This window comes from Catenulispora rubra (genome assembly GCF_015356825.1).
Classification (GTDB): Bacteria; Actinomycetota; Actinomycetes; order Streptomycetales; family Catenulisporaceae; genus Catenulispora; species Catenulispora rubra.
Genome location: NZ_JAACYW010000031.1, coordinates 1 through 57,671 on the forward strand (window position 1 = coordinate 1; position 57,671 = coordinate 57,671).

The following is a 57,671-nucleotide window of genomic DNA, read 5'->3' on the forward strand; positions in this document are numbered from 1 at the left end:
GGCGGGGGTGGCGGCGATCCAGCGGCGGCGGGGGTCGCGGTGGGCGTCGGGGCTGGCGGCGAGGGCCGCGGTGATCGCTGCGAAGTTGATGGCGATGCCGCCGAAGGGGGCGCCGAGGGTGGTGGCCGCGCCGGTGCCCATCAGGACTTCGCGGATGGGTGGTTCGTAGCCGTAGCCGCGCATCACGGCTATGCCGGCGAGGTTCTGGGAGGCCATCGTCACCAGGTACAGCGGCAGCGCGAGGCTTATCAGGGTTCCGATATCGAAGCGCGGGGTGGTGGCCGTCAGGGTCGGGAGCAGGCCGCCGGTCAGGTGGCCGCGGGTGGACGGGTCGAGGGCCAAGCCGATGAAAGCGGTGGCCAGGCTCGCGGGAACGGCCCAGCGCTTGGCGAAGCGGCCGAGGACGACCCAGACCGCGAGCGCGGGGAGGGCTAGCCGCGGCAGGCGAACCGCCGCCTGCGCCGACTCCAAGCAGATCGGGGCGATCACGCCGGCGAGCATCGCGGCCGAGATCGGCGCGGGAATCGTCGCGATCCAGCGGGTCAGGGTGCGGGAGAAGCCGGTGATGAGAGTCAACAGTCCCGCGACGGCGAACGCGCCGAGCGCTTCGCGATAGCCGGTCGAGCCGCCGTGACCGGAATGTGCACGGCCCACGCCGACGCTCACCAAGAGCGCGGCGCCTGGCGTGGACCACGCGATACTGATCGGCATCCGGTGGCGGACGCTGAAGATGATGCCCGCGATACCCATTGAGACGCTGAGCACCAGCAAGCCAGAGGCCGCCTGGCGCTCCGTGGCGCCGATCGCGCGCAACCCGGCGATGACCACGGCGAAGGAACTCGTGAAGCCGACAAGCGCGGTGACGATACCCGCGCCGAACGTCGGACCGAGCTCAGCGGGTCCATTGCTAGAGGCATCGCCGTCGGCAACAGCATCACCGACCTGCTCAACAACCACGACGGACCTCCCTTGTTCCATATACGGAACAAGCTACCAGCTGGCCGATCAGTGTAAGTTGCGAACGTGGGAGACGGTACGACAGCGGACTTCGCGACCCAGATCGGCGCACGCGTCCGACGCCTGCGCCGCGAGCGAGGCGTGAGCCTGTCAGGCCTGGCCCGCGACGCCGGCGTCGGCAAAGCCACCCTGTCCGGCCTGGAAGACGGCTCGCGCGGCAACCCCACCGTCGAGACTCTGTATGCGATCGCCGGCCGCCTCGGCGTCCCGATCGGCGCATTGCTCCCCGATCCCCCGCGGGAAGGCGACAAGACGCTGGAGACGATTCACGGAACGGCAGTCTCGGCAACCCTGCTGGAGACCTTTTCCGACGCAGATGCAAACACGGACACCGAACTCTTCCGTCTCCACATCCGCCCCGGCCCCGAGCAGCTGTCCCCCGCGCATCCGCCGGGAACCGTCGAATACCTCACCGTCTTCACCGGAACAGCCCGCGTAGGCCGACCGGACGCACCGCTGACCATCCCAGCCGGCGGCCACGCGTCATGGATCGCGGACGTACCCCACACCTACCGTGCGATCGGCGACGAAGACGTCTTTGCCAGCCTGCTGATTCGCACGCCCAAACCGCCCAAACCGCCCAAGAACTAAGCGTCCTCGCCCCGCAACATCGCCGCAGCGCGCTCCGGCCGAATGTCGTTCATGAACGCCCCCGCGCCGGACTCCGTCCCAGCCAAGTACTTCAGCTTCCCGGGTGCACGCCGCAACGCCGCGAGCTGCCACCGCAGGTGCGACTCAGCGCGACCAGCGCTGACAGGAGCCTGATACCACGACCCTATGTACGGCATCGGCCCGTCGAACAGCGCGTCGAGCCGCTGCACACAGTCCTTGCCGATGGCCGCCAACTCGTCGCGCTCAACAGAAGTCAGCGCCGGGATGTCCGGCACATGCCGGTTCGGGACTATGTCCACCTGGAACGGCCACCGCCCCGCGTAGGGCACATACGCGGTGAAGTACTCCCCTGCGGTGATGATCCGCACGCCGTCGGCCTTCTCCTCCGCCAGGGAGTCGCACGCCACGCAACCGCCGGTGCTCTCGTGATACGCGGTAGCCACGTCCAGCATCTTCTGCATCCGCGGCGGTATGAAGGTGAACGCATAGATCTGCCCGTGCGGATGGTGCAGCGTGACGCCGACCTCGACGCCACGGTTCTCAAAGCAGTACACGTACTCAACGCCCGCCCGAGCGGCCATCTCCGTCGTCCGGTCGGCCCACACGTCGACGATGTGCCGGATCCGCGACACCGGCAGCGCCCCGAACGACGCCGAGTGCTCGGCGCTGAACACCACCACCTCGCACCGCCCCGTGTCGCCGGCGAGCGACGGGAACCGGTTCTCGAACACCGCCACGTCGTAGTCGGCGGCCGGGATCTCGCTGAGGTGCCCGGGACGCGAGGGGTCCAGCGGGCACTGGTCGGCGGCCGGCAGGAAGGTGCGGTCCTGGCGGTGTCCGGCGACCGCCGTGATCTCCCCGGTGAGCGGGTCGCGGCGCAGCTCGCTGGTGGTCGACACGGTCGGCAGATCGCGCTCGTCGGCGGCGGAGCGGTCCTGGCCGGGGGTCTCGTCGTAGTAGATCAGCTCCCTGCCGTCCGAGAGCTTGGTGACGGTCCTGGTCAGATCGAGGTCCATGGTCGAGGTCTCCGTCAGGCGATTCGGTGCGCGCCGGCCGAGGCGACGGCGGGGAAGAACTGCGGTTCGGTGTATCCGTGTTCTGCGAAGGCGGCCAGGACGGCGTCCTGCACGTCCGGCAGGAGGTCGCGGTCGACCAGCGCGATGGCGCTGCCGCCGAAGCCGCCGCCGGTCATCCGCGCGCCGTGCGCGCCGGCCGCGACGGCGGTGGCCACGGCGAGGTCGAGTTCGGGGGCGCTGACTTCGTAGTCGTCGCGCAGGGAGGCGTGCGACTGCATCATCCGGTGCCCGAGGCGCGGCAGCGAGACAGGCTCCTGATGCAGGATCTCGACGAACTGCTCGACCCGGGCGTCCTCGGTGACCACGTGCCGCACCCGGCGCGCGAACGTCTCGCCGAGCCCGACGGAGACCTTCGCGAACGACTCGGGGAGATCGGCCAGCGAGATGTCACGCAAGGCCCTGACACCCAGGAACTCCGCCGAACGCTCACAAGCCGAGCGGCGGTCGGCGTAGCCGTTCTCGCCGTGCGCGTGCGACACACGCGTGTCGATGACGAGCAGCAGCGCGTTCTCCGCGGCCAGATCGAAAGGCTGCGGCTTGACCTCGCCGCTGCGGGTGTCGATGAACAGCACCGAGCCGTCCTGGCCGAACGCTGAGGACATCTGGTCCAGCGGACCGCAGGGCACGCCGGCGTAGATGTTCTCCGCGCGCTGCGTGTGCCGAGCGAGTTCGGCCGTGGTGAGTTCGAACTCTGAGACGCCGGCGAGCGCCAGCGCCGTCGCGCACTCCAGGGCGGCGGAGGAGGACAGGCCGGAGCCGACCGGCACCGTGCTCGTCAGGTACACGTCCGCGCCGCGGACCGGGAAGCCGGCCTGCTGCAGGATCCAGGCGACGCCGACCGGGTAGCCGGCCCAGCCGGTGACGGCCGGTTCGGTCAGCGGCGTCATGTCGGGGTCCGCCGCGTCGCGGGTGTCGGCGGCAGAGCCGGGGCCGACGAGCGCGTCGAGGGAGAGCTCGACCGTCTCGCCGAGCTGGGCGGCGTGGACCCGCAGGATCCGGTCCGCGCGCGGGGCGGCGGCCGCGTAGCAGGCGCGGTCGATGGCCATCGGCAGCACGAAGCCGTCGTTGTAGTCGGTGTGCTCGCCGATGACGTTCACCCGGCCCGGCGCGGCCCACACGCCGGTGGGCTCGCCGCCGAACTGCTCGACAAACCCACGCCGTGCGTCGTCCACGACCGATGCGACCGATCCCATGTCGAGGCTCACCGCCACCCTCATCCCGACTGTTGTGATCCGTTTGATTCTGTTCGGATCTGGTGAGGTCAGAGTAGCGGTGAGATCATCGCCCCGACAAGCACGCCATCCAAGACGCGGACAGGACGTCAGACGGCGCGTCGGACAGCGCCCCGGACGACGCCTCAGACGACCGTCAGCGGAAGCAGCTTCACCCCCGTCGGCCCCACCTGGATCTCGGTCCCCATCTGCGGGCACACGCCGCAGTCGTAGCAGGGCGTCCAGCGGCAGTCCTCGACCTCGGCGCCGCCACCCTCGGCGGCCTCCAGCGCGTCCTGCCAGTCCTCCCACAGCCAGTCCCGGTCCAGGCCGGAGTCGATGTGGTCCCAGGGCAGGACCTCGTTGTACTCGCGCTCGCGCGTCGTGTACCAGGCCAAGTCGACCGGGGTTTCAGCGAGCGCCGCCTCGGTGGCCTCGGCCCAGCGCTGGTAGGAGAAGTGCTCGCTCCAGCCGTCGAAGCGGCCGCCGCGCTCCCAGACCTCGCGGATCACCTTGCCGACCCGCCGGTCGCCGCGCGAGAGCAGGCCCTCGATGACGCCGGGCTTGCCGTCGTGGTAGCGGAAGCCGATGGCCTTGCCGTAGTTCTTGTCGGCGCGGATGGCGTCGCGCAGCTTCACCAGGCGGGCGTCGGTGCCCTCGGCGTCGAGCTGCGCGGCCCACTGGAAGGGGGTGTGCGGCTTGGGCACGAACCCGCCGATGGACACCGTGCAGCGGATGTCGCGGGTGCCGGAGGCCTCGCGGCCGGCCTTGATGACCTTGCGGGCCAGGTCGGCGATCTGCAGGACGTCTTCGTCGGTCTCGGTGGGCAGCCCGCACATGAAGTAGAGCTTCACCTGCCGCCAGCCGGCGCCGTACGCGGCGGTGACCGTGCGGATCAGGTCCTCCTCGGTCACCATCTTGTTGATGACCTTGCGCATGCGCTCGCTGCCGCCCTCGGGGGCGAAGGTCAGACCGCTGCGGCGGCCGTTGCGCGAGAGCTCGTTGGCCAGGTCGATGTTGAAGGCGTCGACCCGGGTGGAGGGCAGCGACAGCGAGGTGTTGGTGCCCTCGTAGCGGTCGGCCAGGCCCTTGGCCACGTCGGCGATCTCGGTGTGGTCGGCGCTGGACAGCGAGAGCAGGCCGACCTCCTCGTAGCCGGTGGCCGCCAGGCCCGCCTCGACCATCTCACCGATGCCGGTGATGGAGCGCTCGCGGACCGGCCGGGTGATCATCCCGGCCTGGCAGAAGCGGCAGCCGCGGGTGCAGCCGCGGAAGATCTCCACCGACATGCGCTCGTGCACGGTCTCGGCCAGCGGGACCAGCGGCTGCTTCGGGTAGGGCCACTCGTCCAGGTCCATGACGGTGTGCTTGGCCACGCGGAACGGCACACCCGGCCGGTTCGGCGCGACCCGGCGGATGCGGCCGTCCGGCAGGTAGTCGACGTCGTAGAACCGCGGCACGTAGACGTTGCCGGTCTTGGCCAGGCGGAACAGCAGTTCCTCGCGCCCGCCCGGGCGGCCCTCGTTCTTCCAGGCGCGGATGAGGTCGGTGATCGCCAGCACCGCGCCCTCGCCGTCGCCGACCACCGCGGCGTCCAGGAAGTCGGCGATCGGCTCCGGGTTGAACGCGGCGTGCCCGCCGGCCAGCACGATCGGGTGCTCCTCGGTCCGGTCCCGGGCCTCCAGTGGGATCCCGGCCAGGTCGAGCGCGTTGAGCATGTTCGTGTAGCCGAGCTCGGTGGAGAAGGACAGGCCGAACACGTCGAAGTCCTTCACCGGCCGGTGCGCGTCCACGGTGAACTGCGGGATGCCGTGCTCGCGCATCGCCTGCTCCATGTCGGGCCAGACCGAGTAGGTCCGCTCGGCCAGCACGCCCTCGCGCTCGTTGAGCACTTCGTAAAGGATCATGACGCCCTGGTTGGGGAGCCCGACCTCATAGGCATCGGGATACATCAGGGCCCAGCGGACGTCGCAGGCGTCCCAGTCCTTGACGGTCGAGTTCAGCTCGCCGCCGATGTACTGGATCGGCTTCTGCACCGTCGGCAGGACCGCTTCGAGCTGCGGGAACACGGATTCGACTGGCATCGGATTACTCGTCCTTGGGCTTCCTGGAAGATTTCGGCGGGCTGACAGCACCGCAGATCCAGCGTAACGCGTGCCCGGAGGGCGATCCCCCGAGACCTTTCAGACCAACACAGCTCTTCCAGACCAACACAGATCTTTCAGCCAGCACAGTCACTCGACCGTGATCGCCGGCCGCGTGGACCGCAACCGCACGTTCTCCACCAGCCCGACGGCGATGAAGCTGGCGAACATCGACGAACCGCCGTAGGAGACGAACGGCAGCGGGATGCCCGCGACCGGCATGATCCCCAAGGTCATCCCGATGTTCTCGAAGGTCTCGAAGGCGAACCAGCTCACCACGCCGGCGCAGACCAGCATGCCGAACAGGTCGTCGCACTGCCGGGCGATGGCGATGCCGCGCAGCAGCAGCACCCCGAACAGCGCGATGAGGACCACGCCGCCGACGAAGCCCAGCTCCTCGCCGGCGACGGTGAAGACGAAGTCCGTCTGCTGCTCAGGGACGTAGCGGCCGTTGGTCTGTGTCCCATTGAACAGTCCCTTGCCCAGGACACCGCCCGAGCCGATGGCCAGCCGCGCCTGCGCCGTGTTGTAACCGACGCCCTGCGGGTCCAGGTGCGGATCGGCGAACGCCGCGAACCGGTTGACCTGGTGCTGGGCCAGCAGATGCAGCTGGGTCGCGGCGACGGCGGCGACCGCCGCACCGGCGCCGAGGGCGACCAGCCAGCGGCCGCTGGTGCCGGCGAAGACCAGCAGGCCGGCGGTGGCGACCAGGATCACCATGGCCGAGCCCAGGTCCGGCAACAGCATGATGATGCCGGTCGGCAGGCCGGCGACCAGGCCCGCGGCGGCGATACGGCGCGGGGTGACGGCGTCGTCCCGCTCCGACATGCCGGAGAGCACGCCCTTGGTCGGCTTCAACGTCAGCACCACCGCCAGGCCCAGGACCACCGCGACCTTGGTGTACTCGGCGGGCTGGATGGAGAAGCCGCCGCCGAGCTCGATCCAGGACTTCGCACCGTTGACGGTCGAGCCCAGGGGGCTGAGCACCGCGACCAGTCCGAGCAGCGCCAGCACGTAGAACACCGGCGTGACCGCGCGCATCCACGCGTAGGACAGCAGCGATGTCAGGGCCATGAGAACCAGGCCGATCGCCAGGTTCATCAGGTGCCGCTTCAGGAAGAACTGCGGGTCGCCGCCGGTCAGGCTGGTGCGTCCGCGGGTCGCCGACCACACCAGGATCGCGCCGTAGACCGACAGCGCCAGCGCCGCGGCCAGCAGCGTCCAGTCGAAGCGGCGCAGCCGGCTGGCGCGGCGCCGGCTCTCGGCCACCGGCATCGCCGCCGGGCCCTTGTAGATCGCGGGGTTCAGGGTCACGGCGCTCTCACTGCTTCGTGGTGGGGGATGCCGACGGCGGCGGAGGCGTGGGCAGGGAGGTGGCCGGCGGGAGGGCCGGCAGCAGACCGTCGGGGCGCACCACCGGCAGCGCCGTCGGCAGCGTGCCGTTCGGGTCGGGGTGGCCCATGTCCACGCCGAACAGCGCGGCCAGGATCGCCGCCACCGACGGCCCGGACGTCCCGACACCGGTGCCACCCTGGGAGACCATCATCGCCACGACGTAGCGCGGCCCGGTCTCGGTGCCGGCGAAGGCGACGAAGCAGGACGTGGTCTGCTTTCCGTAGACTTCCGCGGTTCCCGTCTTGGCGTAGGTCGGGATGACGTTCTCCGGCCAGGCCGCGAACGCCGGGGCCGCGGTGCCCTCGATCGAGGTGCCGTGCAGCGCGTCCTCCAGGAAGGACAGCGTCGAGCCGGACACCGGCATCCTCCGGGTCACGATCGGGGTCAGGTCCTTGACGACCTTGCCGTCCGGGGCGACGAGCGCACGGCCGATCTGCGGCTGGTACAGGGTGCCGCCGTTGGCCACGGCCGCGTACACCCGCGCCAGCTGCAACGGCGTCACCAGGTCGCCGCCCTGGCCGATGGCCGAGATCACGGCATCGCCGGGCTGGTACTTGAAACCGTCGGTGCAGTTCTCCTTGGCGATGGACTGCAGATACGCCGCCCGAGCCGGATCCGAGCTCAGCAGCTCGGGATAGCCGCCCTTGGCCCGCTTGCACCAGATGCCGTGCATGTTGTTCCAGGTGACCTGCTTCTCGGCCCGGGTCTGGATGTCGCCCTTGGCCTCGCCCGGCAGGTCGATGCCGGTCTTGGCGCCGAGCCCGTAGGCGTGCGCCATGGTGGCGATCGGTTCCAGCGGATGCGCGACCGGCTTCAGACCGCCGTCCCGCAGCCACATCTGGTAGGCGACGCCGTAGAAGACCGTGTCGCAGGACACTTCGATGGCGCGCTTGAGCGAGATCGGCCCGAAGGCCTCACCCTCGAAGTTGGTGAAGTGCTGGCCACCGATGGAGAAGGACGGCGAACAGTCGTAGCTGCCGGTCCCGAACCCGTCCTGGAGCATCGCGGTGGTGGTCACGGCCTTGAACGTGGAGCCCGGCGCGAACTGGCCCTGGTAGGCCCGGGACAGCAGCGGGGTGCCGGCCGAGGCCTCGGTCAGCGCGGCGTAGTCGGACTGCGAGATGCCGCCGGTGAAGACGTTGGGGTCGTAGGTCGGGGTGCTGGCCATCGCCACCACGCGGCCGGTGCGCGCGTCCAGCACCACGGTGGCCGCCGAGTCGGCGACGTAGGGCCTGCCGTTGGTCGGCGAGGTCTGCGAACGAGCCCGGTCCACCGCGTTGTTCAGCTCGCGCTCGGCGACGGCCTGGATCCGGGCGTCGATCGAGGTCACCAGGTGGTCGCCGTTGACCGGCGGGACGGTCGCCAGGGTGGACTGCGCGTGCCCGACGATGTCGACGGAGACCTGTGTCTCGCCTTCCTGGCCGCGCAGGTAGGAGTCGTACGTCTCCTCCAGCCCGGCCCGGCCGACCAGGTCCGAGCGCTGCATCACCTCGCCCTTGGCGGTCGCGGCGGCGAGCTCGCCCTCGGTGACCGGCGACATGTAGCCCAGGATGTGCGCGGCGTTCAGGCTGTAGGGCGCCGGGAAGCGGCGGACGGTGTCCGGGCCCGCGGTGACGCCCGGGTAGAGCTCGTGCTCCTCGGAGACCGTCAGCGCCTGCTGGACCGAGACGTTGCGGGCGATCGGGACCGGCTGCAGCAGCGAGCCGTTCCAGCAGGGCTTGGAGACCTTCGCTGTGCAGGGCCGGATCTGGTCGGAGATGGCCTGCGGGGTGGTGCCCAACACCGAGGCCAGCCGGGCCAGCGTGGAGACGCCGTGATCCTTGGCGGCCATCAGGGTGTTGCGGTCGACGGACAGCGTCAGCGCCGACTTGTTGTCGACCAGCGGACGGCCCAGGTCGTCGAGGATGTCGCCGCGCACCGCCGGGGTGATCACGGTGCGGACGTCGTTCGCGGCGGCGGCGTCGCGGAAGGTCTGGCCGGTGCGGACCTGCAGGTACCACAGCCGGCCGACCAGCGTCCCGAGCAGCGCGAGGACCAGCACGCGCAGCACCATCAGCCGCGCGCGCCGCCGGTCGGCCAGCCGGCTGCCGTCGGAAGTCATCTACAGCACCTGCGTACTGCCGGCCGAGGCGCGGCGATTCAGAGTCTTGACGCCCGGCAGGCGGCTGTGCGACCGCTGGGTGGGCAGGCCGCGGGTCTCGCCGCGGCCGAGCACGAAGCCGACCACCGGGATGACGAACGGCGCGAGCACGCCGGTGTACAGCGCGGACGCCGCGGCGGCGGCCGGGACGCCGTGGAACTGCGCGGTGCCGACCGCGAAGGCCAGCCCCGCGTACAGGAACGGGCTGAGCGCGGCCAGGCACGCGACCACCAGGATCGGCCGCAGGACCGTGCCCTCCACCGCCCCGGCGGCGCGGCCGGCGAGGTAGCCGCACAGACAGAGCACGAACGCCTGGCTGCCGATCGCGTGCGCGGCCGGCGGCGAGACGTCGGCGGCCAGGCCGAGCAGGAAGCCGGCGACCAGTCCGGTGCGCGGGCCGCGGGCGAAGCCGATCGCGGCGACCACCGCCAGCAGCAGGTCGGGCGCGGCCAGCGGCAGGCGCGCCCCGGCCAGCAGCGCGTCCTGCAGCGCCAGGACCAGGGGCAGGCCACAGATTGTGAATAGGGTACAGATGAGGGCGAGGAAGCCGGTGAGTCTCAAGGGTCACACTCTTTCGAGGTCGGGCCTGGTGGCGGCCGGAGGGCAGCCGCGGAGCAGCCGCAGGGCAGCCGGGTGGCAGCGGTCAGTGCGCCACCAGCGCGTCGCGGGGGTCGGTGCGCGGCGGCTCCACCACGACGCCGACGGTCTGCAGGCCGTCGTAGGCCACGTACGGCTTCACGATCGCGGTCCGGGTCATCGCCCCCGGCGTGGGCTGCACGGAGGTCACGGTGCCCAGCGGCACGCCGGGCACGAAGGGCGTGCCGCCGGCCGAGCCAAAGGTCAGGACCGGTGTGCCCAGCGGGATGTCGGCCTGCGGGTCGAAGAACTGCACGCTGAACGCCCCGGCCCCGCCGCCGGTGGCCAGGCCGGCCTGCCCGCCTCCGGCGCCGCCGGTGCCCGGGGTCCGCACGCCCACGGTGAAGCGCGGGTCGTCGGCCAGCAGCACGGTCGCGGTGTCGTGGCCGACCGCCACGGTGCGGCCGACCAGGCCGTCGCCGTCGAGCACGGTCATGCCCGGCTTGACGCCGTCCAGGGTCCCGGCGTCGATGGTCGCCGACCAGGTGCCCTGCTGCTGCGGGGCGAGGGACAGGACCCGGGCCGGGATGGTGCGGTAGCCGCCGGCCGAGGCGACGTGCAGCAGCTTGTCGAGCTCGGCGGCCCGCGCGCGGACGTCGGCGGCGGTCTCGCTCTGCGCGCGCAGGGCCGCGTTCTGTGTCTTGAGCTGCGCGATCTCCTTCTGGTCCCGCCTGCTGTGGCCGAGTCCGTGCACGAAGTCGCCCACCGGCCGCTCCACCGCCGCGACCGAGCGCGTCACCGGGCCGAGCACCGCCTCGCCGCCGGAGCGCAGCGGCTGCAGCGGCGAGCGGGACCCGCCCCGGGCGTCCACGGTGATCATGGCGAAGGCCGCCGCCAGCAGTACCGCCAGCAGCAGCCTCGTCCGCTTGTCGTCACGCACGCTCGCGCACTACCTCCGCCCGGTACGGCGACGGTTGTTCAGCGTGCCCAGCACCGGTGCCAGCGCCTCGAACTCCTCCAGGCAGCGGCCGGAACCCAGGACCACGGAGTCCAGCGGGTTCTCCGCGATGTGCACCGGCATGCCGGTCTCCTCGCGGATCCGCTCGTCCAGACCGTGCAGCATGGCGCCGCCGCCGGTGAGGACGATGCCGCGGTCCATGATGTCGCCGGCGAGTTCCGGCGGGCACTTGTCCAGGGTGTCGCGCACCGCGTCGACGATCGCCGTCACCGGCTCCTCGATCGCCTTGCGCACCTCGGTGGAGGACAGCAGGATCACCTTCGGCAGCCCGGAGACCAGGTCGCGGCCGCGCACCTCGGCGCGGGTCTCCTCACCGGAGTCCCAGGCCGAGCCGACCGTCACCTTGATCTCCTCGGCGGTGCGGTCGCCGAGCAGCAGCGAGTACTCCTTCTTCGTGTACTGGATGATCGCGTTGTCCAGCTCGTCGCCGGCGACCCGCACGCTGAGCGCGGTGACGATGCCGCCGTAGGAGATGACCGCGACCTCGGTGGTGCCGCCGCCGATGTCCACGACCATGTTGCCGGTCGCCTCCTGCACCGGCAGGCCCGCGCCGATCGCCGCGGCCATCGGCTCCTCGATGAGGTGCACGCTGCGCGCGCCGGCGGCGCTGGCCGCGTCCTCGACCGCGCGCTTCTCTACCCCGGTGATACCGGAGGGGACGCAGACGATGACCCGGGGCTGCGCCAGCCACCGGCGTTTGTGCGCCTTGCGGATGAAGTAGCGCAGCATCCGCTCGGCGACTTCGAAGTCGGCGATGACCCCGTCCTTGAGCGGCCGGATCGCCACGATGTTGCCGGGCGTGCGGCCGATCATCTTCTTGGCCTCGGCGCCGACCGCGAGCACCGCGCCGGTCGTGGTGTCCACCGCGACCACCGAGGGCTCGTTCAGCACGATGCCTCGACCGCGTACGTACACCAGGGTGTTCGCGGTCCCGAGGTCCACCGCGATGTCCCGACCGATGACCGCCATCCCGGAGCCCATGCGCGATCCCCATCTTCCGTCGCTCGGATGTTGCAGAAGTCTTGCCGCTGCCTGTGTTGCCAATTGGCGTCGGCATCGGCGACAGGCGCGATGTGCTTTGCGCCCGCGACCGATCCTAACCAGCGTTATGCCCGATAGATCCCGGAGCATCCGATTCACCCCGAAGCGGTACGCCCGAACGGGTGAGAATGCTTATGTCAGGGTCCTGGACGGCCAGAGTGCGGCATTGCGCGGGGTGCGCGCCACACGGGCGATCAGGGTGCCTGGATCGTCAGCCGGGGCGGCGGACGCGTCCCCACCGACTCCAGGTTCCGGCACACCGCGAGCATCATCCCGGCCGCGGTCACCGCCGCTCCGAGCGCCAGGGCCTGCGCGCACCAGTACGCGGCGTCCTCGCGGCCCAGGGCCGAGGTCGCACTGTGGTAGCGCGCGAAGAAGGCAAGGCCGACGGCCAACGAGACGGTCGCGATGCTGAGCAGCGCGGCGTAGAGCAGGCGCTGGCCCAGGCTGCTCCGACCGAGTGACGGCTCCGGACGCACCAGGCCGATCTGCGCCACGACGGCCAGGCCGAGCAGTCCGACGGCCAGCGCGAGCAGGTCGGCGGCGACGGTGTCGGAGAGCCGGTGCCAGTCGGCCGCCACGGTCGCCACCCCGGCCAGCGCCGCGCCGGGCAGCACGAGCAGGGTCACCGGGACGTACCAGCGGCGGCTGATCACGATGAGGGTCGCGAAGAACAACCCCATCGCCGCGGCGACGTGGCCGGAGGGGAGGGTGTTCGGGGGCTGGTAGGCGGCCTGGGCGAGGGCGACGTGGGCCATGGTGGCGGCGACTGGTCCGGCCGCGTGAACCGCACCGGCTCCGTGAACCGCGCCCAGCGCGTCGGCCCCGAACACCGGCCGACTCGGCAGCGCCCCCTTCATGAACCGCGCCCCGAGCACCGCGCCGCCGGCCGTCAGCACGCCGCACAGCGCCAGCAGCAACCGCCGGCGCAGCAGCCCGACCGCCGCGATGACGACCAGCGAGACGCCGAAGCTCTCCGCCGTGAGCCGGTTCAGCCAGCGATCGGCGTCCTCGTACCAGCTCCCGCTGCGGTGCTGGCGCGCGCCGGCCAGCGCCGCGTTCTCGAAGTCCTGCCCCCACCGGGTCCGCACGGCGAGCAGGTAGACCACGAACACGCCGGCGACCGCGACCACCGCCCCGGCCACCAACCGGTTGCGCAGATCACGTCGTGAGCCGACGGTCGCCGTGTGGCGGTCCACGGCCAGAGCCTCGGGGTAGAGCATGAGAGGGGAATACCCGGACGCATGGCGCAAATGACCTTATTAGCCCGAAGTAGTGAAACGGTCAGCGCTTCGCCAGCGTGGTGGTGGCATTCGGCGCCGGGCTCGGGTAACAGCCGGCAACGCCCGGGTTGTGCGAGTCCGGCGAGTTCTGCGAGTTCTGTCTGGGAGCGTGGCGCGTTCGGCGCGTTCGGCGCGTTCGGCGCGTTCGGCGAGTTCGGCGAGTTCGGCGAGTTCGGCGAGTTCGGTGAACGCGGCTCAGGAACTCGCGGCCGGCGCCTGCGCCGCCGATGCCTCTGCCTGTGCCGGTACTTCTTCGACCGCCTGTGCTGCCTGCGCCGCCTCATAGGCCGCGTACGCCGCTGCCTTCTCCGTGTCGATCTGCCGCCCGGCCTTGAGCGCCCAGTACCAGAGCAGCGCGAAGCAGGCCCCGACGAAGAACATGTCCGTGATCACGAAACCGGCGACGACCAGCGCCCCCTGGAGCACCCAGCCGAGCGAGTACGCCCACGGCTTGCGCAGCATCCCGCACAGCAGCGCGGCCACCACCATGCCGGGTCCGCAGATCGCCCAGACCGTGCCCGGGCTCAGGTCAGAGAGCTTCATCGCCACCAGGGCGAAGAAGAGGATCACCAACACCTCGAAGCACAGCACGGAGGCTGCCATCCGCCGGACCATCATCGGTCGTCACCGCCGTACTCGTCTTCGGAATCGAACTCGGCATCGGCCGACTCGCCGTCTCGGCCGCCGCCCCGCCGCTCCCCGCTGTGTTGAATTTTAGAACCAAGCTCCAGGTCGCGGTCGTCGAAGTCCTCCTTCTCGGTGTCCTCGAACTGGACGTCCTCGAAGGTGTGCCGGTCCTCGACGCGCTCGGCGCGGTCCCGCACCAGCAGGGTACGCGCCTGCCCCGCGGTGACCACCGACCCGGTCACGATGACGCCCGCACCGGCGGAGGTGCCGGCCGGGACCGCCTCCTCGGCCAGGCCGATGGCCAGGTCGATGGCGTCGTCCAGGCGCGGCGCCTCGTGGACCCGTTCGGCGCCGAAGATCTCGGTGGCCAGTTCGGCGAGCACCGCGGCGGGCATCGCGCGCTCGGTGTTGTTCTGGGTGACCACGATCTCGTTCAGCACCGGCTCCAGGGCCTCCAGGATCCCGGCGACGTCCTTGTCCCGCATCGCGCCGACCACGCCGACCAGGTGGTCGAAGGCGAAGTCGTCGGCGAGGGCCTGCGCGGTGGCGCGGGCGCCGGCCGGGTTGTGGGTGGCGTCCAGGATGACCGTGGGGCCGCGGCGGACCACTTCCAGCCGGCCCGGCGAGGTGACCTTGGCGAACGCCTCGCGGACCACGTCCGGGTCCAGCGGGGTGCGGGCCCGGCCGGCGCCGAGGAAGGCCTCGACGGCGGCCAGCGCGGTGGCCGCGTTGTGCGCCATGTGCTCGCCGTACAGCGGCAGGTAGACGTCGGTGTACTCGCCGGCCAGGCCCTTGATCGTGATCTGCTGGCCGCCGAGCGCCTGCTGGCGCTCCACGACCCCGTACTCGATGCCCTCGCGGGCCACGGTGGCGTGCACCTCGGAGGCCCGACGCAGGATGACCTCGGCGGCCTCCAGCGGCTGCTGGGCCAGCACGACGACCGCGTCCTCCTTGATGATCCCGGCCTTCTCGGAGGCGATCTTCGCCGGGGTGTCGCCGAGGATGTGCGCGTGGTCGACGGCGATCGGGGTGATCACCGCGACCTGGCCGTCGGCGACGTTGGTGCAGTCCCAGGTGCCGCCCAGGCCCACCTCCAGCACCGCGGCGTCGACCGGGGCGTCGGCGAAGGCCGCGAAGGCCATCCCGGTGATCACCTCGAAGAAGGACAGCGGGAACTCCTGCGAGGCGTCCACGATGTCCACGTAGGGCCGGATGTCCTCGTAGACCTCGACGAAGCGCCGCAGCGGGATCGGCGCGCCGTCCAGGGTGATGCGCTCGTTCATCGACTCCAGGTGCGGCGAGGTGAACCGGCCGGTGCGCAGGTTGAGCTCGCGCAGCAGGGTCTCGATCATCCGCGCGGTGGACGTCTTGCCGTTGGTCCCCGTGATGTGGATGACCGGGTACGCCTTCTGCGGGTCGCCCAGCAGCTCGGTCAGGGCCCGCACCCGTGCCAGGGTGGGGTCCATCTTGGTCTCCGGCCAGCGCTCCAGGAGCTCGTGTTCGACTTCCTCGAACTGCTCCTGGAGGCTCTGCTCATTGAGACCCTGATGGTCGCCGTTGTTCGCCATGAACTCGATGGTTCCTTATCGCTGTCACTGAAACCGATCAGGCGGCGGGCAGCGCGTCGAGCTGGGCGCCCAGGCGGGCGATGTCGCTCTCGGCGTCGGCCAGGCGCTTGCGGATCTTGTCCACCACGGCGTCGGGCGCCTTGGCCAGGAAGTCGGCGTTGCCGAGCTTCGCGTTCGCCTGCTCGACCTCCTTGCGCGCGGCGGCCAGACCCTTGTCCAGCCGCTTGCGCTCGGCGGCCACGTCGATGGTGCCGGACGTGTCCAGCTCCACCTTCGCCCCGGTCGCGGCCAGGGTCGCGGTCGCGCTGAACCCGTCCTCGGGCGCGGTGAGCCGGTTCAGCAGCCGGATCGCCGGCTCCTGCCCGGCCAGCTTCGGGTCGGTCAGCGCCAGCCGCGCGGCCACCCGCTGCGCGTCCTTCACGCCCTGGTCGGTCCGGAAGCGCCGCACCTCGGTCACGACCTCCTGCACCGCCTCGATCACCGCCTCGGCGGCCGCGTCGACCCGGGTCAGGTCGGCGGTCGGCCACTCGGCGATCACGATCGACTCCCGGCCGGTCAGCGCGGTCCACAGCGTCTCGGTCACGTACGGCACGGCCGGGTGCAGCAGGCGCAGCATCACGTCCAGGACGTGGCCGAGCACCGCGCGCGCGGTCTGCGCGGCACGGCCTTCCAATGTCTCAGTGTCGGCGGACACGCCGATCGGCAGGCGGAGCTTCGACAGCTCGATGTACCAGTCGCAGACCTCGTCCCACGCGAAGTGGTAGAGAGTCTCCATGGCCTTGGCGAACTGGAAGTCCTCGTAGAGGGCGTCCACCTCGGCCACCACCTCGTTGAGGCGGGACAGGATCCAGCGGTCCTCGACCGTGAGCCGGGCGGCCGACGGCAGCTCGGACGGCACGTACGCGCCGTTCATCATCGCGAACCGGGTGGCGTTCCAGATCTTGTTCGCGAAGTTGCGCGCGCCGGCGATCCAGTCCTCGGCGATGGCCTGGTCGGCCCCGGGGTTGGCACCGCGCAGCAGGCCGAAGCGCACCGCGTCCGAGCCGTACTTGTCCATCCACACCAGCGGATCGACCACGTTGCCCTTGGACTTGGACATCTTCTTGCCGTACTGGTCGCGCACCAGGCCGGACAGGACCACCTTGTCGAAGGGCTGCACGCCGTCCATGGCGTACAGGCCGAACATCATCATCCGGGCCACCCAGAAGAAGATGATGTCGTAGCCGGTGTGCAGCACCGAGGTGGGATAGAACTTCGCCAGATCAGGGGTCTGCTCCGGCCAGCCGAGCGTGGAGAACGGCCACAGCCCGGAGGAGAACCAGGTGTCGAGCACGTCCGAGTCCTGATACCAGCCCGCGCCGGACGGCGGCTCCTCGTCCGGGCCCACGCACACGACCTCGCCGTCCGGGCCGTACCAGATCGGGATCCGGTGGCCCCACCACAGCTGGCGGGAGATGGTCCAGTCGTGCATGTTGTCGACCCAGGCGAAGTAGCGCGGCTCCATCTCCTTCGGGTGGATCCGCACCCGGCCGTCGCGCACCGCGTCGCCGGCGGCCTTGGCCAGCGGCTCCACCTTCACCCACCACTGCATCGACAGCCGCGGCTCCACCACGGTGTCGCAGCGCGAGCAGTGGCCCACCGGGCGCAGCAGCTGCTTCTGGCCCACGACGCGGCCCTGCTCGCGCAGCGCGGCCACCACGGCCGGCCGGGCCTCGAAGCGGTCCATGCCCAGGAACGGGCCGTGCACGGTGATGTTCGCGTGCTCGTCCAGGATCGTGGGCATCGGCAGGTTGTGGCGGCGGCCGATCTCGAAGTCGTTCGGGTCGTGCGCCGGGGTGACCTTCACCGCGCCGGTCCCGAACTCCGGGTCCACGTGCTCGTCGGCCACGATCGGGATGCGGCGGTTGGTGAGCGGGAGCTCCACCTCCCGGCCGATCAGGTGCTGGTAACGCTCGTCGTCGGGGTGCACGGCCACGGCGGTGTCGCCGAGCATGGTCTCGGCGCGCGAGGTCGCCACCACGATGGAGTCGTCGCCGTCGCCGTAGCGGATGGACACCAGCTCGCCGGGCTCGTCGTAGTGGTCCACCTCGATGTCGGACAACGCGGTCAGACAGCGCGGGCACCAGTTGATGATGCGCTCGGCGCGGTAGATCAGGCCGTCGTCGTACATCTTCTTGAACATGGTCTGCACGGCCTGCGACAGGCCCTCGTCCATGGTGAAGCGCTCGCGCGACCAGTCCAGGGAGATGCCCAGCCGGCGCTGCTGGCCCAGGATGCGGCCGCCGTACTCGGCCTTCCACTCCCAGACGCGGTTCACGAAGGCCTCACGGCCCAGGTCGTGCCGGGACAGGCCGTCCTTGGCGAGCTCGCGCTCCACCACGTTCTGGGTGGCGATGCCGGCGTGGTCCATCCCCGGCAGGTACAGGGCCTCGTAGCCCTGCATCCGCTTGCGCCGGATGATCGCGTCCTGGATCGACTGGTTGAGCGCGTGGCCCACGTGCAGCGACCCGGTCACGTTCGGCGGCGGGATGACGATGGTGAACGGCTCCTTCTCGGAGGCCGCGTCGGCGGTGAAGTAACCGTTCTTTACCCACCGCTCGTACAGCTCGCCCTCTACCTCTACCGGCGCGTAGGCGGTCGGCAGAGTGGTGGTGGCGCTGTCGGCAGCGCCCTGGGCGGCTGGGGTGGTGGTTTCATTCACGCAGACAAGCTTAGTGGTGCCCCCGAGGCGTTTCTGCCGAGTATCGGCTACAGCATGAGATGCATACGCATCGCGGCCTCCAGCTTCTTTATCGTGATCGGGCTCAGGGCCGTGATCCGTCGACCGATCCGGGAGACGTCTACATTGCGGATCTGTTCGACCAGGGCTTTGGAATCTCCCCGCAGCCCGGGATGGTCGACGGCTTCGATGAGCACCTGGAACGGGTAGACGCGCGCGATCTTCGAGCTGAGCGGCACCACCGTGATCACCCCTCGGCCATTCTGGTGCGCCGCAGAATTCGCTCCATTGTTGGAGACGATGATCGCTGGGCGGGTCTTGTTGGCCTCGCTGCCCCGGGCCGGGTCCAGATCAACCCAAAAAACGTCGCCTCGGCGCATAGCCGGCACCGGACTACTCATCATCTGTGATCCCGTCGCCGACCACGGCCTCCCACAGTTCGGCGTCGCCGGACTCGACCCATTCGTCGTAAGCGGCGGTGTAGTCGTCGACCAGGCTCATGGAGCGAGCCACTTCGATGGCGGCGTGTATGGCCGCCGACCGAGAACCGGCGTCCAACTCGTCCAGGAACGCCACATCGTCATCGGGGAGGGAAATGCTGAGTTTTGTCACCATGAGTCAATGCTACCCCGGTGCGACCCATGGTGCCACCGAGGTAGTACTCAAAAGAGTGAAGCGGCGGTCCGCCGAAGCGAACCGCCGCCTTGTCGTCTGTGCGCCGAACCTAAGCCGACCGGTCCCGCCGCTCGTTCAGGTTCTGCTGCGTCCCGGTCCGCCGACCATGCTCATTCAAAGCGCGCTGGTCCCGCGGCACCAGCGTGGGCAGCACGTGCTCGCGCACCACCTCGCCGGTGATGACCACGGTGCCGACGTCGGAGTGGCTGGGGACCTCGTACATCACCGACATCAGCACCTCCTCCATGATCGCGCGCAGGCCGCGGGCTCCGGTGCCGCGCAGGATCGCCTGGTCGGCGATGGCCTCGACGGCGTCGTCCTCGAAGACCAGCTCCACGCCGTCGAGCTCCATCAGCCGCTGGTACTGCTTGATCAGCGCGTTGCGCGGCTCGACCAGGATCCGGACCAGGGCCGCGCGGTCCAGCTTGTGGACCGAGGTGACCACGGGCAGCCGGCCCACGAACTCCGGGATCATGCCGTACTTCAGCAGGTCCTCGGGGAGCACGTCGGCGAACACGTCGGTGGTGTCGACGTCGTAGCGGGAGCGGAGCTGGGCGGTGAAGCCCATGCCGCGCTTGTTCACCCGGGCGTCCACGATCTTGTCCAGGCCCTCGAAGGCCCCGGCGACGATGAACAGCACGTTGGTGGTGTCGATCTGCAGGAACTCCTGGTGCGGGTGCTTGCGCCCGCCCTGCGGCGGCACCGAGGAGACCGTGCCCTCGAGGATCTTCAGCAGCGCCTGCTGCACGCCCTCGCCGGAGACGTCGCGGGTGATCGACGGGTTCTCGGCCTTGCGGGCGATCTTGTCGATCTCGTCGATGTAGATGATCCCGGACTCGGCCTTCTTGATGTCGTAGTCGGCCGCCTGGATCAGCTTGAGCAGGATGTTCTCGACGTCCTCGCCGACGTACCCGGCCTCGGTCAGCGCCGTGGCGTCGGCGATGGCGAAGGGCACGTTGAGCATCCGGGCCAGGGTCTGCGCCAGGTAGGTCTTGCCGCAGCCGGTGGGGCCCAGCAGCAGGATGTTGGACTTGGCCAGCTCGATGTGCTCGGCCCGGCGTCCGCCGCGCTCGCGCTGGTAGTCCCCGGCCTGCACCCGCTTGTAGTGGTTGTAGACCGCCACCGACAGGCTCTTCTTGGCGTTCTCCTGGCCGATGACGTACTCGTCGAGGAAGTCGTAGATCTCCTTGGGCTTGGGCAGCTCGGCCAGGCCCCGGGCCGCGGCCGGCTCGCCGGGCTCCTCCTCGATGATCTCGTTGCACAGATCGATGCACTCGTCGCAGATGTACACGCCGGGGCCCGCGATGAGCTTCTTGACCTGCTTCTGACTCTTGCCGCAGAAAGAGCACTTCAGCAGGTCGGCGTTGTCGATGCGTGCCACGGTGGAGCTTCTCCTTTGTGAAGATCCCGGTGCTGGACCCACTCCTGGGCGCTGTAGGCGCTTCGTAGTCTGTCCCCCAAGACGGTACCGCTCATACCCCCGGCGAGGCGTGAGCGCTCGACAATCGCGAGCGCATCGGCCGTGGCATCGAATGATAATCCGATGCCACGGCCCGTGGCGGGTAACCCCGCCCATATATCAGTGTCCGCAACCGGTCACCGAATGTTCAGGGAGTCCGTGCGGGAGGTCAGCACCTGGTCGATGATGCCGTACTCCTTGGCGTCCTCGGCCGAAAGGATCTTGTCGCGGTCGATGTCCTTGTGCACCAGCGCCGCGTCGCGGCCGCTGTGCTTGGCCAGCATCTGCTCCATGACGGTGCGCATCCGCAGGATCTCGTTGGCCTGGATCTCCAGGTCGGACAGGTCGCCGCGGCCGCCCTCGCTCCAGGGCTGGTGGATCAGGATCCGGGCGTTGGGCAGCGCCAGGCGCTTGCCCGGGGTGCCGGCGGCGAGCAGCACCGCGGCCGCGGAGGCGGCCTGGCCCATGCACACCGTCTGGATGTCCGGCTTGACCCACTGCATGGTGTCGTAGATGGCGGTGAGCGCCGTGAACGAGCCGCCGGGGCTGTTGATGTAGATCGAGATGTCCCGGTCGGGGTCCATCGACTCCAGGGTGATCAGCTGGGCCATCACGTCGTTGGCCGAGGCGTCGTCGATCTGCACGCCGAGGAAGATGATCCGCTCGTCGAACAGCTTCGAGTACGGGTCCCACTCGCGGAAGCCGTAGCTGGTGCGCTCGCTGAACTTGGGGACGATGTAGCGGGCGTCGTGTTCGGGCCCGCGGTACTGCATGTCGTTCATGGGAAGGTCCTCCGAGAGGGGCGGCAGGATGGGGGTCAGGCGGGGCGCTGCGAGGGGCCTCAGGCCTGGGCGGTGCCGCCGCCACCGGGGACGTCGTTGGCGTGCGTCATGATGTCGTCGATGAGGCCGTACTCCTTGGCCTCCGCGGAGCTGAACCACGTGTCGCGGTCGGAGTCCGTCTCGATCTTGTCCAGCGTCTGCCCGGTGTGCTGGGCGGTGAGCTCGGCCATCCGCTTCTTGCTGCGCAGCAGGCGCTCGGCCTGGATCCGGATGTCGGCGGCGGAGCCCCCGATGCCCGCGGAGCCCTGGTGCAGCAGGATCTCGGTGTTCGGCAGCGCGAAGCGCTTGCCGGGGGTGCCGGCGGTGAGCAGGAACTGGCCCATCGAGGCCGCCATGCCCATGCCCACGGTCACGATGTCGTTCGGGATGTACATCATCGTGTCGTAGATCGCCAGACCCGCGGAGACCGAGCCGCCGGGGCTGTTGATGTAGAAGTAGATCTCCTTCTCGCTGTCCTCGGCGGTGAGCAGCAGCAACTGGGCGCACAGCGAGTTGGCGATGTCGTCGTCGACCTGGGTGCCCAGGAAGATGATCCGGTTGCGCAGCAGCCGGTTGTAGACCTGGTCGCTCAGGCCGAGCGGGCTGTCAACGCCCGCACGGGCCATCGGGGTCAGCGGCGTCGTCATAAGTTCACCCTGCCTGGTTCGTCGGAAGCGGAATGCGCGGATACGGAACAACGAACACCGTCGAGCCCTGTGACACCCTCGACTCGTGATCGCCGCCGGTCCTAGGACGACCCTAACGCCCCGGTCCCCCACGGCGTCGGCGGCCCGGCCCTTGTTCGCTGACGGCATACGCGAAAGCCCCGCCTCCTGCGCAGGGAGCGGGGCTTTCGTCATACCGGGCGACCGACACCCGGTGTTCGATCAGTCGTGCTTGTGGCCGTAGTGCTCGTCATCCGGCACCCGGCCGTGGCTGTCCGGGTTCTCGCCGTCGGTGTCCTCGACGTCGGGGGCGTTGATCTTCTTGACGTCGACCTCGTTGCCGGCGGCGTCCTTGACCTTGGCGGCCTCCAGGACCAGGTTCAGCGCCTTGCCCCGGCGCACCTCGCCGACCAGGGCCGGGATCTGCCCGGCCGAGGAGATCTGCTGGGCGAACTCGTCCGGGCGCATGCCGGCCTGGGACGCGCGCTGGATGAGGTGGTTGGTCAGCTCGCCCTCGTTCACCGAGATCTCCTCGGCGTTGGCCAGCTTGTCCAGGATGAACTGGGCCTTGACCCCGTCGCGCACCTCGTCGGCGAGCTCGGCGTTGTACTCGTCCTCGGTCTTCTCCTGCAGCTTGAAGAAGCCCTCGCGGGTCATGCCGCCCATCGCGATCTGGCGGTCCAGGGCCTCGTTGCGCCAGGCCAGCTCGGCGTCCACGACCGACTTCGGCAGCGGGATGTCCACCCGCTCCAGCAGGACCTCCAGCACCTTGTCCCGGGCCGAGGCGACCTGCTCGAACTGCTCGGAGCGCTCCAGCGTCTCGCGGACGTTGGTGCGGAACTCCTCCATGGTGTCGAACTCGCTGGCCAGCTGGGCGAACTCGTCGTCGAGCGCGGGCAGCTCGCGTTCCTTGACCGCGGTGACGGTGACCTCGATGGTCGCGTCCTCGCCGGCGTGCGAGCCGCCGAGCAGCTTGGAGGTGAAGGTGGCGGTCTCGCCGGCCTTCTTGCCGATGATCGCCTCGTCGGTGCCCTCGATGAGCTGGGTGGAGCCGACCTCGTAGCTCATGCCCTTGGCGGTGCCGTCCTCCAGCACCTCGCCGTCGATCGAGGCGGCCAGGTCCAGGGTGACGAAGTCGCCGTCGGCGACCTCCCGCTCGACCTCCTTGAGCGAGCCGAAGCGCTTGCGGATGTCCTCGATGCGCTCGTCCACGGCCTCGTCGGCCACGGTCGCGTCCTCGACCTCGACCTCGATGTCGTCGTAGGCCGGCACGTCGAACTCGGGGCGCACGTCCACCTCGGCGGTGAACTTCAGGTCCTGGCCCGGCTCGAACTCGGCCAGGTCCACGTCGGGCTGGCCGACGACCTCGATCTTGTTCTCCTCGACGGCCTGGCCGTAGAACTGCGGCAGCGAGGAGTTGATGGCCTCCTCCAGCGCGGCGCCGCGGCCGAAACGCTGGTCGATGACCGCGGCCGGGACCTTGCCCTTGCGGAAGCCCGGGATCGAGACCTGCTCGGCGATCTTCTTGTAGGCCGCGTCGAGGCTCGGCTTGAGCTCCTCGAACGGGACCTCAACGGTGAGCCGGACCCGAGTCGGGTCCAGGGTCTCGACAGCGCTCTTCACTGCTGCTCTCCTTGCGGCGCTGCCGGCCTGGCAGCCTCGAGTCATGGCGCGACGTCGCGCGTGGACGGGGTACGAAGCCCCATCGTAACCCGGAGTGCCGCCCCTGAAGGAAACGGTCCCCGAACTCGCTACAGCTCTCTCTGGTAGCAATGGGACATCGGCTCATCGGCATACGCTCCGAAACCCGGGATCGGCACGTACCCGGAGCGCTCGTAGAAGCGGATCGCGGCGGCCTGCTTCGGCCCGGTCTCCAACCGGAGCGTGCGCCAACCGCGCGCTACCGCCGCCTGCTCCAGCGCCGCCAGCACGGCGCCGGAAACGCCGCGGCCGCGCCAGTCCGGCACCACATACATGCGCTTGAGTTCTGCGGCGCCCGGCTCCAGTGGACGCAGTCCGCCGCAGCCGACCGCCTGGTCCGCGACATACGCGATCAGGAACAGGGCGATGTCGGAGGCCGACGGCGCGACCCCGGGTTCGCTGCCCGGGCCGTACATCGCGTCGATCTCGGCGCGTTGGGCGTCACGGAGTGTGGCCGCCTGCGGGTGCTCCCAGGGCACTTCGGTGACGGTGATGATCGGTGCGCTCACCGCGCCAGTGTGGCTCTGGGAGATGTCTTGGTTGTTACTGCGGCGTTGTTACTGCGGCGTTGTTACTGCGGCATCGCGGGCTTCAGCTGAACAAGGCCTGCACTGTCATCAGCGGCATCAACACCAGCAACACCAGGCCCAGGGCCGCCAGGACGGCGAACACCGCGACGTTGAACCGGCTCAGCGGCCCGACCGCGAAGTCGGCCTCGGCGTGGAGGTAGCGCACCTCGGCCGTCGCCCCGATCTCCAGGGCGCGGCTGGAGGCGTCGGCGTGCCGGTGGGTGGCGCCGTCCGGGGTGTCGTACTCGAAGACCGGGTAGGTGAAGTCGCTGTTGTGGAAGGAGACCACGGCGGCCACGGTCGCGGTGGCGCGCTCTGCGCCGGAGCGCAGGCGCCAGCGAAGGCGCAAGGCGCCCAGGTAGTCGGTGTGCAGCGCAGCGCCTGCGAGGAAGGCGCCGAAGGCGGAGGTGACCGCGCCGATCAGGACACTGGCATAGCCGTTGTTGGCGTCGGCGTCGGTCGCGACTATGAGAACCGATTCCACAGCGTAGAGAAGGACTGCGGCCAGCAGTATCCGTGCGCCCTTGGACATCGCGGCCCACTTCGCTGCCATGCTCGGCCCCTCCCGGAGTTTCGAGGTCGTCGGGGGTGTCGGTGCCCCATCGCCGAGATGGTAGCGGTCATCCTTCTCGGGTCGAGATCTGGAGTGCCGCTACCGGGAATCGTCCCGGTATAAAAGGACACGGCCGGGGACTGCCGGACATTCGGCACCGGACGCATCAGGGAGCTGATGTAGATCGGCGTGGTGCGGCCTCTCGCCGCCAGCCCGATGAGCAATCCCTGAACCGTCTCGGGGTCGGCAACGCCAGTCAGATCTGCCATGATCGGGCGGATGCGAGAACTCACCGAGCTGATCGAGGTCGAGGATCCGGCATGGCCGGAGCTCCAAACGTTGTTCGCGGACTGCCCGATGCCCCTGACCGTCTTCGCGCCCGACCCCCACGAGAGCTCTCGCGGGCTCCATCAACTCCAGGTCACGGCGCGGTCGATGCTCGGCGGCCTGACCCTGAACTGCGGCGGCCTGCTGGTCGACGACGGCTGGGTCCGGGTCTACGGCGGCGGCCCGGGTCACGACGGCGGCCTGCCGAGCCTGGCCCAGGTCAACGGCTTCCCCGAGACGTTCGACCCCGGGTGGCAGGCGCCGGCCGGGCTGGTCGTCGCGCACGACGTGCTCGGCGGTGTGTTCGCGCTGAACGGCATGGATCCGGCCGCCTCGGAACGGCCCGGGCAGCCGGGGCAGATGACCTACTTCGCGCCGGACACGCTGGCGTGGGAAGCGTTGGGGATCGGGCACTCGGCGTGGCTCGCGTGGCTGCTGTCCGAGCGGCTCGAAGGGTTCTACAACGCGCTGCGCTGGGAGGGCTGGCGCGAGGAGACCGCCGCGGTGGGACCGACGCAGGCGATCAGCGTGTTCCCGTTCCTCTGGAGCAAGCCGACAGACGACACCACGACCAGCCGGCGCACCGTGCCGATGACCGGCGTGCTGGGCATAGCCGCGGACTTCGCGGAGCAGATCGGCGTCGGGGACCCCGGGTTCCTCGGACTCGTGTGATCTGCGGCTGATCCGCGGCTGACGGCGTCGTTCTGGGCAACCCCAGGCGACCCTATGCGGCCTGAGGCGACCCTAGGCGACCCGGAACTGCAGCGACTTCGTCTGCAGATACTCCTCCAGCCCGAACCGGCCCAGCTCGCGGCCGACGCCGGAGCCCTTGTAGCCGCCGAAGGGCGCCGCGAGGTTGAACCGGCCGCCGTTGATGTCGACCTGACCAGTGTCCATCCGCCGGGCGAAGGCCACGGCCTCGTGGTCGTTGGCCGCCCACACCGCCCCGGCCAGCCCGTACTCGGTGGCGTTGGCGATGCGCAGCGCGTCCTCGGCGTCGTGGAAGGACATCACGGAGATGACCGGGCCGAAGATCTCCTCGCGGGCCACGGCCATGTCGGTGGTGACGTCGGCCAGGACCGTCGGGCGCACGTAGAACCCGGTCGGCAGGTCGTCCGGGGCCTGCGCGCCGCCGACCACGACCCGCGCGCCCTCGCCGACGGCGTCGTTCAGGTAGCCGCGGACCCGGTCCCGCTGCTTGGCGTTGACCACCGGGCCGACCCGGGTCTCCGGTCTGGTCGGGTCACCGGGCACGAACTTGCCTGCGGCGGTGACCGCGATGGTCAAGGCCTCGGCGTACTGCTCTTCGGGGACCAGCAGACGCGTCCAGGCCGAGCACGTCTGGCCGGAGTTGTTGAAGACGTTGGCGACCGCGATGTTGACCGCCTTGGCCAGGTCCGCGCCGGGCAGCACGACGCACGCCGACTTGCCGCCGAGTTCCAGCGCCACCCGCTTGACGCCGCGCCCGGCGTGCTCGGCGACCTGCCGGCCGACCGCGGTGGAGCCGGTGAAGGAGACCATGTCGACGTCCGGATGCGCGGCCAGCGCCGCACCGGCCGCCGCGCCGGTCCCGGTGACCAGGTTGAACACGCCGGGCGGGAAGCCGGCCTCGTCGACCAGCCGGGCGAACAGGCGCGCGGTCAGCGGCGTGTCCTCGGCCGGCTTCAGCACCACGACGCACCCGGCCGCCAGCGCCGGCACCACCTTGGCGACGACCTGGTGCAGCGGGTAGTTCCACGGCGTGATCGCGCCGACGACGCCGGCCGGCTCGTGGTAGACGGCCGAGTTGCCGACCTGCTCCTCGAACTCGTAGTCGGCCAGGATGCGCAGGTAGCTCTCGGCCACGCCCAACGGCAGCGCGGCCTGCACCGCGGTGGCGAAGCCGACCGGGCAGCCGAGCTCGGCGACCACGGTCTCGACGATCTCCGCCTGCGCCTCGGCGAGCTTGGCGACCAGGTGGCCCAGGAACTCCAGCCGGTAGTCCTTGTGGCTGGCGCCCCAGGCGCGCGCCGCGGACCGGGCCGCGGCCACGGCGGCGTCCACGTCGGCGGCACCGCCGGCGGGGATCGCGGCGATCACCTCTTCGGTGGCCGGGTTCAGCACGTCCACCGTCTCGGTGGACGCCGAGGGGATCCATTTGCCGCCGATGTACTGGTCGGTGAAGGTGAGCACGCTCATTGGGCCGTCCCGGGGAAACTAGCAGTGCGAATTTCTGCGGACGCTAGCGCCACGATCATGGCGGCACAAGGACGGACCAGGAGGTACCGGGCGTGGCGTTGCTCACGGGACCCACGGGTCGCTCCGGTATCAGCATCCATATCGACCTCCAGCTCATGGCGTCCTCACGGCGACTGCCTCACCCGCAGCACGCGAGCGGCCCACCCGGGCAGCACCCAGTTCCAGCGCCCGAACAGGGACACGAGCGCGGGCACGAGCAGCGCCCGGACGACGGTGGCGTCCAGCAGGATGCCGACACCCAGACCGGTGGCGAAGATCTTCAGGAACGTCGGCGGCGCGCTGGCCAAGGCGGCGAACGCCAGGAAGAGGATCAGGGCGGCGCTGGTGACCAGGCGGCCGGTGCGGCCCAGGCCCACGACGACGGCCTCATCGGTACTCGCTCCGGCGTCGAACTCCTCACGCATGCGGGACAGGATGAAGACCTCGTAGTCCATCGACAGGCCGTAGAGGAACGCGAAGACGATCATCGGGATCCAGAACGGGATGCCGCCGGTCGCCGGGACGCCCCAGATGGCGTGGGAACCGTGGCCGTCCTGCCAGATCAGGACCATGCCGCCGTAGGCCGCGGCGACCGAGAGCAGGTTCGCCAGCACCGCCTTGGCCGGGAGCAGCAGGGAGCGGAAGGCGCGGGCCAGGACCAGGAACGTGAGGACGGCCAGGATGACCAGGAGGATGGGGAACTGGCCGTACATCTTGTGGATGTTGTCGATGTTGGCCAGCGCGCTGGAGGCCACGAGCGTGCCGGGGATCGCCTGGACGAGCGTGGTGCGGGTGAGCTTGACGACGTGCTGGCCCTGGCTGGTCGCGGCCTCGTCGCTGGGCAGGACGACCGTCATCGGCCACCGGGTGGTCGGGGACTTTTCGGTACCGGGTGGAGGTGTGGTCACGGGCACCACCGCGTGGATGCCGTTGCCCGGCATCAGCACCGTGGGTTCGGTGTTCGGCGGGGTCAGCACCACGTAGGGATTGAGCACGCCGCTGGGGATGTCCGCCGCGCGCAGGGCAACGAGTCCTTGGCGGGCGTCGCCGGACTTGGCGAGGGAGTCGGTCGTCGGATCGCCCTCGTGGATCCCCAGCGCGGTGACGGCGAGCGTGACCAGCACGACCAGCGCCAGGCCTGCGGCCACCCAGCGTCGTCGGACCACCCAGCGGGCCCACGCGGTCCAGGCGCGGCTCGGTTTGTCCTCGTGCCGCAGATGCGGCCAGTCCAGGCGGCGGCCGAAGCCGGTGAGCGCGATCGGCAGCAGGGTCAGCGTCACGGCCACGCTGACCACCGGGATCAGCATGCCGCCGATGCCGATGGAGCGCATGAACTGGATCGGGACCACGATCAGCGACAGCAGGCCCAGCCCGACCGTCAGTCCGCTGACCAGCACGGCCCGGCCGGCCGTGGCCATCGCGCGGTGCACGGCGGTCTCGTTGTCGGCGCCGTGCGCCACCTCCTCGCGCCACCGGGTCACCAGCAGCAACGAATAGTCGATGGCCACGCCCAGGCCGATCAGGCCGACCATGTACTGCACCACGGCCTGGACCTTCATGAACTCGGTCAGGAGCAGCACCACGAGGTAGCTGGACAGGATCGAGACCGCGGCGATCATCAGCGGCAGCAGCGCGAGGAAGGACCCGAACACGAGGGCCAGCACGATGAGCGCGCCGGCCCCGCCGAGCAGGGCCTCGGTCAGCACGCCGTTGCCGCCGCCGCTGCCGTTGGAGGACAGCGGGGTGATGCCGGTGACGTGCACCTGGGTCCCGGCCGGGGCCGCGGCGGCGAGTTGGCGCGGCAGGACGCGGGCCGCGTCGGTCTGCGTCTTCGCGTCCTTGACCTGGTCCCCGATCGCGGGGGTGAAGACGAGGGCGAACATGGTCCGGCCGTCGGCGCCGAGGAAGGCGCGGTTGCCGGTGTTGTAGTAGTCGACGACACGCCCCGGGATAGCGGCGAGCGCGGGCTCCAGCGCGGGCCGGACCGCCTCCGGGGTCTGTCCCGGCGGCAGGACGAACACCGGCACGAGCGGATCGAAGCCGCCGCCGACGTGGTACTGCGCGACCAGCGCGTCGCTCGCCGCCACCGACGGTGTGCCGGCGATGGTGAAGCTCTGGTTCAGGTGCTTGGACAGGATGGAGGAGGACCATCCGCCGGCCAGGAACAGCACCAGCCACAGCGCGGCGATCGCGCGCCGGTGGGCGAGCACGAATCTCGAGAATCGCTCCATGGCTGCCCCCCTTCGGTCGGTTTCGGTCCGGTGCCACTCCGCTCACTCCACGATCATGATTGACTACCAGAACAACAGTGCACCACCGCACCACGCATCGCAATCGGCCGAACGGGTGGCCGGCTCGGCCGGGCCCGCCGCGGATGGGATAATCCTCCATATGCGCATCTACCTCGGCAGCGACCACGCCGGCTACGACCTGAAGAACCACCTCGTGACCTGGCTGACGGCCGCCGGGCACGAAGCCGTCGACTGCGGCCCGCACGCCTTCGACGCCCAGGACGACTACCCGCCGTACGTGATGCTGGCGGCCAGCAGGACCGCCGGCGACCCGGACGCCCTGGGCATCGTCATCGGCGGCTCCGGCAACGGCGAGGCCATCGCCGCCAACAAGATCCCCGGCATCCGCGCCGCCCTCGCCTGGAGCGAGGAGACCGCGCGGCTGGGGCGGGAGCACAACAACGCGAACGTCATCAGCATCGGCGGCCGCATGCACACCGAGGACGAGGCCACGCGCTTCGTCGAGGTCTTCGTCGGCACTCCGTTCTCGAACGAGGAGCGCCACGTCCGCCGCATCGAGATGATGAGCGACTACGAGAAGAGCGGGGTGCTGCCGGCCCTGCCCGGTGCCGCGGGCTAAGGCGGGACGGTCGCAAGAAGGCTGAGACGCGGAAGGGCCGCCCGGGATGGCGGATTCTACGAGTCCTCGCAACACCTGATGGTCTATGTGGCTGTCAGTAGCTTACGCAAGCGCTCGGCTGGGGTGTCCCAGTCGAGCGTTTTGCGTGGTCGGCCGTTGAGTTCCTGGGCGACGTGTTCAAGGTCTTCGGGGCCGTAGGCGGACAGGTCGGTGCTCTTGGGGAAGTACTGGCGTAGCAGCCCGTTGGTGTTCTCGTTCGACCCGCGCTGCCAGGGCGAGTGCGGGTCGCAGAAGTAGACCGGCACGTTCGTGGCGACCGAGAACTGTTTGTGGGCGGCCATCTCGCAGCCCTGGTCCCAGGTCAGCGAGCCGCGCAGGTGCTCGGGCAGGGTCCCGATCAGCGGCACGAGCACGTCGCGGACCTCTTCGGCGGTATGACCGCCGGGCAGGTGCCCGAGTAGCACGTAGCGGGTAGTGCGCTCGACCAGGGTCACGATCGCCGACTCACTGCGGGTGCCGACGATCAGATCGCCTTCCCAATGGCCGGGCACGGCGCGGTCGGCGACCTCCGGCGGCCGCTCGGAGATCATCACCATCGGGTCGGCGAACCGGGGGTTGCGCCGGTCAGACTGCTTGTGCGGCTTGCGGCGGGTGCGGCCGGTGCGCAGCGCGGCAGCGACCTCGCGGTGCAGACCGCCGCGGGCCTGGACGTAGATCGCCTGGTAGATGGTCTCCGGGCTCACACGCATGCTCCCGTCGTCGGGGAACTCCTTCACCAAAGCGTGGCAGATCTGCTCGGGCGACCAGCGCACTGCGAGCTTGGCCGTGACGTACTCACGCAGCGGACCTTCAGCGGCGAGCTTGGCGTCCTTCGGCCGGGCGCGGCCCTTGGCCCAGGACCGCTGGGCGGCATACGGACGATAGGAGCCGCCCGTCGAAAGGTGCCTGTCCACCTCGCGTTTGATCGTCGAGGCCGACCGACCCAGCCGCCGGCCGATCTCCCGCAACGACACGTCCTGCCGGAGCAGGTCCGCGATCATCTCCCGCTCGGCCAGCGTCAGGAACCGCGGATGCAGCTCGGCTTCCAACACAGCCATCGACGGCTCGGCCAGCCGGCCAACGTAGGTGGTCACACCCGTTTTGTAGTCCACCAGACGCCCGCCGGGATACACCCGCGAGCCGTTGGTCTTACGGACGCCCCTGTCCCAGTCCTCGGCCGTCCGCTCGTTGACCCCCACCTGCGCCGCAGCATCCTGCCGCCGCATTCCCGACGCCCGCAGCCGCTCGTACTCCGCCCGCCCCGGATGCCCACCACGGCCGGGCTTACCCCGGCCACGCACGCCCGCCTTCCGAGCCCAACCGTATGCAGTGGCCCGATTCACGCCCACCACACGCGCGGCCGCCGAGACACTCCCGCCTTCACGATCCAACGCATCGAAGAACCGAGCCCTCAACTCTCCAGAAACCACGATCCCCGCAACTCCCTAGTTTCGGGGTGTTGCGGGGATCGCTAGAACCCAAGGATCGGGTGGCCCTTTGTGCTGGTCTGGCGCCTGGTCGCGGACCGAAGTTCACTTACCTTTGACTCAGCGCCCCGCGGTGATCCGCCTGCTGATCGGCGATGAGGCGGCCGAAGGCCTCTTCAAGGACGTCGCCATAGCTCTTGCTGTCCGAGTACTCGACCACGGATCCCCGGTGGTCGGCCTGATGGATCATCGTCCCGGCCTGGGCGACCAACGCCACGGGCACCTTCAGCGCCTGCGCCAGCCCCAGCTCGTAGTAGCAGCTGGGCCGCTCCAGACTCAGATCGGCGACGACACCGATCGAATGGGACAGCGCGGAGAGGGTCTCCTCCAGATCGAAATCCGCCCCGTACGCCGAAAGATGATCCAAAGGGAAATGGACATCGATCCCCGCATGCGCGGCGGCCGAGGAAAGAACCGCCCGCTTCTCCTTGTAGTGCGGGTCAGACTGGACCGGCATGATGACGTACACATAAGGCGTCGTACTCACTGTTCCACTCCGACCCGGACCGCACTGAAAGGCGAAAGGTGGCGGGTGACATCGCCCCAGCTCGAAGCCGCAAACACACACGTACCACCGAATACCAGGAGGAATATGAACATCATCGCCCTGGGGATGAAGTACTCGGCGGTCGACGAACTCAGCCCACGCACCGGAGCTATCCTACGCCGCCCCACCCGCTGAAGCGCCTGCAGCCGCTCCAGCTCCACCCACTCCTTCTCGAAGCACCGGAACGAGACGACCGCGTCGTCCTCCTCGTCGAATTTCACCAACGGCGCCATATCGTTGATTATCTTGAACTTCGCCGTGTTCAAAGCCTTGAAGTCGTCTATCTGCTTTATCCACAGAGCACACATGAGCGTAGCCGTCCCGCTCAGAATAAGAACCCCGCAGATCCCCACGAACAAGAACGACTTGTGCGACGAACTCCACGTGATCACCCCACCGGTCGCCAACAACGTCGCAACCAGCACAGAGTAATTCCACCGGTTCATCGACAGCCTGCGCTCAGTGACCTTCTCCGCAGACTCGTAGTACAGCTTGTACTCCTCGAACGAAACCCGCGGAGCAGACACCCGATTCGGACGCTGAGCCATCGCCCCTCCCCAGGCATGACGATCTCGGATGCTCGCGAGGATAGCCGAAGATCAGAGCCCGTACGCCGGACGACCTATGAGACGCCCCGTGAGACGCCGAAAGCCCGGCTCCGCCACGAGGGCTTGAACCGGGCTCTGGAAGTACAGAGCGGATGACCGGGATCGAACCGGCACAATCTGCTTGGAAGGCAGAGACTCTACCATTGAGCTACATCCGCACCCGCAGCGCCGGAGCACCGCGCGTGCGTCTATCTTGGCACACTCCGTGCCTCCTTCTCACCCCGGTTCCCGGTGCGATGCGGTGAGCGCCACGGTGCAGCCGCCCCGCGCGCGCACGCACCACGCCGCGCCGCTAGGTGCGCCAGACCACTACGAGGGCGCGATCGTCTTTGACGTTCGGGGCCACTTCGTTGATGAGGCGGTCGGCGCCGCCGGTAAAGCCGGTGGTGAGGCGGGTTTCGGCGGCGCCGAGGAGGCGGTCCAGGCCTTCGTCGAGGTCGCGGCCGGGGCGTTCTACCAGGCCGTCGGTGAACAGGAGGAGGGCGTCGCCTCGGTCTAGGCAGCCTTCGGTGGCGGGGAATTCTGCGTCGGCGAGGATGCCCAGGAGGGGGCCTTCGGCTTCTTCGGTGGACCAGCGGCCGGTTTTGGCGGTCAGGCGGGCGATCGGGGGGTGGCCTGCGCTGTGGAAGCGGTAGTGGCCGGTTTCCAGTTCGACGACGAGGTGGACGGCGGTGGCGAAGCCCTCGTCCCAGTCCTGGCGAAGGAGGTACTTGTTCGCCGAGGCCAGGAAGTCACGGGAGGGGACGGTGCCCAGGAGGCCGCCGAAGGCTCCCGACAACAGGAGCGCGCGCGTGCCGGCTGCCAGGCCCTTGCCGCTGACGTCGACGAGGCCGAGTTCGAGGGTCTGGCCTTGGGTGGGGGGCTCGTCGAGGTCGGGAGTTGATGCGGCGTGGGGGTGGGAGCCAAGGTCGGGGTCGGAGGCGATGGCAGTCGATGCGGAGGCGACGCCCTGGCTCACAGCAGCTGAAGCGCCCGGCACGCTGCCCGTCCCGACAGCGGTCGCCGCGAGCTCCGGACGACGCTGCGCCGGAAACGCCGGGTGTGAGAGCGCGGCGATGAGGAAGTCGCCCGCGAAGGACTGGCCACCGGCCGATCGGATCGCCATATCGACATGCCAGTCGGCCGGCAACCGCGGCACCAGGCCCTGAGCCCGCAGGCGTTCCCGCAGGTCCAGCAGCATCGCCTCGCCGCGGGTGCCCTGCACGCCGAGCCGGAGCCGCGAGCGCGACGTCAGTATCACCAGCGCCGCGGTGGCGAAGACGGCCAGGGCCGAGCCGAAGGCCACGCCGGCGCGCTCGCGGTGCCAGGACACGGCCATCAGGACCGCGATGCAGATCACCAGCAGAAGCAGCTGCCCGCGCAGCTTCATCAGCAGGCCGCCGGCCAGCACCGGCAGCGCCAGCATGGCCGGGGTCCAGGCCTCCGGGAAGGCCACGGTCAGCATCCCGAAGCCGACCGCCACCATCCCGAGGGCGGGCAGCAGGTAGAGGTCCGAGGCCATGGCGTGGTCGGTCAGCCAGCGACCGGTCCTGCCCTCCGCGAGCCGGCCGCCGACGAAGCGCCGACGTCGTTTGGTGGCCGTGCGTCTGCCGGACTGCCCATTCCCCGAGTCCGCGGTCATGCGCGAACCATATCGGGAGTACGGCCTCTTCGTCACCCTGCGATCACCGCGCCGTCACGGTGCGCGGTCGATCATCGGGCTAGAAGATCCTTTTACCCCTCAGGCTGCGGCCTTCTGACAGGTCGGGCACCAGAACAGGTTCCGGTCGCGCACCCCGGCCGTCGCCACCGGCGTGCCGCACACCAGGCACGCCTGGCCGTTGCGGCGGTAGACGTACACCTCGCCGCCGTGGTCGTCCTTGCGCGGCGGGCGCCCCATCGCCTCCGGCGTGTGCTGCGGCCAGACGGTGTCGATGCGGCCGATCCGCGCGCCCTCGGCCATCAGGACCACCAGGTCGTCCCACATCCCGTCCCACTGCTCGCGGGTGACGTCGCGGCCCTTGCGGTAGGGGTCAAGTCCGGCGCGGAACAGCACCTCGGCACGATAGACGTTGCCCACGCCGGAGAGCACCGGCTGCTCCATCAGCAGCTCGGCGATGGTCAGGGAGCTGGCCGAGATCTTGCGCCAGGCCAGGTCCGGGTCGGCGTCGGCGCGCAGCGGGTCCGGGCCCAGGCGGCGCAGCAGGGCGGTGCGCTCGTCGGGGCCGTACAGGTCGCACGCCGAGGCCCCACGCAGGTCCGCGTGGCCGGACTTGCCCACCATCCGCAGCCGCACCTGGCCCACCACCGGACCGGGCGGTTCGTCCGTTACATGAAACTTGCCGTACAAACCCAGGTGGACGTGGATCCAACGGTCGGGGCCGAAACCGATGAACAAATGCTTCCCGTGCGCCTCGGAGCCGGCATACGGAAGATCTGCCACCAGCCGTGCGCCAGCGTCAAAACGCCCCTGTGGGCTGCTGACCTCGGACAACGGCGATTCCGAGGTATGTTCGGGGGTGAAGACCGAGTCGAGTTTGCCGGCAAGACGGTGAATCACGTGACCTTCGGGCATACCTAAGGACACTACCCGTCCCCACTGACACTCGATCGCGACGAAGGCGGCAGCCTGATGACCATTGAGAGCCTCGGCCGCAAGGGCGGCCCCAAGCCCGGAGACCTCGGCGCGACACCGCGCCACAGCCGACGTCCGCAGCCGGAGACGAGGGGTGTGCCCACCGCGCGCCCCAAGCCGGCGCCGCCGCGGACGCCTCCGGGTATGGGAGAGGCACGACGGGCCGTCCCGGCAACACCGACACCGAGGAGTCAGGAACAACAGGGGCCGCAGGCACAGCAGGGACAACAAGGACAGGGACAGGGACAGGGACAGGGACACGCACAGGGCCCGGGACCGGGAACAGGACCGGCGTCACCAGCCCAGGCGCAAGCGCAAGCACAAACCCAGGCCCGCATCGGCGACGGAAAGCCGCCCAGGCCCCCTGAATCCCAGACCACCCGTGATCGAGGGCCCGGACAGACGCCGGGCCAGCCGAAACCACGCGCTCGCAGCGACGGGAAGACAGAGAACCGCGGAGAGCGCTCCCTCTACGACGGCGGCTCTCCCTCGGCGAACCGCCTCGGTCCGGCGAAGGCGATGCGCGCGCGAGACGTTTCACGACCGCGGGACTGGTGATGGGGGACACGGAGACTTACGGCGAAGGCCCGGGACCGTCAGGTCACCGGGCCTTTAGCGTCATGTCGGGATGACAGGATTTGAACCTGCGACATCGTGCCCCCAAAGCACGCGCGCTACCAAGCTGCGCCACATCCCGCGGTTCTCGCGACAGCAGATTAGCACTGAGGTAGTCCTACAGTCCTGGCGCTTTTGGCGCTGGACGGCGGGAACCATGTAAGCGGTCCCCGCCGGTTGCGCACCTCTATAGCGCCCTCCCCATAGACGGCCCCATGCGGGGGCGGCCCAGGGCGCGACTGAGCTCTTCGCTCAGTCGAAGATCGGGTCCTGAGTCCGGGTCCGCTTGAGCTCGAAGAACCCGGGGGTGGAGGCCACCAGCAGGCAGCCGTCCCACAGCTTGCCCGCGTCCTCACCCTTCGGCGCCGGGGTCACGACCGGGCCGAAGAAGGCCACGCCGTTCACCGCGACGACCGGGGTGCCGACGTCCTGGCCGACCAGGGTGATGCCCTCGGAGTGGGACTTGCGCAGCGCCTCGTCGTAACGGTGGGTGTCGGCGACGTCGGCCAGGGAAGCCGGGAGGCCGACCTCCTCCAGCGCCTCGACGATCACGTCGCGGGTGTACTCGCGGCCGCCGGGGTGGTGCCGGGTGCCCAGCGCCGTGTAGAGCGGGAGCACGTACTCGTCGCCGTGCTCCTGCTGCGCGGCGATGACCACGCGGACCGGGCCCCAGCCGCGGTCCATCATCTCGCGGTAGTCCTCGGACAGGTCTTCGCGGTTCTCGTTGAGGACCGACAGCGACATGACGTGCCAGCGCACGTCCACCGGCCGGGTCTGCTCCACCTCCAGCATCCAGCGGGAGGTCATCCAGGCCCAGGGGCACAGGGGGTCGAACCAGAAGTCGGCCACGGCGCGGGGGGCGGCCGTTTCGGGGGTAGGAGAGCTCATGTCCCATGCCAACACCATCGGACCTGCGGCTAATCCCGGAGGCGCCCGCCAGGGCGATCGTGCGAGGATCGATGGCAGCTATTTCGACTCGAAGCGACAAGGAGCCGTGCAAGGGTGCCCGGTACTAATCTGACCCGCGAAGAAGCCCAGGAGCGCGCGGCGCTGCTGGAGGTCCAGTCCTACGAGGTGAGTCTGGACTGGACCCACGCCCCCGATCCGGAGGCGAAGACCTACACATCGGCCACCACAGTGCGGTTCCGGGCGACCACCCCCGGCGCCTCGACGTTCATCGACCTGATCGCCCCCAACGTGCGGGAGATCACGCTGAACGGACAGCCGGTCGATCCGGCCGAGGCCTTCAAGGACAGCCGCATCGCGCTGTCCAACCTGCAGACGGACAACGAGCTGCTGGTGGTCGCCGACTGCGCGTACATGAACACCGGCGAGGGCCTGCACCGGATGATCGACCCGGTGGACGGCGAGGCGTATCTGTACACGCAGTTCGAGGTGCCGGACTCGCGGCGGGTGTTCGCGGCGTTCGAACAGCCGGACCTGAAGGCCACCTTCGCCTTCACGGTGCAGGGCCCCGACTCGTGGCAGATCTTCTCGACCTCCCCCACCCCGGCGCCGCAGTCGCGGGGCGACGGCACGGCCGTGTGGGCGTTCGAGCCGACGCCGCGGGTCTCCTCCTACATCACCGCGCTGGTCGGCGGGAAGTACCACGTCGCACGTTCGGAGCACACCACCCCGCGGGGCCAGAAGATCCCGCTGGCGGTCGCGGTGCGCACCTCGCTGGCCGAGTTCCTGCGCCCCGAGGAGATCTTCGAGGTCACCGGGCAGGGCTTCGACTTCTTCACCGAGAAGTTCGACCGCGACTACCCGTTCGCCAAGTACGACCAGCTCTTCGTGCCCGAGTTCAACGCCGGGGCCATGGAGAACGCCGGCTGCGTCACCTTCCGCGAGGAGATGATCTTCCGCTCGAAGGTCACCGACGCCGCCTACGAGCAGCGCGCCGAGGTCATCCTGCACGAGATGGCCCACATGTGGTTCGGCGACCTGGTCACCATGCAGTGGTGGAACGACCTGTGGCTCAACGAGTCCTTCGCCACCTTCACCTCCTTCTACGCGCAGTCCGCCGCGACCCGCTTCAAGGACGCCTGGACCACCTTCGCCAACGGCGAGAAGTCCTGGGGCTACCGCCAGGACCAGCTGCCCAGCACGCACCCGATCGTCGCAGAGATCAGCGACCTCGAGGACGTGATGGTCAACTTCGACGGCATCACCTACGCCAAGGGCGCCTCGGTCCTGAAGCAGCTGGTGGCCTGGGTCGGCGACGACCACTTCTTCGAGGGCGTGCGCGCCTACTTCAACCGCCATGAGTGGGGCAACACCACGCTGGCAGACCTGCTCGGCGCGCTGGAGGAGACCTCCGGCCGCGACCTGAGGGAGTGGGCGAAGGCCTGGCTGGAGACCGCCGGACCGAACACCCTGCGGCCGATGTACGAGGTCGACGCCGCCGGCAACTTCACCTCGTTCACGGTGGAGCAGGAGGGCTTCTCCGAGCAGTTCCCGACGCTGCGCCCGCACCGCCTGGCCATCGGCCTGTACAACCTGGTGGACGGCTCCCTGGAGCGCACCGACCGGGTCGAGCTGGACGTCACCGGCGCCCGCACCGAGGTCGCCGACCTGATCGGCAAGGCCCGCCCGGCGCTGGTCCTGCTCAACGACGACGACCTCACCTACGCCAAGATCCGCCTGGACGAGCGCTCGATGGCGACCCTGGTGCAGCATGTCGGCGACTTCGCCGAGTCGCTGCCCCGCACCCTGTGCTGGGGCGCCGCCTGGGACATGCTCCGCAACGCCGAGCTGGCCGCCCGCGACTACCTCAAGCTGGTCCTCGGCGGTATCGGCCGGGAGTCCGACATCGGCGTGGCGCAGCTGCTGCAGCGGCAGGCCAAGTCCTCCGTCGAGCTGTTCGCCGACCCGGCGTGGCGCCCGACCGGCCAGGCCCTGCTCGCCGACGCCTCCTGGGAGCACCTGAAGGCCTCCGAGCCCGGCTCGGACTTCCAGCTCGCCTGGGCCCGCTCCTTCGCCGGCACCGCGGTGACCGACGAGCAGCTGACCTACGTCGCCGGCCTGCTGGCCGGCTCGCAGACGCTGCCGGGCCTGACCGTCGACACCGAGCTGCGCTGGACGCTGCTGATGGCGCTGGTGGTCGGCGGCAAGGCGGACGCCCCGGAGATCGCGGCCGAGCTGGAGCGGGACAAGACCGCGGCCGGCGAGCGCTACGCGCTGCAGGCGCGCGCCGGGCGGCCGACCGCCGAGGCCAAGGCCGAGGCGTGGGCCTCGGTGGTGGACGGCGACACGCTGGCCAACCACACGGTCGCCTCGGTGATCGGCGGCTTCCAGTCGGTTCCCGCGGACAAGCGCGAGGAGCTGCTCAAGCCGTACGTCGCGAAGTACTTCGCCTCGGTCGAGGGCGCCTGGGACTCGCGCACGCACGAGATCGCCACGCAGATCGCGACCGGCCTGTACCCGACCTTCGTGATCGAGCAGGCAACGCTGGACGCCACGCAGGCGTTCCTGGACGCCGCGCAGCCGGTGCCGGCGCTGCGCCGGCTGATCGTGGAGTCCGCGGACACCATCGGGCGCTGCCTGAAGGCTCAGGAGAAGGACCGCTCGGCGGCCTGAATCCGGTGAGCTGAGCCGGGATCCCCGGACAGACACGAAGCGGCCCGGGCGGGGAGAACCTGCCCGGGCCGCTTTCTTATGTAGCTGATGTAGCTGCCGTGCCAGACGTGCCAGATGTACTTGGCGTCCAAGCTGCCGGGTGCTCGCGGACGAGCGCCACCGCAGCCGCTGAAGGCGCGTTTACGGCTCGCTCAGGGCTCGGCTACGGCTGGTCTGCGTGCAGCACCGGCGCCTTCTGCGCGTGCTCCATCAGCGACCCCAGGCCGTTGACGAGGCCGCCGGCCAGGTCGCCGAGCGCGAAGGTGGAGGCCATGGCGGCCGCGGCCAGACCGGCGGCGCGGTCGTCGACGCGGCGCTTGGCGTCCACGCCGGTGACGATCTGCAGCTGGTTGCGGCGCGGGTCGACGACGACCAGCACGGCGCCGTCGGCGTCGGCCAGCTGCCGGTGCAGCCACACCGCCTGGGCGTGCAGGTCGCCCTCGACGGAGCCGACGTAGACCGAGAACTTCAGGCCGGTCTGCTGCTCGGCGGTGGCGATCGCCTTGGCGATGTCCTGCTCCTGGCGGGCGGTGAAAGCGTCACCAGCGGGCACTGGCGCCTCCCTCGGTCTGGGCCTCGGAGTAGGCCGTGAGCTCCTTCAGCGAGGTGCCGGTCAGCGCGCGGTCGGCGGCTTCGCCGTGCTCGTCGCGCGGGCCGCCGAACCAGACCGGGGCGGCCCACCAGCTCAGCTGGTGCGGCCGGTAGCGGTTGCCGCGGGCGATCGACGGGGCGAGCACCAGCAGCGCGATGACGCAGAAGATCGCAGCCGGGATGCCGATGTAGACGAGGATGGTGGCGACGGCGGACATGCCCTGGCCGGGGTCGTCGCCCGCGTCCCTGTGCAGGGCGAACGCGGGGGACGCCAGCAGCAGGGGGACCGCCGCCAGCGAGCCGAGGGTCGCCGTACGCAACGCCCGGCGCGTCCGCGCTTCGGGGGTGGTCGGTGGTTTCACTCCTCCACGGTATCTGACGTGGTCTCACGCCTGAAAAGCAGGGGCCGCCCCCGGCGAACCGGGGACGGCCTCTACACGGCGTGCGCTTAAGAGATTCAGGTCAGGCGGCCGCGAACGCGCCGTCCAGCCCTGAGCCTTTGGGCTCACCGCCATACGCCTCCAGATAAGGCGACCAGCGCGGGTCCTGTCTTCCTGAGGACAGGATCCGCCAAGCCGAACCGGCCGGCTGGGCCGGGGGCCGGCGCATGCGCCACCCCAGGTCCGGCAGAGGACGGTCCGCCTTCACGTGGTTGCAGCGCCGGCAGGCCGAGACGACGTTGTCCCAGGCGTGCTGTCCGCCGCGCGAGCGCGGGATCACATGGTCGATGCTGGTCGCGGGCGCGTCGCAGTAGACGCACCGGCCACCGTCGCGAGCGAAGATCGCACGCCGCGTGAGCGGCACCGCCCGGCGGTTCGGGACCCTGATGTAGCGGGTCAGCCGGATCACCGAGGGCGCGGGCATCGACCAGGTGGCCGCGTGGAGCAGGTCGCCGGATCCCTCAAGGGTGACGGCCTTGTCGCTGAGGATCAGAACCACTGCGCGGCGTTGGCTCACGACGCATAACGGCTCATATGAAGCGTTCAAAAGAAGTGCGTGCGGCACTGGTGCCTCCTGACCGAGTCCGACGCGTGGCTCGCGCCGGAGCTAACGTTTCCGCCCCGCTTCCAACGCACCCCTCAGTGCGGCTGATGCCTCAGCAGGCGCATCATCGCACGTCGGAGCGCGTGTCCACGGATCGGCTCACGGGTAGATCCAGTCTGTCCGCTGTTGTGGTTCCCGCGCTACCAGATTTCACGCACATCTTCAAAATCATGTGTCACGAGTGGGTTAACACAGATCGACCACAAGACATAGTCTTCTGAGGCATGTCGTCCTTTGTTTACCCGCAGGCCGAGCGCGTCGCCGCGGTGGACCACCTGCACGGTCGTGACGTCGCCGACCCTTACCGCTGGCTGGAGGACCCCGAGGACCCCAGGAGCGTTGCCTGGAGCGCGGCTCAGGACACGCTGTTCGCCGAAGCGCGGCAGGGCTGGACCGCCGCCCCGACCTTCGTCGGGCGGCTGACCGAGCTGATGGGCACCGGGGACGTCTCGGCGCCCTTCTGGTGCGGCGAGCGGCGCTTCCTGACCCGGCGGCGGCCCGACCAGGAGCACGCGGTGCTGCTCGTGGTGGACCCCGACGGCACCGAGCGGGTGCTGGTCGACCCGGTGGAGCTGGATCCGTCCGGCACCACGACGCTGGACGGCTGGCAGCCGTCGAAGGAGGGCGACCGGCTGGCCTACCTGATCTCGGAGGCCGGGACCGAGGAGTCGGTCCTGTACGTGATCGACGTGGCCACCCTGGAACGGCTCGACGGCCCGATCACCCGGGCCCGCTACACGGAGGTGGGCTGGCTGCCCGGCGGCGAGGCGTACTACTACGTCCGCAAGCCGCACCCCGACACGGTTCCCGAAGGGGACGAGCAGTACCACCGGCGGGTGAAGCTGCACAAGGTCGGGACCGACCCGGACGTGGACGACATCGAGATCTTCGGTGAAGGCCAGCCCAAGACCAACTACTACGGCGCGTCGGTCACCCGGGACGGCCGCTGGCTGACGGTCGACATGCACGCCGGCACGGCACCCCGGAACGACCTCTACGTAGCGGACCTGACCGCGAGCTCCCCTGAGCGCCCCGCACTGGTCCCGGTGCAGGTCGGGCTGGACAACCTGACCTCGGTCGCGATCTGCGCGGCCGACTCCCCGCTGGCCGGCAGCGCGCTGATCTGGACCGACCGCGAGGCACCGCGCGGCCGGATCTGCGTGGCCCCGGCCGGCGACCTCGTCTACGAGAACTGGCGCGAGCTGATCCCGGAGGACCCCGAGGCGGTCCTGGACTCCTACACGCTGCTGGACGGCCCGGAGCTGGAGCGGCCGCTGCTGGTCGTGGCCCGCACCCGGCACGCGGTCGGCGAGCTGGCGCTGCACGACGCGCGCACCGGTGAGAAGGTCGGCGAGATCCCGCTGCCGGGCTTGGGGACGTTGTCCGGGCTGAGCACCCGGCCCGGAAGCGCCCACGAACTCTGGTTCGCCTACACCGACTTCACCACGCCGACGCAGATCCACCACTTCGACGCCCGCACCGGCCGGACCGCGCTCTGGGAGGGGACGCCGGGCGAGGTGGAGATCCCCGAGGTCCGTACCCGGCAGGTCACGTACACGTCCAAGGACGGGACCGAGGTGCGGATGTTCGTCATCGACGACGGCGCATCCGGCGACGGGTCCGGCAACGACGACGCGGGCAGCGGCGCTGGCACCGCCGACCCCAAGCCGACCATCCTCTACGGCTACGGCGGCTTCAACATCCCGCTGACCCCGGCCTACAGCGCACGGATCCTGGCCTGGGTGCAGGCCGGCGGCACGTATGCCGTCGCGAACCTGCGCGGCGGCTCGGAGGAGGGCGAGCAGTGGCACCGCGCCGGGATGATGGAGAACAAGCAGAACGTCTTCGACGACTTCCACGCCGCCGGCGACTGGCTGGTCGACCACGGCGTCACGACCCGTGACAAGCTCGGCATCTTCGGCGGCTCCAACGGCGGGCTGCTGGTCGGCGCGGCGCTGACCCAGCACCCTGAGAAGTACGCCGCAGTGGTCTGCTGGGCACCGCTGCTGGACATGATCCGCTATGAGCGGTTCGGCCTCGGCGTCACCTGGAACGAGGAGTACGGCACCGTCGAGGACCCCGAACAGTTCGGCTGGCTGATCGCCTACTCGCCGTACCACCACGTGCATGAGGGCACGGCCTACCCGGCCACGCTCTTCCCGGTCTTCGACAGCGACAGCCGCGTCGACCCGCTGCACGCGCGCAAGCTGACCGCCGCGCTCCAGCACGCCACCTCGGCTTCGATCGCGGACCGGCCGGTGCTGCTGCGCCGGGAGTCCGAGGCCGGGCACGCGGGCCGCAGCGTGTCCAAGATCGTGGGCGTCTACGCGGACATGTGGGCCTTCCTCGCCGCCCAGCTGGGGCTGGAAGTCACGGGGGCGGGCGTGGAAGTCTGACCGTATGGATCTTCGAGTACTCACCGAGCCGCAGCAGGGTGCCACCTACGACACCCTGCTGCGGGTCGCGCGCGCCGCCGAGGACCTGGGCTTCGGCGGCTTCTTCCGGTCCGACCACTACCGGGCCGGCGGCGTGGCCGACGGCCTGCCGGGGCCCACCGACTGCTGGACCACGCTGGCCGGGTTGGCGCGCGAGACGACGCGGATCCGTCTGGGCTCCCTGGTGACGCCGGCGACGTTCCGCCTCCCGGGGCCACTGGCGATCCAGGTCGCGCAGGTGGACCAGATGTCCGGCGGCCGGATCGAGCTGGGGCTGGGCACCGGCTGGGACGCCGCCGAGCACGCCGCGTACGGGATCCCGTTCCCGGAGCGCCGGTTCGACCTGCTTGAGGAGCAGCTGCAGATCGTCACCGGCCTGTGGCGGACGCCGCTCGGCCAGACGTACTCCTTCAAGGGCGAGCACTACGAACTCACCGACTCCCCCGCACTCCCCAAGCCGACACAGCGTCCGCATCCGCCGATCATCGTGGGCGGCCGCGGGCCGAAGCGGACGCCGCGGCTGGCCGCGATGTACGCGTCCGAGTACAACTCGAACTTCCGGCCGTCGGACCAGGTGGCGGACAGCTATGTCCGCGTGCGGGAGGCATGCGAGGCGATCGGGCGCGATCCCGCCACCCTGACGCTGTCCGTGACCCTGGTCGTGGCCTGCGGCCGGACCGACGCGGAGATCGAGCGGCGGGCCGAGGCGATAAGCCGCAAATCGGCGGCGAACCAGGTCGTGCTGCGGCTGACGCCGGCGCAGCTCGTCGAGAAACTTGGTGAATATCACGCCGCCGGCGCGCGCCGCGTCTACCTGCGCACCTTCGACCTCGACGACCTGGACCACCTCGCGCTGATGGCGAACGACGTACTTCCGCTCATGCGCATCCTCTAATGTGGCGATGTTTTCGTACGTCTTCCCCATGACCCCGTGAGGCCCCGAACCACGTGTCAGTCGCAGTTTCCCCGCTCGCCGCAGCGCACAAGGCCCCGACGCCCGGATCGCCCGCCGATCCGACGACCGGCCCGACCGACTCGATGACAACGAAGGTGGTGCATGTGAGCAACTGGTTCAGCGACCACTCGGGAGTGATCGTCTCCGACACGATCGCCATCCTGTCGATCATCGTCGTCTCGCTGATCATCCGGAAGGTCACCCTGACCTTCATCAAGCGGGCCGTGGACAAGGCCGCGATGCGTGCCGAGTCCAAGCCGGGCCGCTTCCTGGAGTCCGGGCTGCTGATGGGCGCCGAGCGGCGGATGCAGCGCACCCGGGCGCTGGGCGGCGTGCTCGGCAGCATCGCCAGCGTGACCATCATGATCATCGCCGCACTGATGATCATTCAGCAGCTGCACATCTCCACCGGGCCGATCCTGGCCTCGGTCGGCGGCCTGTCGGTGGCGATCGGCTTCGGCGCCCGGGACGTGGTCACCGACCTGCTCGCCGGGATATTCATGATCATGGAGGACCAGTACGGGGTCGGCGACTTCATCGACGCCGGCGACGCCAAGGGCACCGTGGAGGAGGTCGGGCTGCGGGTCACGCAGCTGCGCGACATCGACGGCGTGGTCTGGTACGTGCGCAACGGCACGATCAAGCGGATCGGCAACCAGTCGCAGGGGCACGCGCGCGCCATCGTGGACGTGCCGGTCTCCTACACCGAGACCCCCAACCGGGTGCGCGACATCATGGTCGAGACCGCGCACCAGCTGTTCGAGGACCCGATGTGGAAGGACAGCTTCCTGTCCGAGGCGCCGACCGTGGCGGGCATCGAGTCCATCGAGGGCGACCACATGATGATGCGCGTCAGCATGCGCACCGCCCCGCGCGCCAGCTCCGAGGTGGCGCGCGAGCTGCGTTCGCGGCTGCTCCTTGCGTTCGACGAGGCCGGGGTGAAGGTCGGCCTCACCGCCGCCAGCGGGACCAACGGCGCCGAGGACGCGGTCGCCGTGGTGCCGCAGGTGCCGCAACCCCTGAAGAGTCCATCGAACGGTTGACCCCAGGGTTCAACCGGTAGCACCTCATGCCGGGCCCGCCTCCGGGGCCAACCTGGAGGCATGACCACAGCACTGCGCGTCAGGGGACTGCGCAAGAACTACGGGGACGCCGCGGCGCTCGCCGGCGTCGATCTGGACGTCGCCGCCGGCGAGGTCTTCGCACTGCTGGGACCGAACGGCGCGGGCAAGAGCACGGCCGTGGAGATCCTGGAGGGGTTGCGGGGGCGCGACGCGGGCGAGGTGTCGGTGCTGGGCGTGGACCCGGCCGAGGCGGACCACCGGTGGCGGGCCCGGATCGGGGTCGTGCTGCAGGAGGCCAAGGACTTCACGATGCTGCGGGTCGGGGAGGCCGTGCGGCAGTTCGGCGCCTACTACCCGGCGCCGCGGGACGCCGCCGAGGTGATCGCGGCCGTGGGGCTCACCGAGCAGACCCGGACCCTCACCTCGCGGCTGTCCGGGGGCCAGCGGCGGCGGCTGGACGTGGCGCTCGGCATCGTCGGCGGTCCGGAGCTGCTGTTCCTGGACGAGCCGACGACCGGCTTCGACCCGGCCGCCAGGCGGCAGTTCTGGGAGCTGATCCGCTCGCTGCGCACCGCCGGGACCACCATCCTGCTCACCACGCACTACCTGGACGAGGCCGAGGCGCTGGCCGATCGGGTCGGCGTGCTGGTCAAGGGACGGCTGGTCGAGGTGAACGCGCCGGAGCGGCTGGGCGGACGGGACCAGGCCGAGGCGATCGTGTCCTGGGAGGAGGACGGCCGCCGCTGCGAGGAGCACACCGCGGAGCCGACACGGTTCGTCGCGGAGCTCTCGACGCTGTTCCGGGGCGAGATCCCGGGGCTGTCGGTGGTGCGGCCGTCGCTGGAGGACATCTATCTGGGGCTGATCGGGGCGGACGAGGAGAGTGCGCGATGAGCGCGATCGCAGGGCAGACAGTCGAGTCGGCGGGGGCCGCGGTGGGGACGACTGAGGCCGTGGAGCGACAGCGCGCCACGCTGAGCGAGGTCTGGCGGATCGGCCGGGTCCGGATGGTCGTCGAGGTGGTGCAGCTGACCCGCAACACCGGGCTGCTGATCTACACCTTCGCGCTCCCGGTGGTGATGCTGCTGCTGTTCGGCTCGATCTTCCGGGGGCGGATCGACGGCACCTCGGCGACCTACCAGCAGGTCTACGCGACCGGGATGATCGGCATGTGCGTCATCAACGGCGCGCTGCAGAACCTGGCGTTCCAGGTCGCCACCGAGCGTCACGCCAAGGCGCTGAAGCGGCTGCGGACCACGCCGATGCCGGCCGTCTCGTACTTCCTGGGCAAGGTCGCCTCGGTGCTCGCCTCGACGATGGCGCAGGTCGCCGTGATGCTGCTGGTCGGGGTGACGCTGATGGGGCTCAAGCTGCCGGCCTCGCCGGGGCCGTGGATCACCTTCACCTGGGTGCTGGTGCTCGGCTGCACGGCGTGCAGCCTGCTGGGGATCGGTTTGAGCGGCCTGATCCGGTCGGAGAACGGCTCGGCGATCGTGTGGCTGCCGATCATGGTGTTGCAGTTCGTCTCGGGGGTGTTCATCCTGTTCTCGCAGCTGCCCAAGACCGTCCAGGAGATCGGCGCGATGTTCCCGATCAAGTGGCTGTGCCAGGGGATGCGCTCGGTGTTCCTGCCGGACTCGTTCAAGTACGCCGAGCCCGCGGGGTCCTGGGAGCACGGACGGCTCGCCCTGGTGCTGGCGGCCTGGTGTGTGATCGGCTTGGTGCTGTGCCTGAAGACGTTCAGCTGGCGGGGAAGGGACGACGGGTGACCGAGCCCGCGGGGACGGCGACCGGGCCCGACGGCCCGGCCGCCGTCGCGGTGTCCGTGCAGGCGGGTGTCCCGGCGGCGGCGAGCCAGGCCGGAGCCGGCAGCAGCGCAGGCGGTGGCAGTGGCGCCGACAGCGATGGCGTAGGCGGTGGCATGGGCGGTGGCGCCGACGCCAGCGCGGAGCCGGCCGACGACTCCCGGACCGCGACCAGCCCGACGGTGGCCGAGGACAGCCGCGAGTCCTTCCGCTCGTGGACGCGCATCGCCCGGCTGTGGGCGGTGGCGTGGCACTTCGCGCTCCTGGTCGCCGTGGTGCTGGTGTTCACCGGCAGGCAGCCGCTGTGGCTGCTGGTCCTGGTGGCCGCGATGTCGGCCTCGTACCTCCTGCTGGAATACCCCTGGCTGCTCGACCGAGTCCCCTACCGGGCGGTCTACCACCACCTGGCCATCGTCTCCGCGCTCTCCTTCGTCCTGGTCTGGGTCGATCCCAGCCTGATCTTCCTGGCGAGCATCGTCCTGTCCCAGTTCTCGCCGCTGGCCGGGTTCCGGATCCAGGGCATCGCGACCATGGCCGGCGTGGCGGCGGTGCTGACCCTGCCGATCCTGCTCAGAGGCGACTTGACCTGGGGCGACCTGGCCGGCTGGACCCTGACCGCCGGATCGGCGCTGCTGGTCAACCTGTTCATCGGCGGCTTCTTCGTGGAGATGCTGAACGACAACGACCGGCGGGGCGCGCTGATCCGCGAGCTGGAGGACACACACGAGGAGCTGGAGCGGGCCCACCACGAAGCCGGCGTGCGCGAGGAGCGCGAGCGGCTGGCCCGCGAGATCCACGACACCCTGGCGCAGGGGTTCACCAGCCTGCTGATGCTGATCCAGGCCGCCGACGCCACGCTGGACACCGATCCGGACACCACCCGCGAACGCCTGGACCTGGCCGCCCGGACCGCGCGCGAGAACCTGGCCGAGGCCAGAGCCCTGATCAGTCACACCGAAGGAGGTGGCGACCCGACCGCCGGGCTGCCGCTGGACGCGACGTTGCAGCGGGCGGCGGCGCGGATCGGCGAGGAGCTGGGGATGGCCACCTCGGTCGACATCGGCGGGAGCCCGCGCACGCTGTCCGCCAACGCCCAGGTGGTGACGCTGCGGATCGCGCAGGAGGCGCTGGCGAACGTCCGCAAGCACGCGCAGGCCGCGACGGTGACGGTCTGGCTGACCTACGGCGCCGAGCAGCTGACGCTGGCCGTGGAGGACGACGGGGTCGGCATGCCCGAGACCCCCTGCAAGGGCTTCGGCCTGCGCTCGATGCGCGAACGCGTCGAGCAGGTCGGCGGGGCCCTGACGATCACCAGCGCGCCCGGCGCCGGGACCCGAGTGGAGGCGGAGGTGCCTTATGAGTGATGGCGCGCGTGCGGGAGCTACGGGAGCTGCCGGACAAGCAGGATCAGCGGCAGCAGGGTCAGCGGGTTCGGCAGCGTCGGCGGCGTCGGCAGCGTCGGCAGGCCCGACCGGAGCGCGAAGCTCAGCCCGACTTGAGTCCGCCATCGGCTCCGCTCCCCCGAGTCTCCGGGTCCTGATCGTCGACGACCACCCGGTGGTCCGCGCCGGCCTGACCGGCATGCTGGCCGCCGAACCGGACCTGGACGTCGTCGCCGAGGCCGCCGACGGGGCCGAGGCCGTGCGCTTGGCCCTGGAGCTGGCGCCCGACGTGGTCCTGATGGACCTGCGGATGGTCGGCGTGGACGGCGTCGAGGCCACCGCCCGGCTGGCCGCCGAGGCCCCGGCCATCAAGGTGCTGATCCTGACCACCTACGACACCGACGCCGACATCGTCCGGGCCGTCGAGGCCGGGGCGACCGGTTACCTGCTCAAGGACACCCCGCGCGCTGACCTGGCCGAGGCGGTGCGGCTGGCCGCCCGCGGCGAGACGGTCCTGGCCCCGGCGGTGGCCGCCAAGCTGGTCAGCCGCATGCGCCAGCCCGCCGCGCAGCCGCTGACCCCGCGCGAGCGCGAGGTGCTGGCGCTGGTCGCGCGCGGCCTGGCGAACGCCGAGATCGGGCGCGAGCTGTTCATCAGCGAGGCCACGGTGAAGACCCACCTGGTCCGGGTGTTCGGCAAGCTCGGCGTGGACGACCGGACCGCCGCGGTGACCAAGGCCATGGCCCAGGGCCTGCTGTGATGGGGGCATGACCCCCGAACAAGCCAGAACCACCTTCCTGCTCCAGCCGCACGCGATCCTGGCCACCGCGGACGCTTCAGGTGTCCCTCACCTGGTCCCGGTAGTGTTCGCCGAGATCGGCGGCGGCCTGGCGCTGGTGGTGGACCACAAACCCAAGCGCAGCACGGATCTGAAGCGGTTGCGGAACATCGCGGCGAACCCACACGTCTCCTTATTGACGGAGCACTACGCCGCCGACTGGGACGCCTTGTGGTGGGCCCGCGCCGACGGCACCGCGCGCGTCGGCCCGCTGACGCCCGACGTGCTCGCCGCGTTCCAGCGGAAGTACGCGCAGTACCGCGCGACGCCGCCGCAGGGGCCGGCGGTCGCGGTGGCCGTCGCGAGCTGGTCGGGGTGGTCTGCACAGTAGCCGCCGGCGGTAGTCGAAACGGCCGGGCCGGGCGGCTCGCGGGAAAGACTCTTGACGAGTGTGTGCGGGACCGCTAACCTGCCTTTTCGTTAGTAAACTTTCCTAATAGATGCCCACCGGCACCGGGAAGCGGGGAGGAGAATGCCGCCGTGGCCAATCCTGACACCACCCCCGGCACCCCCCGCCTGTTGCGGTCCATCAACGACCGGTCGGCCCTGGAGCTGCTCCTGGAGCACGGACCGCTCACCCGCACCCGGATCGGCGCGCTGACCGGACTGTCCAAGCCCACCGCCAGCCAGCTGGTCGACCGGCTGCTGACCGCCGACCTGATCGTCCCGGCCGGCACCGCCGCCGGCGGCCCCGGACCCAGCGCGCAGCTGTACTCGGTGAATCCGAGCGCCGGCCACGCCGGCGGGGTCGACGTCACCCACACCCGGGTCACCGCCGCCCTCGCCGATCTGGCCGGCGAGGTGGTCGGCGAGTTCGAGGTGCCGGTGGTCGGCCGCAGCGCGGCCGGCAGCGTGGAGCGCGTGCGCGACGCCCTGCACGGCGCCGCCGAGGCCGCCGGGGTCGCCCCGGAGTCGGTGCGGCACGTGGTGATCGGCGTCCCCGGCGCCCCGCACCCGCAGACCGGGCAGCTCGGCTTCGCCCGCGACCTGCCGGGCTGGCACGGCGGCAACCTGGGCCGGCTGCGCGAGCTGCTGGGGGTGCGGGTCGAGGTGGAGAACGACGTCAACCTCGCCGCCATCGCCGAGCAGCACCTGGGCCAGGCCCGCGGCGCCGACGACTTCGTGGTGTTCTGGATGGGCAACGGCATCGGGCTGGCGATCGTGCAGGACGGCCGGTTCGTGCGCGGCGCGACCGGCGGCGCCGGCGAGATCGGCTACATGCCGGTCGCCCTGGATCCGCAGGACCCGCTGGCCCGCTCCTCCAAACCGGTGAAGAACACCTTCCAGAACATCGCCGGCCGCCCGGCCGTCCTGCAGCTGGCCCGCGAACAGGGCATCCGCGTGGACGACCACGCCGAGGCCGTCCGGCGCGCGGTGGAGACCGGCAACACGGCCATGCTGACCACCCTGGCCCAGCGCACCGCGCGCGGGCTGGCCCCGGTCCTGGCCGTCCTGGACCCCTCGCTCGTCGTCCTGTCCGGCGGCACCCTGCGCGCCGGCGGCGACCTCCTCAAAGACCTGATCACGCACGAGCTGCACGCGGTGGCGGTCCCCCGCCCGACGCTCGCGGTGTCCACCGTGGAGGGCAACCCGGTCCTGGCCGGAGCCATCCACGCGGCGCTGCGGACGGTGCGCGAAGACCTCTTCAACCGCGGGGTGTAGCCGCGCGTATGGACGCCATGGACCGGGACAGGAGCCTGACATGAAACTCGCCGTCGTAGGCGGAGGATCGACGTACACGCCGGAGCTGGTGGACGGCTTCGCGCGGTTGCGCGACACCCTGCCGCTCACCGAACTCGCCCTGATAGACCCGGCCGCGGACCGGGTGGAGCTGATCGGCGGGCTGGCCCGCCGGATCTTCGCGAAACAGGGTCACCCCGGCACGGTCACCACGCACTCTGGGCTTGACGGGCTGGAATCCGGCGTCGAAGGCGCGGACGCGGTGCTGATCCAGCTGCGGGTCGGCGGGCAGACCATCCGGAACGTCGACGAGAGCTTCCCGCTGGAGTTCTGCTGCGTCGGCCAGGAGACCACCGGGGCCGGCGGCTTCGCCAAGGCGCTGCGGACCGTGCCGGTGGTGCTGGACATCGCCGAGCGCGTCCGGCGAATAGCCCCGCAGGCCTGGATCATCGACTTCACCAACCCGGTCGGCATCGTCACCCGCGCGCTGCTGGACGCCGGGCACCGGGCGGTCGGCCTGTGCAACGTGGCCATCGGCTTCCAGCGCCGCGCCGCCGCGCACCTGGGGGTGGAGCCGTCGCGGATCAAGCTGGACCACGTCGGTCTCAACCACCTGACATGGGAGCGCGGGTTCTACCTGGACGGCACGGACTTCCTGCCGAAGTACCTCGACGAGGCGCTGGACGAGGTCGCGCACGACATCGAGCTGCCGGCCGAGCTGATCAGCCGGCTCGCCGCGATCCCCTCCTACTACCTGCGCTACTTCTACGCCCACGACATCGTGGTCAAGGAGCAGATCGACCAGGTCGCCAAGGGCGAGAACCGGGCCAAGGCGGTCGCGGCGGTGGAGGCCGAGCTGCTGGCGCAGTACGCCGACCCGACGCTGGACACCAAGCCGGAGGCGCTGAGCAAGCGCGGCGGCGCGTTCTACTCCGAGGCGGCGGTCGAGCTGCTCGCCTCGCTGCACGGCGGGCCAGACAAGCAGAGTGAGGAGCAAGTCGTCAACGTCCGCAACGCCGGCACCTTCCCGTTCCTGGCCGACGACGCGGTGATCGAGGTCCCCGCGATCGTCGACGCCGCCGGGGTCCGCCCGGCACCGCTGCGCGCCCCGATCGAGCCCTTGTACCGCGGTCTGATCGGACACGTTTCCGCCTACGAGGAGCTGGCCGTGGAGGCCGCGATCAAGGGCGGCGTGGACCGGGTCCGCACCGCGATGCTCGCGCACCCGCTCATCGGCCAGGCCGACCTGGCGGACAAGCTGGCCGACTCGCTGGTCGCCAAGAACCGCGACTTCCTGCCGTGGGCGTGACCGGGGCGGCCGTCCTGGCGATCGACGGCGGGAACAGCAAGACCGAGGTGGCGCTGGCGACGGCGGACGGCACGGTCCTGGCCTGCGTCCAGGTCGGCGGCTTCACGCCGCACCTGGGCGGCATCTCCGGGGCGGTGTCGGTGGCCGGGCAGGGTGTGGCGATGATCCGCGCCGAGCTGGGACTGCCGGCCGACCAACCGGTGGCCGAGCTGCTCGCCGCCTACGTCGCCGGGGCAGACTTCCCGGTCGAGGTCGAGGCGCTGACCGCGGAGTTCGCGGGGCGCGGCTGGGCCGAGCGCACCATCGTCGACAACGACTCGTTCGCGCTGATGCGCTCGGGGACATCGCGGCCCTGGGGTGTGGCCGTGGTCTGCGGGGCGGGCATGAACTGCGTCGGCATCGCCCCGGACGGCCGGCACGCGCGCTTCCCGGCGATCGGCACGGTCTCCGGCGACTGGGGCGGCGGCCCGGGCATCGGTGAGACCGCGCACTGGTACGCGGTGCGTGCCGAGGACGGCCGCGGGGCGCCGACGGTGCTGCGCAAGGCTGTGGCCGAGTACTTCGGCTGCGCCTCGATGGCCGAGCTGGTGGAGGCGATCCACTTCGGCCGGATCGCCGACGACCGGTTCGGCGAGCTGGCGCCGCTGGTGTTCGAGGTCGCCGGGCTCGGCGACGAGGTGGCGCTGTCGATCGTGGAGCGGCTGGCCGACGAGGTCTGCGCACTGGCGTTCGCCGCGATGGGCCGGCTGGACCTGATGGACTCCGAGGTCGAGGTGGTGCTCGGCGGCGGAGTGCTGCGGGCGCGGCAGCCGCTGCTGACGGCCGGCATCGACCGGCGGTTCGCCGAGCGGGCGCCGCGCGCGGTGCGCATCGTGGCGGCCGAGCGGCCGATCCACGGCGCGGTGCTGCTGGGGCTCGACGAGCTGGCCCGGCGGTAGATGTACGGGCCCCGGCGCGCACGCCGGGGTCCGTCTCCTGAGATGACTGTGGCCCCTGTCTCACCGACGGGGGCCACAGTCATTTGTTCGTTTTATAAACCGCTCACTGCTCGCAGGCTCAGACGAGCGCGGCGTCCAGCGTGATCGACGGAACGCCGGCCAGCGCCTTGGACACCGGGCAGTTCGCCTTGGCGGTCTCGGCGGCGGCCAGGAAGTCCTCGGCGCTCAGGCCGGGCACCGAGGCGCGGACCACGAGGCGGATGCCGGTGATGCCCTCGCCGGGCTGGAAGTCGACCTCGGCGTGCGTGTCGACCTTCTCCGGCGGGGTGCCGGCGCCGGCCAGGCCGTGCGAAAGCGCCATCGAGTAGCAGGTGGCGTGCGCGGCCGCGATCAGTTCCTCGGGGCTGGTCTGCTCCGCCGCCTCGGTGGCGCGCGACGCCCAGGTGACGTCGAAGGTGCCGCTGTGCGACGAGGCCAGCGTGACGTTGCCCTTACCCTCGAGGAGGCTGCCCTCCCAGTGCGTGTCGGCCTTGCGCGTAGTCGCCATGGGTGTCCCTACCTTCTTCCTTGCAACAGTCGAAAGCTCCTGACGCGATCCTCTCACGCGGCCGACGGGTGTGCTCAGCCGATCCGTTTGAACACGTAAACGTTGTTCACACTGTCGGCGAACACCTCTTCGTAGTCGTAGCTCGGGTGCCGTGTGCGGACGAATTCCAGCGGCGACGACTGCCCGTACCACCCTGTGCGGTCCAGATCGAAGGCCTCGTATTCGGGCGCGTCGATGATGTTCGGGTTGCCGATCCACAGCGTCTGCGTGCGGGCCGCCAGCGCGGGCAGCATCTCTATGGTGGTCTCCACGGTGACCCCTGAGGGGACCTTCGCTTCGGCGCGCTTTATGGCCTGCGCACGTGCAGTGGGGAACCAGGTCTGGTGGTGCAGCAGGTCCTGGAGCGGGAAGGACTGCGTCAGCGCCGCGGCGATCGCGAGCATGGCGACGGCGCCGTGCTTGAGTTGGGCGTCGCCCAGGGAGCGGAGCCAGGTCTGTGGTCGCTCTTGCTCGCGGGAATCCTTCCTCTCGCGGGACTCCTTCATAAGGATCAGACCGTGGATCGCCGCGGCGAACACCACGACCATCGGGACCACGCTGTAGTGGAAGTCCGTGCCCCAGTAGGACGGCATGACGTTCACGAAGCGGGCCACCAGCGCCGGGACCGCGAGCAGGACCAGCGGGGAGCGGAGCGCGACGAAGGCGACCGGGACGAGCGTCATGAGGATCGTGCGCTCTTTGTCGCCGATGCCGTTCATGAACTGTTGCGGGACGCAGGTGAGGAGTTTGCCGACGCCGGCATGGAGTTTGGGGTCGAGGCAGCCGCCCTCGTTCCAGTACTCGTAGACGCCGTTGGGGTTGAAGTGCGGTATGACGATCTTCACCAGGAAGGAAGTCGTCAGGACCCCCAGGGCGACACCGGAGACGAGGGTCGCCCCTTGGGTGACGCGGCGGCCGGTGAAGCGGGTACGGGCCACGACCAGGGCGATGATGATCGGGACCAGCAACGCGAGGTCTTCTTTGACGAACAGCAGCGGGAGTGCCCAAAGGATCGTCTTGCGGTACTCGCCACGGATGTAGGCGCAGAGGCTGAACGCTAAAGCGGGGACGGCGAAGGCCACCTCATGGAAGTCGAAGTTCGCGGCCTGGACGACGCCCCAGGACAGTCCGTAGGCGATGCCTATGGCGTAGCCCTGGTGACGGCCCACGAGGTCGATCGCGGTCCTGGTGAGGGGGACGGCCGCTAGGGCGAGGAGGACGGACTGCGCCACGAGGAGGGTGATCGGCGTCGGGAAGACGCGGAAGAACGGGCCCAGGAGCATCAGGACCGGGTGCCAGTGGTCGCCGAGGAGGTTCATGTCCTGGCCTCGTATGCCGGTCATGGGCGCCTGGAAGTGGGCGTAGTCGCGGACCGCTTCCGTGAAGATGCCGAGGTCCCAGGACATGGATTCGCGGCGTTCGTAACGGAGGATGGAGATCAGCGCATAGAGAGTGAAGGCGCCGGTTGCTATGAGCCAGGGAGCGAAGCGCGCGATCTTGGTCTGAGGCTCCTCCAGCTGCGTCTCCGGCGGCTTTTCCGCTTCCGTTTCGAGGGGCTCTGCAGAGAGATATTGGAGGTCCTGCAGCGGTTCTGCGCGGGACGTCTGTGCCGGGAAATCTGCGCGATCGACCCCTCGCATCGGTTTAGCGAACCCCGTATCCAGCGCTTTTGACTCCCCCGGCATGTATGAAGCATAGAACCCGGCCCCTGAGCGGTGGGACAATGGGGCCCGTGAGTGATCGCGAGGAACCCGTCACGTTCTACGAGGCGGTCGGCGGCGCGCCGACCTTCCGCAAGCTGGTCGCGCGCTTCTACGAGGGAGTGGCGACCGACCCATTGCTGCGGCCGATGTACCCGGAGGAGGACCTCGGGCCTGCTGAGGAACGCCTGCGCATGTTCCTGGAGCAGTACTGGGGTGGACCGACCATGTACTCGGACCAGCGCGGGCATCCGCGCCTGCGCATGCGCCACTTCCCCTTCAAGGTCGACCCCGCGGCGCGCGACGCGTGGCTGGTCCACATGCGGGTGGCGGTGGACGAGCTCGAACTGCCGCCGCTGTACGCGGCGGAGCTGTGGGACTACCTGGTGCGCGCCGCGCACAGCATGGTCAACGCCGAGTAGAAATCCACTCGTGGCGCCGATCGGGGCGGGTTATCGTCGGCGCCATGAGCGAACGCACCTTCCGGGTCACGGTCCGCGGCTCCTTCGACGCCCTGACCGACGACCAGCGCGCGACGCTGCTGGCCGAGGCGGCGGAGCACGACGTGCTGAACGCGGCGTTCACCACGGAGGGGCGGCTGACGTACGACGTGGCGATGCGGCCGTTCTTCACGTTCCGGTACCTGGAGCACGGCGAGCGCGAGGAGGACATCGTCGCGGCCGGCGAGCGTGCGCAGGCGAAGGCGGAGCAGTGGCTCGCCGAGCGCGGGTACGGGTACAAGCGGCTGAAGGTCGGCGCGGAGGACATGGCGCTGATGCCTTTGGCAAAGCGGCAGCGGAAGGCTCAGGCTGCAGGGTAGGTGGGGGCGGCAGGGCAGGGGCGACAAGGGCGGCGCGGTCTGAGCGAGCGCCCGGCCGAGTAGCCGAGTAGTCGGCTCCGCCCGCCTCAGCCCGCGTCAGCGCTCCCCGCCGGCAGCCGAGTAGTCGGCTCCGCCGGCCTCAACTCCCGTCAGCACTCCCCGCCGCCACCCGGATCCAGCCCGACCACCGCCGCCACCAGCCCGGCGAACCCGTCCTCCCCCATCGGCTCGACCGCGCGCTCGCGCAGCGCCGCGAGGAACGTGCGGATCGCCTCGCTCGCGACCGTCATCCCGTGCTCGGTCAGGGTCACCAGGATCACCCGGCGGTCGGCCACCGAGGGCCCGCGCTCGATCATCCCGGCCTCGGCGAGCCGGTCGGCGACCTTCGTCGTGCCGGCCGTCGAGAAGCCCAGGACCGCCGAGAGCTGGCTCATCTTCGCCGTGCGCTCTGGGCTGCCGACCAGGTACCAGAGCGCCTGGAACGCCGAGGGCGACACCCCCGTGCTGGCCTCGACGTCGTCGAGCAGGCGGCCGTTCAGCCGCCGGAACGCCCCCTGAAGCTGGTTCCACTGCCGCAGCAGCGCCAGGTCCGCCATCGAGGGGCAGGCCCCGTCCCCGTCGCTGTGCCCGTCAGTCCCGCTCACGTTGACCAGGATAGGCCCCCGAGCTACTATCTCGCCAGCTAGTTAATTGCTGGCGAGAAGATTACGA

General features: G+C 70.1%; 52 protein-coding genes and 2 tRNA genes. 17 read left to right on the top strand and 37 right to left on the bottom strand.

Going from position 1 to position 57,671, the window contains the following annotated elements; translation table 11 throughout:
- Positions 1-957, bottom strand: a 957-nt coding sequence (locus GWK61_RS11620; protein WP_323747517.1) for a benzoate/H(+) symporter BenE family transporter, incomplete at its 3' end; no start/stop codon positions are given.
- Positions 958-1,023: 66 nt separating this feature from the next.
- On the opposite strand from GWK61_RS11620, the gene GWK61_RS11625 reads away from it, so the two are divergent.
- Positions 1,024-1,608: a helix-turn-helix domain-containing protein gene (locus GWK61_RS11625; RefSeq protein WP_194908327.1), complete on the top strand. Its 585-nt coding sequence runs from the start codon at positions 1,024-1,026 to the stop codon at positions 1,606-1,608.
- Here the strand turns inward: GWK61_RS11625 and galT are convergent.
- From galT to GWK61_RS11725, 20 genes are all read right to left on the bottom strand, one after another.
- Positions 1,605-2,645, bottom strand: a complete 1,041-nt coding sequence (galT, locus tag GWK61_RS11630) for a galactose-1-phosphate uridylyltransferase (protein ID WP_194908329.1) — start codon at positions 2,643-2,645, stop codon at positions 1,605-1,607. The two genes, GWK61_RS11625 and galT, sit on opposite strands and share 4 nt — an antisense overlap.
- A 14-nt stretch (positions 2,646-2,659) precedes the next feature.
- The gene (galK, locus tag GWK61_RS11635; protein ID WP_438939763.1) at positions 2,660-3,916 is read right to left on the bottom strand and encodes a galactokinase; all 1,257 of its coding nucleotides are present in this window, start codon (positions 3,914-3,916) and stop codon (positions 2,660-2,662) included.
- 146 nt (positions 3,917-4,062) lie between these two features.
- Positions 4,063-6,000: a TIGR03960 family B12-binding radical SAM protein gene (locus GWK61_RS11640; protein ID WP_194908331.1), complete on the bottom strand. Its 1,938-nt coding sequence runs from the start codon at positions 5,998-6,000 to the stop codon at positions 4,063-4,065.
- A gap of 150 nt (positions 6,001-6,150) precedes the next feature.
- The gene (rodA, locus tag GWK61_RS11645) at positions 6,151-7,374 is read right to left on the bottom strand and encodes a rod shape-determining protein RodA (RefSeq protein ID WP_194908333.1); all 1,224 of its coding nucleotides are present in this window, start codon (positions 7,372-7,374) and stop codon (positions 6,151-6,153) included.
- 7 nt (positions 7,375-7,381) lie between these two features.
- Positions 7,382-9,556: a penicillin-binding protein 2 gene (mrdA, locus tag GWK61_RS11650; RefSeq protein WP_194908335.1), complete on the bottom strand. Its 2,175-nt coding sequence runs from the start codon at positions 9,554-9,556 to the stop codon at positions 7,382-7,384.
- Complete coding sequence (mreD, locus tag GWK61_RS11655) at positions 9,557-10,156, bottom strand: rod shape-determining protein MreD (RefSeq protein WP_194908337.1); 600 nt, start codon at positions 10,154-10,156, stop codon at positions 9,557-9,559.
- An 82-nt stretch (positions 10,157-10,238) separates the two neighbouring features.
- Entirely contained in the window at positions 10,239-11,111 is an 873-nt protein-coding gene (gene mreC / locus GWK61_RS11660) for a rod shape-determining protein MreC (RefSeq protein ID WP_194908339.1), read from the bottom strand.
- 9 nt (positions 11,112-11,120) lie between these two features.
- A complete protein-coding gene (locus GWK61_RS11665; RefSeq protein ID WP_194908384.1) occupies positions 11,121-12,158 on the bottom strand; it encodes a rod shape-determining protein in 1,038 nt (345 codons plus the stop codon).
- A gap of 266 nt (positions 12,159-12,424) precedes the next feature.
- Complete coding sequence (locus tag GWK61_RS11670) at positions 12,425-13,453, bottom strand: phosphatase PAP2 family protein (protein WP_194908341.1); 1,029 nt, start codon at positions 13,451-13,453, stop codon at positions 12,425-12,427.
- 255 nt (positions 13,454-13,708) lie between these two features.
- Positions 13,709-14,116, bottom strand: coding sequence for a DUF4233 domain-containing protein (locus GWK61_RS11675; protein WP_267254253.1), 408 nt, complete (start codon positions 14,114-14,116; stop codon positions 13,709-13,711).
- An 11-nt stretch (positions 14,117-14,127) separates the two neighbouring features.
- Complete coding sequence (gene folC / locus GWK61_RS11680; RefSeq protein WP_228562148.1) at positions 14,128-15,708, bottom strand: bifunctional tetrahydrofolate synthase/dihydrofolate synthase; 1,581 nt, start codon at positions 15,706-15,708, stop codon at positions 14,128-14,130.
- Positions 15,709-15,745: 37 nt separating this feature from the next.
- Complete coding sequence (locus tag GWK61_RS11685; protein ID WP_194908346.1) at positions 15,746-18,409, bottom strand: valine--tRNA ligase; 2,664 nt, start codon at positions 18,407-18,409, stop codon at positions 15,746-15,748.
- A gap of 47 nt (positions 18,410-18,456) precedes the next feature.
- Positions 18,457-18,807: a type II toxin-antitoxin system PemK/MazF family toxin gene (locus tag GWK61_RS11690; RefSeq protein ID WP_194908347.1), complete on the bottom strand. Its 351-nt coding sequence runs from the start codon at positions 18,805-18,807 to the stop codon at positions 18,457-18,459.
- A 13-nt stretch (positions 18,808-18,820) separates the two neighbouring features.
- A complete protein-coding gene (locus tag GWK61_RS11695; RefSeq protein ID WP_194908348.1) occupies positions 18,821-19,042 on the bottom strand; it encodes a DUF8778 family protein in 222 nt (73 codons plus the stop codon).
- 109 nt (positions 19,043-19,151) lie between these two features.
- Positions 19,152-20,483 carry an ATP-dependent Clp protease ATP-binding subunit ClpX gene (clpX, locus tag GWK61_RS11700; protein ID WP_194908349.1) on the bottom strand — a complete coding sequence of 444 codons (1,332 nt, stop codon included), beginning with the start codon at positions 20,481-20,483 and terminating at the stop codon, positions 19,152-19,154.
- Positions 20,484-20,698: 215 nt separating this feature from the next.
- Positions 20,699-21,343 carry an ATP-dependent Clp protease proteolytic subunit gene (locus GWK61_RS11705; protein ID WP_323747519.1) on the bottom strand — a complete coding sequence of 215 codons (645 nt, stop codon included), beginning with the start codon at positions 21,341-21,343 and terminating at the stop codon, positions 20,699-20,701.
- A gap of 59 nt (positions 21,344-21,402) precedes the next feature.
- Positions 21,403-22,029 (bottom strand): ATP-dependent Clp protease proteolytic subunit, encoded by a 627-nt coding sequence (locus tag GWK61_RS11710; protein WP_369125578.1) that lies wholly within the window; start codon positions 22,027-22,029, stop codon positions 21,403-21,405.
- A gap of 240 nt (positions 22,030-22,269) precedes the next feature.
- On the bottom strand, positions 22,270-23,670 hold the full coding sequence (gene tig, locus GWK61_RS11715; RefSeq protein WP_194908350.1) for a trigger factor: 1,401 nt from the start codon (positions 23,668-23,670) through the stop codon (positions 22,270-22,272).
- A gap of 128 nt (positions 23,671-23,798) precedes the next feature.
- Entirely contained in the window at positions 23,799-24,257 is a 459-nt protein-coding gene (locus tag GWK61_RS11720; RefSeq protein ID WP_323747520.1) for a GNAT family N-acetyltransferase, read from the bottom strand.
- A gap of 82 nt (positions 24,258-24,339) precedes the next feature.
- A complete protein-coding gene (locus GWK61_RS11725) occupies positions 24,340-24,870 on the bottom strand; it encodes a hypothetical protein (protein ID WP_194908351.1) in 531 nt (176 codons plus the stop codon).
- 279 nt (positions 24,871-25,149) lie between these two features.
- Here GWK61_RS11725 and GWK61_RS11730 point away from each other — a divergent pair, with 279 nt between their 5' ends.
- Complete coding sequence (locus GWK61_RS11730; protein ID WP_194908352.1) at positions 25,150-25,869, top strand: DUF2625 family protein; 720 nt, start codon at positions 25,150-25,152, stop codon at positions 25,867-25,869.
- A 72-nt stretch (positions 25,870-25,941) separates the two neighbouring features.
- On the opposite strand, the gene GWK61_RS11735 is transcribed toward GWK61_RS11730, so the two are convergent.
- Both GWK61_RS11735 and GWK61_RS11740 read right to left on the bottom strand, forming a co-directional pair.
- A complete protein-coding gene (locus GWK61_RS11735; RefSeq protein WP_194908353.1) occupies positions 25,942-27,375 on the bottom strand; it encodes an aldehyde dehydrogenase family protein in 1,434 nt (477 codons plus the stop codon).
- Between the two features lie 164 nt (positions 27,376-27,539).
- A complete protein-coding gene (locus GWK61_RS11740) occupies positions 27,540-29,645 on the bottom strand; it encodes an MMPL family transporter (protein ID WP_194908354.1) in 2,106 nt (701 codons plus the stop codon).
- A gap of 160 nt (positions 29,646-29,805) precedes the next feature.
- On the opposite strand from GWK61_RS11740, the gene GWK61_RS11745 reads away from it, so the two are divergent.
- The gene (locus tag GWK61_RS11745) at positions 29,806-30,285 is read left to right on the top strand and encodes a ribose-5-phosphate isomerase (protein WP_194908355.1); all 480 of its coding nucleotides are present in this window, start codon (positions 29,806-29,808) and stop codon (positions 30,283-30,285) included.
- 83 nt (positions 30,286-30,368) lie between these two features.
- Here the strand turns inward: GWK61_RS11745 and GWK61_RS11750 are convergent, their stop codons facing one another.
- The 8 genes from GWK61_RS11750 to GWK61_RS11785 all read right to left on the bottom strand — a co-directional run bounded on the left by GWK61_RS11750 (position 30,369) and on the right by GWK61_RS11785 (position 37,083).
- Positions 30,369-31,550, bottom strand: coding sequence for an IS30 family transposase (locus GWK61_RS11750; RefSeq protein ID WP_194908390.1), 1,182 nt, complete (start codon positions 31,548-31,550; stop codon positions 30,369-30,371).
- 310 nt (positions 31,551-31,860) lie between these two features.
- A complete protein-coding gene (locus tag GWK61_RS11755; RefSeq protein WP_194908356.1) occupies positions 31,861-32,280 on the bottom strand; it encodes a hypothetical protein in 420 nt (139 codons plus the stop codon).
- A 14-nt stretch (positions 32,281-32,294) separates the two neighbouring features.
- Positions 32,295-32,906: a RipA family octameric membrane protein gene (locus GWK61_RS11760; protein ID WP_194908357.1), complete on the bottom strand. Its 612-nt coding sequence runs from the start codon at positions 32,904-32,906 to the stop codon at positions 32,295-32,297.
- A gap of 147 nt (positions 32,907-33,053) precedes the next feature.
- A tRNA-Gly gene (locus tag GWK61_RS11765) sits at positions 33,054-33,124 on the bottom strand.
- A gap of 134 nt (positions 33,125-33,258) precedes the next feature.
- The gene (locus GWK61_RS11770) at positions 33,259-34,587 is read right to left on the bottom strand and encodes a PP2C family protein-serine/threonine phosphatase (protein WP_228562149.1); all 1,329 of its coding nucleotides are present in this window, start codon (positions 34,585-34,587) and stop codon (positions 33,259-33,261) included.
- Positions 34,588-34,686: 99 nt separating this feature from the next.
- The gene (locus tag GWK61_RS11775; protein ID WP_194908358.1) at positions 34,687-35,520 is read right to left on the bottom strand and encodes an Fpg/Nei family DNA glycosylase; all 834 of its coding nucleotides are present in this window, start codon (positions 35,518-35,520) and stop codon (positions 34,687-34,689) included.
- A gap of 683 nt (positions 35,521-36,203) precedes the next feature.
- Positions 36,204-36,277 (bottom strand) — tRNA-Pro (locus tag GWK61_RS11780).
- A 170-nt stretch (positions 36,278-36,447) separates the two neighbouring features.
- Positions 36,448-37,083: a DsbA family oxidoreductase gene (locus GWK61_RS11785; protein WP_228562150.1), complete on the bottom strand. Its 636-nt coding sequence runs from the start codon at positions 37,081-37,083 to the stop codon at positions 36,448-36,450.
- Positions 37,084-37,197: 114 nt separating this feature from the next.
- On the opposite strand from GWK61_RS11785, the gene pepN reads away from it, so the two are divergent.
- Positions 37,198-39,774, top strand: coding sequence for an aminopeptidase N (gene pepN, locus GWK61_RS11790; RefSeq protein ID WP_194908360.1), 2,577 nt, complete (start codon positions 37,198-37,200; stop codon positions 39,772-39,774).
- 202 nt (positions 39,775-39,976) lie between these two features.
- Here pepN and GWK61_RS11795 read toward each other — a convergent pair whose 3' ends face one another.
- The 3 genes from GWK61_RS11795 to GWK61_RS11805 form a co-directional block, all read right to left on the bottom strand.
- On the bottom strand, positions 39,977-40,366 hold the full coding sequence (locus GWK61_RS11795) for a DUF5130 family protein (protein ID WP_194908361.1): 390 nt from the start codon (positions 40,364-40,366) through the stop codon (positions 39,977-39,979).
- The gene (ctaJ, locus tag GWK61_RS11800) at positions 40,353-40,766 is read right to left on the bottom strand and encodes an aa3-type cytochrome oxidase subunit CtaJ (protein ID WP_194908362.1); all 414 of its coding nucleotides are present in this window, start codon (positions 40,764-40,766) and stop codon (positions 40,353-40,355) included. The genes GWK61_RS11795 and ctaJ overlap by 14 nt, the downstream gene beginning before the upstream one ends.
- Before the next feature lie 100 nt (positions 40,767-40,866).
- Positions 40,867-41,409: an HNH endonuclease gene (locus GWK61_RS11805; protein WP_194908363.1), complete on the bottom strand. Its 543-nt coding sequence runs from the start codon at positions 41,407-41,409 to the stop codon at positions 40,867-40,869.
- 263 nt (positions 41,410-41,672) lie between these two features.
- On the opposite strand from GWK61_RS11805, the gene GWK61_RS11810 reads away from it, so the two are divergent.
- From GWK61_RS11810 to GWK61_RS11860, 11 genes are all read left to right on the top strand, one after another.
- Positions 41,673-43,844, top strand: a complete 2,172-nt coding sequence (locus tag GWK61_RS11810) for a prolyl oligopeptidase family serine peptidase (RefSeq protein WP_194908364.1) — start codon at positions 41,673-41,675, stop codon at positions 43,842-43,844.
- A 4-nt stretch (positions 43,845-43,848) separates the two neighbouring features.
- Complete coding sequence (locus GWK61_RS11815; RefSeq protein ID WP_194908365.1) at positions 43,849-44,778, top strand: LLM class F420-dependent oxidoreductase; 930 nt, start codon at positions 43,849-43,851, stop codon at positions 44,776-44,778.
- A gap of 164 nt (positions 44,779-44,942) precedes the next feature.
- The gene (locus GWK61_RS11820; RefSeq protein ID WP_194908366.1) at positions 44,943-45,881 is read left to right on the top strand and encodes a mechanosensitive ion channel family protein; all 939 of its coding nucleotides are present in this window, start codon (positions 44,943-44,945) and stop codon (positions 45,879-45,881) included.
- Between the two features lie 60 nt (positions 45,882-45,941).
- Positions 45,942-46,796 (top strand): ABC transporter ATP-binding protein, encoded by an 855-nt coding sequence (locus GWK61_RS11825; RefSeq protein WP_194908367.1) that lies wholly within the window; start codon positions 45,942-45,944, stop codon positions 46,794-46,796.
- Positions 46,793-47,671, top strand: coding sequence for an ABC transporter permease (locus GWK61_RS11830; RefSeq protein WP_194908368.1), 879 nt, complete (start codon positions 46,793-46,795; stop codon positions 47,669-47,671). Before GWK61_RS11825 ends, GWK61_RS11830 begins: the two co-directional genes overlap by 4 nt.
- Positions 47,668-49,071, top strand: coding sequence for a sensor histidine kinase (locus GWK61_RS59435; RefSeq protein ID WP_194908369.1), 1,404 nt, complete (start codon positions 47,668-47,670; stop codon positions 49,069-49,071). Before GWK61_RS11830 ends, GWK61_RS59435 begins: the two co-directional genes overlap by 4 nt.
- 142 nt (positions 49,072-49,213) lie before the next feature.
- Positions 49,214-49,849, top strand: a complete 636-nt coding sequence (locus GWK61_RS11840; RefSeq protein WP_194908392.1) for a response regulator — start codon at positions 49,214-49,216, stop codon at positions 49,847-49,849.
- A gap of 7 nt (positions 49,850-49,856) precedes the next feature.
- Complete coding sequence (locus tag GWK61_RS11845) at positions 49,857-50,258, top strand: TIGR03668 family PPOX class F420-dependent oxidoreductase (RefSeq protein WP_194908370.1); 402 nt, start codon at positions 49,857-49,859, stop codon at positions 50,256-50,258.
- Positions 50,259-50,407: 149 nt separating this feature from the next.
- Complete coding sequence (locus tag GWK61_RS11850) at positions 50,408-51,589, top strand: ROK family transcriptional regulator (protein ID WP_194908371.1); 1,182 nt, start codon at positions 50,408-50,410, stop codon at positions 51,587-51,589.
- Positions 51,590-51,629: 40 nt separating this feature from the next.
- A complete protein-coding gene (locus tag GWK61_RS11855; protein ID WP_194908372.1) occupies positions 51,630-52,916 on the top strand; it encodes a family 4 glycosyl hydrolase in 1,287 nt (428 codons plus the stop codon).
- Positions 52,907-53,854, top strand: a complete 948-nt coding sequence (locus GWK61_RS11860; RefSeq protein ID WP_194908373.1) for an N-acetylglucosamine kinase — start codon at positions 52,907-52,909, stop codon at positions 53,852-53,854. The genes GWK61_RS11855 and GWK61_RS11860 overlap by 10 nt, the downstream gene beginning before the upstream one ends.
- 118 nt (positions 53,855-53,972) lie before the next feature.
- Here the strand turns inward: GWK61_RS11860 and GWK61_RS11865 are convergent, their stop codons facing one another.
- Together GWK61_RS11865 and GWK61_RS11870 are read right to left on the bottom strand one after the other, a co-directional pair.
- Complete coding sequence (locus tag GWK61_RS11865) at positions 53,973-54,401, bottom strand: OsmC family peroxiredoxin (RefSeq protein WP_194908374.1); 429 nt, start codon at positions 54,399-54,401, stop codon at positions 53,973-53,975.
- A 74-nt stretch (positions 54,402-54,475) separates the two neighbouring features.
- Positions 54,476-55,846 carry a DUF2079 domain-containing protein gene (locus tag GWK61_RS11870; protein ID WP_194908375.1) on the bottom strand — a complete coding sequence of 457 codons (1,371 nt, stop codon included), beginning with the start codon at positions 55,844-55,846 and terminating at the stop codon, positions 54,476-54,478.
- Between the two features lie 317 nt (positions 55,847-56,163).
- Here GWK61_RS11870 and GWK61_RS11875 point away from each other — a divergent pair, with 317 nt between their 5' ends.
- Positions 56,164-56,562 (top strand): globin, encoded by a 399-nt coding sequence (locus GWK61_RS11875; protein WP_194908376.1) that lies wholly within the window; start codon positions 56,164-56,166, stop codon positions 56,560-56,562.
- Between the two features lie 44 nt (positions 56,563-56,606).
- Entirely contained in the window at positions 56,607-56,960 is a 354-nt protein-coding gene (locus GWK61_RS11880; RefSeq protein ID WP_194908377.1) for a DUF6204 family protein, read from the top strand.
- A gap of 149 nt (positions 56,961-57,109) precedes the next feature.
- On the opposite strand, the gene GWK61_RS11885 is transcribed toward GWK61_RS11880, so the two are convergent.
- Positions 57,110-57,604 carry a MarR family winged helix-turn-helix transcriptional regulator gene (locus tag GWK61_RS11885; RefSeq protein WP_323747522.1) on the bottom strand — a complete coding sequence of 165 codons (495 nt, stop codon included), beginning with the start codon at positions 57,602-57,604 and terminating at the stop codon, positions 57,110-57,112.
- Positions 57,605-57,671 lie beyond the last annotated feature (67 nt).

Coding starts and splice junctions, on each gene's coding strand:
- GWK61_RS11730 (WP_194908352.1), top strand. CDS start 25,150: ATGCGAGAACTCACCGAGCTGATCGAGGTCGAGGATCCGGCATGGCCG.
- GWK61_RS11740 (WP_194908354.1), bottom strand. CDS start 29,645: ATGGAGCGATTCTCGAGATTCGTGCTCGCCCACCGGCGCGCGATCGCC.
- GWK61_RS11865 (WP_194908374.1), bottom strand. CDS start 54,401: ATGGCGACTACGCGCAAGGCCGACACGCACTGGGAGGGCAGCCTCCTC.
- GWK61_RS11675 (WP_267254253.1), bottom strand. CDS start 14,116: ATGGCAGCCTCCGTGCTGTGCTTCGAGGTGTTGGTGATCCTCTTCTTC.
- GWK61_RS11875 (WP_194908376.1), top strand. CDS start 56,164: ATGGGGCCCGTGAGTGATCGCGAGGAACCCGTCACGTTCTACGAGGCG.
- GWK61_RS11855 (WP_194908372.1), top strand. CDS start 51,630: ATGAAACTCGCCGTCGTAGGCGGAGGATCGACGTACACGCCGGAGCTG.
- GWK61_RS11870 (WP_194908375.1), bottom strand. CDS start 55,846: ATGTCCTGGGACCTCGGCATCTTCACGGAAGCGGTCCGCGACTACGCC.
- GWK61_RS11845 (WP_194908370.1), top strand. CDS start 49,857: ATGACCCCCGAACAAGCCAGAACCACCTTCCTGCTCCAGCCGCACGCG.
- GWK61_RS11710 (WP_369125578.1), bottom strand. CDS start 22,029: ATGACGACGCCGCTGACCCCGATGGCCCGTGCGGGCGTTGACAGCCCG.
- folC (WP_228562148.1), bottom strand. CDS start 15,708: ATGGCGAACAACGGCGACCATCAGGGTCTCAATGAGCAGAGCCTCCAG.
- GWK61_RS11810 (WP_194908364.1), top strand. CDS start 41,673: ATGTCGTCCTTTGTTTACCCGCAGGCCGAGCGCGTCGCCGCGGTGGAC.
- GWK61_RS11745 (WP_194908355.1), top strand. CDS start 29,806: ATGCGCATCTACCTCGGCAGCGACCACGCCGGCTACGACCTGAAGAAC.
- GWK61_RS11640 (WP_194908331.1), bottom strand. CDS start 6,000: ATGCCAGTCGAATCCGTGTTCCCGCAGCTCGAAGCGGTCCTGCCGACG.
- GWK61_RS11695 (WP_194908348.1), bottom strand. CDS start 19,042: ATGGTGACAAAACTCAGCATTTCCCTCCCCGATGACGATGTGGCGTTC.
- GWK61_RS11830 (WP_194908368.1), top strand. CDS start 46,793: ATGAGCGCGATCGCAGGGCAGACAGTCGAGTCGGCGGGGGCCGCGGTG.
- GWK61_RS11775 (WP_194908358.1), bottom strand. CDS start 35,520: ATGCCCGAAGGTCACGTGATTCACCGTCTTGCCGGCAAACTCGACTCG.
- GWK61_RS11770 (WP_228562149.1), bottom strand. CDS start 34,587: ATGACCGCGGACTCGGGGAATGGGCAGTCCGGCAGACGCACGGCCACC.
- galT (WP_194908329.1), bottom strand. CDS start 2,645: ATGGACCTCGATCTGACCAGGACCGTCACCAAGCTCTCGGACGGCAGG.
- GWK61_RS11735 (WP_194908353.1), bottom strand. CDS start 27,375: ATGAGCGTGCTCACCTTCACCGACCAGTACATCGGCGGCAAATGGATC.
- GWK61_RS11825 (WP_194908367.1), top strand. CDS start 45,942: ATGACCACAGCACTGCGCGTCAGGGGACTGCGCAAGAACTACGGGGAC.
- GWK61_RS11785 (WP_228562150.1), bottom strand. CDS start 37,083: ATGAGCTCTCCTACCCCCGAAACGGCCGCCCCCCGCGCCGTGGCCGAC.
- GWK61_RS11690 (WP_194908347.1), bottom strand. CDS start 18,807: ATGCGCCGAGGCGACGTTTTTTGGGTTGATCTGGACCCGGCCCGGGGC.
- GWK61_RS11750 (WP_194908390.1), bottom strand. CDS start 31,550: ATGCGGCGGCAGGATGCTGCGGCGCAGGTGGGGGTCAACGAGCGGACG.
- GWK61_RS11880 (WP_194908377.1), top strand. CDS start 56,607: ATGAGCGAACGCACCTTCCGGGTCACGGTCCGCGGCTCCTTCGACGCC.
- GWK61_RS11670 (WP_194908341.1), bottom strand. CDS start 13,453: ATGCTCTACCCCGAGGCTCTGGCCGTGGACCGCCACACGGCGACCGTC.
- GWK61_RS11815 (WP_194908365.1), top strand. CDS start 43,849: ATGGATCTTCGAGTACTCACCGAGCCGCAGCAGGGTGCCACCTACGAC.
- GWK61_RS11665 (WP_194908384.1), bottom strand. CDS start 12,158: ATGGCGGTCATCGGTCGGGACATCGCGGTGGACCTCGGGACCGCGAAC.
- GWK61_RS11725 (WP_194908351.1), bottom strand. CDS start 24,870: ATGGCAGCGAAGTGGGCCGCGATGTCCAAGGGCGCACGGATACTGCTG.
- mrdA (WP_194908335.1), bottom strand. CDS start 9,556: ATGACTTCCGACGGCAGCCGGCTGGCCGACCGGCGGCGCGCGCGGCTG.
- GWK61_RS11760 (WP_194908357.1), bottom strand. CDS start 32,906: ATGGCTCAGCGTCCGAATCGGGTGTCTGCTCCGCGGGTTTCGTTCGAG.
- GWK61_RS11705 (WP_323747519.1), bottom strand. CDS start 21,343: ATGAACGACATGCAGTACCGCGGGCCCGAACACGACGCCCGCTACATC.